Annotated in this window: 49 protein-coding genes and 1 pseudogene (2 of these 50 only partly in view); 24 read left to right on the top strand and 26 right to left on the bottom strand. The window is 65.6% G+C overall.

Annotated features, from left to right (window positions below):
- A protein-coding gene (locus RX330_RS02155; RefSeq protein WP_317241920.1) for a hypothetical protein crosses the window boundary here: on the bottom strand, positions 1-94 show its 5' portion. 1070 nt of this gene lie to the left of the window's left edge; only the first 94 of its 1164 coding nucleotides appear in the window; it begins with the start codon at positions 92-94; its stop codon lies beyond the left edge, outside the window.
- A gap of 335 nt (positions 95-429) precedes the next feature.
- Here RX330_RS02155 and RX330_RS02160 point away from each other — a divergent pair, with 335 nt between their 5' ends.
- On the top strand, positions 430-1053 hold the full coding sequence (locus tag RX330_RS02160; RefSeq protein ID WP_317241921.1) for a LuxR C-terminal-related transcriptional regulator: 624 nt from the start codon (positions 430-432) through the stop codon (positions 1051-1053).
- 71 nt (positions 1054-1124) lie between these two features.
- On the opposite strand, the gene RX330_RS02165 is transcribed toward RX330_RS02160, so the two are convergent.
- The 4 genes from RX330_RS02165 to RX330_RS02180 form a co-directional block, all read right to left on the bottom strand.
- On the bottom strand, positions 1125-1373 hold the full coding sequence (locus RX330_RS02165) for a hypothetical protein (protein WP_212081929.1): 249 nt from the start codon (positions 1371-1373) through the stop codon (positions 1125-1127).
- 100 nt (positions 1374-1473) lie between these two features.
- Positions 1474-1851: an Hpt domain-containing protein gene (locus RX330_RS02170; protein WP_317241922.1), complete on the bottom strand. Its 378-nt coding sequence runs from the start codon at positions 1849-1851 to the stop codon at positions 1474-1476.
- Positions 1852-2001: 150 nt separating this feature from the next.
- Complete coding sequence (locus tag RX330_RS02175; protein ID WP_317241923.1) at positions 2002-2700, bottom strand: Crp/Fnr family transcriptional regulator; 699 nt, start codon at positions 2698-2700, stop codon at positions 2002-2004.
- A gap of 198 nt (positions 2701-2898) precedes the next feature.
- The gene (locus RX330_RS02180; RefSeq protein WP_317244040.1) at positions 2899-3609 is read right to left on the bottom strand and encodes a Crp/Fnr family transcriptional regulator; all 711 of its coding nucleotides are present in this window, start codon (positions 3607-3609) and stop codon (positions 2899-2901) included.
- A gap of 500 nt (positions 3610-4109) precedes the next feature.
- On the opposite strand from RX330_RS02180, the gene RX330_RS02185 reads away from it, so the two are divergent.
- The 7 genes from RX330_RS02185 (at position 4110) to RX330_RS02215 (ending at position 10603) form a co-directional block, all read left to right on the top strand.
- Positions 4110-4523: a response regulator gene (locus RX330_RS02185; protein WP_410707574.1), complete on the top strand. Its 414-nt coding sequence runs from the start codon at positions 4110-4112 to the stop codon at positions 4521-4523.
- Positions 4524-4940: 417 nt separating this feature from the next.
- Positions 4941-7775 (top strand): hybrid sensor histidine kinase/response regulator, encoded by a 2835-nt coding sequence (locus RX330_RS02190; protein ID WP_317241925.1) that lies wholly within the window; start codon positions 4941-4943, stop codon positions 7773-7775.
- Positions 7776-7802: 27 nt separating this feature from the next.
- Positions 7803-8279 (top strand): chemotaxis protein CheW, encoded by a 477-nt coding sequence (locus tag RX330_RS02195; RefSeq protein WP_212088930.1) that lies wholly within the window; start codon positions 7803-7805, stop codon positions 8277-8279.
- A gap of 34 nt (positions 8280-8313) precedes the next feature.
- A complete protein-coding gene (locus RX330_RS02200) occupies positions 8314-8700 on the top strand; it encodes a response regulator (RefSeq protein WP_028143851.1) in 387 nt (128 codons plus the stop codon).
- 60 nt (positions 8701-8760) lie between these two features.
- Positions 8761-9642, top strand: coding sequence for a CheR family methyltransferase (locus tag RX330_RS02205; RefSeq protein ID WP_212088932.1), 882 nt, complete (start codon positions 8761-8763; stop codon positions 9640-9642).
- Positions 9643-9644: 2 nt separating this feature from the next.
- The gene (locus RX330_RS02210; RefSeq protein ID WP_018321617.1) at positions 9645-9962 is read left to right on the top strand and encodes a hypothetical protein; all 318 of its coding nucleotides are present in this window, start codon (positions 9645-9647) and stop codon (positions 9960-9962) included.
- Positions 9963-10099: 137 nt separating this feature from the next.
- Positions 10100-10603, top strand: a complete 504-nt coding sequence (locus RX330_RS02215) for a response regulator (protein WP_212088934.1) — start codon at positions 10100-10102, stop codon at positions 10601-10603.
- Here RX330_RS02215 and RX330_RS02220 read toward each other — a convergent pair.
- Positions 10600-10923 (bottom strand): hypothetical protein, encoded by a 324-nt coding sequence (locus RX330_RS02220; protein WP_317241926.1) that lies wholly within the window; start codon positions 10921-10923, stop codon positions 10600-10602. The genes RX330_RS02215 and RX330_RS02220 overlap by 4 nt on opposite strands.
- A 183-nt stretch (positions 10924-11106) precedes the next feature.
- Here RX330_RS02220 and RX330_RS02225 point away from each other — a divergent pair, with 183 nt between their 5' ends.
- A complete protein-coding gene (locus RX330_RS02225; protein ID WP_026202588.1) occupies positions 11107-11742 on the top strand; it encodes a response regulator transcription factor in 636 nt (211 codons plus the stop codon).
- Positions 11743-11904: 162 nt separating this feature from the next.
- Here the strand turns inward: RX330_RS02225 and RX330_RS02230 are convergent, their stop codons facing one another.
- Both RX330_RS02230 and RX330_RS02235 read right to left on the bottom strand, forming a co-directional pair.
- The gene (locus RX330_RS02230) at positions 11905-15498 is read right to left on the bottom strand and encodes a PAS domain S-box protein (protein WP_317241927.1); all 3594 of its coding nucleotides are present in this window, start codon (positions 15496-15498) and stop codon (positions 11905-11907) included.
- Positions 15476-15895: a response regulator gene (locus RX330_RS02235; protein ID WP_317241928.1), complete on the bottom strand. Its 420-nt coding sequence runs from the start codon at positions 15893-15895 to the stop codon at positions 15476-15478. Before RX330_RS02235 ends, RX330_RS02230 begins: the two co-directional genes overlap by 23 nt.
- 346 nt (positions 15896-16241) lie before the next feature.
- On the opposite strand from RX330_RS02235, the gene RX330_RS02240 reads away from it, so the two are divergent.
- Positions 16242-18422 (top strand): methyl-accepting chemotaxis protein, encoded by a 2181-nt coding sequence (locus RX330_RS02240; RefSeq protein WP_317241929.1) that lies wholly within the window; start codon positions 16242-16244, stop codon positions 18420-18422.
- On the opposite strand, the gene RX330_RS02245 is transcribed toward RX330_RS02240, so the two are convergent.
- Positions 18423-19139 (bottom strand): GntR family transcriptional regulator, encoded by a 717-nt coding sequence (locus RX330_RS02245; RefSeq protein WP_317241930.1) that lies wholly within the window; start codon positions 19137-19139, stop codon positions 18423-18425.
- 94 nt (positions 19140-19233) lie between these two features.
- On the opposite strand from RX330_RS02245, the gene RX330_RS02250 reads away from it, so the two are divergent.
- The 6 genes from RX330_RS02250 (at position 19234) to RX330_RS02275 (ending at position 25630) form a co-directional block, all read left to right on the top strand.
- Entirely contained in the window at positions 19234-20253 is a 1020-nt protein-coding gene (locus RX330_RS02250) for an ABC transporter substrate-binding protein (RefSeq protein ID WP_317241931.1), read from the top strand.
- The gene (locus tag RX330_RS02255; RefSeq protein ID WP_212088950.1) at positions 20253-21014 is read left to right on the top strand and encodes an ABC transporter ATP-binding protein; all 762 of its coding nucleotides are present in this window, start codon (positions 20253-20255) and stop codon (positions 21012-21014) included. The genes RX330_RS02250 and RX330_RS02255 overlap by 1 nt, the downstream gene beginning before the upstream one ends.
- A gap of 10 nt (positions 21015-21024) precedes the next feature.
- A complete protein-coding gene (locus tag RX330_RS02260) occupies positions 21025-21882 on the top strand; it encodes an ABC transporter permease (protein WP_212088952.1) in 858 nt (285 codons plus the stop codon).
- Positions 21879-23618, top strand: coding sequence for an L-arabinonate dehydratase (araD, locus tag RX330_RS02265; RefSeq protein WP_317241932.1), 1740 nt, complete (start codon positions 21879-21881; stop codon positions 23616-23618). The genes RX330_RS02260 and araD overlap by 4 nt, the downstream gene beginning before the upstream one ends.
- Before the next feature lie 127 nt (positions 23619-23745).
- Positions 23746-24465 (top strand): ribonuclease activity regulator RraA, encoded by a 720-nt coding sequence (locus RX330_RS02270; protein ID WP_317241933.1) that lies wholly within the window; start codon positions 23746-23748, stop codon positions 24463-24465.
- Positions 24466-24538: 73 nt separating this feature from the next.
- The gene (locus RX330_RS02275) at positions 24539-25630 is read left to right on the top strand and encodes an SMP-30/gluconolactonase/LRE family protein (RefSeq protein ID WP_212088958.1); all 1092 of its coding nucleotides are present in this window, start codon (positions 24539-24541) and stop codon (positions 25628-25630) included.
- A gap of 209 nt (positions 25631-25839) precedes the next feature.
- Here RX330_RS02275 and RX330_RS02280 read toward each other — a convergent pair whose 3' ends face one another.
- Positions 25840-27945 (bottom strand): S9 family peptidase, encoded by a 2106-nt coding sequence (locus RX330_RS02280; protein ID WP_317241934.1) that lies wholly within the window; start codon positions 27943-27945, stop codon positions 25840-25842.
- Positions 27946-28046: 101 nt separating this feature from the next.
- Between RX330_RS02280 and RX330_RS02285 the strand changes: the two genes are divergently transcribed.
- On the top strand, positions 28047-29522 hold the full coding sequence (locus RX330_RS02285; protein WP_317241935.1) for an MBOAT family O-acyltransferase: 1476 nt from the start codon (positions 28047-28049) through the stop codon (positions 29520-29522).
- The gene (locus RX330_RS02290; RefSeq protein ID WP_317241936.1) at positions 29522-30625 is read left to right on the top strand and encodes a hypothetical protein; all 1104 of its coding nucleotides are present in this window, start codon (positions 29522-29524) and stop codon (positions 30623-30625) included. The genes RX330_RS02285 and RX330_RS02290 overlap by 1 nt, the downstream gene beginning before the upstream one ends.
- Before the next feature lie 239 nt (positions 30626-30864).
- Here the strand turns inward: RX330_RS02290 and RX330_RS02295 are convergent, their stop codons facing one another.
- The 3 genes from RX330_RS02295 to RX330_RS02305 all read right to left on the bottom strand — a co-directional run bounded on the left by RX330_RS02295 (position 30865) and on the right by RX330_RS02305 (position 34790).
- Positions 30865-32052 carry a pyridoxal-phosphate-dependent aminotransferase family protein gene (locus tag RX330_RS02295; protein WP_212088963.1) on the bottom strand — a complete coding sequence of 396 codons (1188 nt, stop codon included), beginning with the start codon at positions 32050-32052 and terminating at the stop codon, positions 30865-30867.
- Between the two features lie 100 nt (positions 32053-32152).
- The gene (locus RX330_RS02300) at positions 32153-32893 is read right to left on the bottom strand and encodes a thermonuclease family protein (protein WP_317241937.1); all 741 of its coding nucleotides are present in this window, start codon (positions 32891-32893) and stop codon (positions 32153-32155) included.
- A 166-nt stretch (positions 32894-33059) separates the two neighbouring features.
- Positions 33060-34790: a hypothetical protein gene (locus RX330_RS02305; RefSeq protein ID WP_317241938.1), complete on the bottom strand. Its 1731-nt coding sequence runs from the start codon at positions 34788-34790 to the stop codon at positions 33060-33062.
- Between the two features lie 430 nt (positions 34791-35220).
- On the opposite strand from RX330_RS02305, the gene RX330_RS02310 reads away from it, so the two are divergent.
- Complete coding sequence (locus RX330_RS02310; protein WP_317241939.1) at positions 35221-36069, top strand: caspase domain-containing protein; 849 nt, start codon at positions 35221-35223, stop codon at positions 36067-36069.
- Positions 36070-36243: 174 nt separating this feature from the next.
- Here the strand turns inward: RX330_RS02310 and RX330_RS02315 are convergent, their stop codons facing one another.
- From RX330_RS02315 to RX330_RS02330, 4 genes are all read right to left on the bottom strand, one after another.
- Positions 36244-37134, bottom strand: a complete 891-nt coding sequence (locus RX330_RS02315; protein ID WP_212088971.1) for an efflux RND transporter periplasmic adaptor subunit — start codon at positions 37132-37134, stop codon at positions 36244-36246.
- A gap of 232 nt (positions 37135-37366) precedes the next feature.
- The gene (locus RX330_RS02320) at positions 37367-37537 is read right to left on the bottom strand and encodes a hypothetical protein (protein WP_212088974.1); all 171 of its coding nucleotides are present in this window, start codon (positions 37535-37537) and stop codon (positions 37367-37369) included.
- Positions 37538-37620: 83 nt separating this feature from the next.
- On the bottom strand, positions 37621-38748 hold the full coding sequence (locus RX330_RS02325) for a lactonase family protein (RefSeq protein WP_317241940.1): 1128 nt from the start codon (positions 38746-38748) through the stop codon (positions 37621-37623).
- Between the two features lie 127 nt (positions 38749-38875).
- Entirely contained in the window at positions 38876-39055 is a 180-nt protein-coding gene (locus tag RX330_RS02330; protein WP_212088978.1) for a hypothetical protein, read from the bottom strand.
- 94 nt (positions 39056-39149) lie between these two features.
- Between RX330_RS02330 and RX330_RS02335 the strand changes: the two genes are divergently transcribed.
- Positions 39150-39326, top strand: a complete 177-nt coding sequence (locus RX330_RS02335; protein WP_317241941.1) for a hypothetical protein — start codon at positions 39150-39152, stop codon at positions 39324-39326.
- Positions 39327-39408: 82 nt separating this feature from the next.
- Positions 39409-39531 carry a hypothetical protein gene (locus RX330_RS02340; RefSeq protein ID WP_283818776.1) on the top strand — a complete coding sequence of 41 codons (123 nt, stop codon included), beginning with the start codon at positions 39409-39411 and terminating at the stop codon, positions 39529-39531.
- Between the two features lie 97 nt (positions 39532-39628).
- Here the strand turns inward: RX330_RS02340 and RX330_RS02345 are convergent, their stop codons facing one another.
- The 4 genes from RX330_RS02345 to RX330_RS02360 all read right to left on the bottom strand — a co-directional run bounded on the left by RX330_RS02345 (position 39629) and on the right by RX330_RS02360 (position 43295).
- A complete protein-coding gene (locus RX330_RS02345) occupies positions 39629-40564 on the bottom strand; it encodes an MBL fold metallo-hydrolase (RefSeq protein WP_317241942.1) in 936 nt (311 codons plus the stop codon).
- A 71-nt stretch (positions 40565-40635) separates the two neighbouring features.
- Complete coding sequence (locus RX330_RS02350) at positions 40636-41841, bottom strand: NAD(P)/FAD-dependent oxidoreductase (protein WP_317241943.1); 1206 nt, start codon at positions 41839-41841, stop codon at positions 40636-40638.
- Positions 41842-41958: 117 nt separating this feature from the next.
- A complete protein-coding gene (locus RX330_RS02355) occupies positions 41959-42240 on the bottom strand; it encodes a hypothetical protein (protein WP_212088984.1) in 282 nt (93 codons plus the stop codon).
- A 98-nt stretch (positions 42241-42338) separates the two neighbouring features.
- On the bottom strand, positions 42339-43295 hold the full coding sequence (locus RX330_RS02360) for a helix-turn-helix transcriptional regulator (protein ID WP_249153356.1): 957 nt from the start codon (positions 43293-43295) through the stop codon (positions 42339-42341).
- A gap of 240 nt (positions 43296-43535) precedes the next feature.
- Here RX330_RS02360 and RX330_RS02365 point away from each other — a divergent pair, with 240 nt between their 5' ends.
- Positions 43536-44588 (top strand): LysM peptidoglycan-binding domain-containing protein, encoded by a 1053-nt coding sequence (locus RX330_RS02365; protein ID WP_317241944.1) that lies wholly within the window; start codon positions 43536-43538, stop codon positions 44586-44588.
- A 354-nt stretch (positions 44589-44942) separates the two neighbouring features.
- Positions 44943-46211 (top strand): Spy/CpxP family protein refolding chaperone, encoded by a 1269-nt coding sequence (locus tag RX330_RS02370; RefSeq protein WP_317244041.1) that lies wholly within the window; start codon positions 44943-44945, stop codon positions 46209-46211.
- A gap of 234 nt (positions 46212-46445) precedes the next feature.
- Here RX330_RS02370 and RX330_RS02375 read toward each other — a convergent pair.
- The 3 genes and pseudogenes from RX330_RS02375 to RX330_RS02385 form a co-directional block, all read right to left on the bottom strand.
- Positions 46446-46520, bottom strand: a pseudogene (locus RX330_RS02375) (addiction module antidote protein, HigA family); the annotation flags it as partial.
- An 800-nt stretch (positions 46521-47320) separates the two neighbouring features.
- A complete protein-coding gene (locus tag RX330_RS02380) occupies positions 47321-49768 on the bottom strand; it encodes an adenylate/guanylate cyclase domain-containing protein (protein ID WP_317241945.1) in 2448 nt (815 codons plus the stop codon).
- Positions 49769-50016: 248 nt separating this feature from the next.
- Positions 50017-52068 (bottom strand): AsmA family protein, encoded by a 2052-nt coding sequence (locus tag RX330_RS02385; RefSeq protein ID WP_317241946.1) that lies wholly within the window; start codon positions 52066-52068, stop codon positions 50017-50019.
- Positions 52069-52302: 234 nt separating this feature from the next.
- Between RX330_RS02385 and RX330_RS02390 the strand changes: the two genes are divergently transcribed.
- Positions 52303-52977, top strand: coding sequence for a Crp/Fnr family transcriptional regulator (locus RX330_RS02390; protein ID WP_212088997.1), 675 nt, complete (start codon positions 52303-52305; stop codon positions 52975-52977).
- A gap of 180 nt (positions 52978-53157) precedes the next feature.
- On the opposite strand, the gene RX330_RS02395 is transcribed toward RX330_RS02390, so the two are convergent.
- Both RX330_RS02395 and RX330_RS02400 read right to left on the bottom strand, forming a co-directional pair.
- Positions 53158-56292 carry an efflux RND transporter permease subunit gene (locus tag RX330_RS02395; RefSeq protein WP_212088999.1) on the bottom strand — a complete coding sequence of 1045 codons (3135 nt, stop codon included), beginning with the start codon at positions 56290-56292 and terminating at the stop codon, positions 53158-53160.
- Positions 56292-57039, bottom strand: the 3' portion of a protein-coding gene (locus RX330_RS02400; RefSeq protein ID WP_212089008.1) for an efflux RND transporter periplasmic adaptor subunit. It continues 182 nt past the right edge of the window; the window shows 748 of its 930 coding nt (coding positions 183-930); the start codon falls outside the window, past its right edge — the gene reads right to left on this strand; the stop codon is at positions 56292-56294. Before RX330_RS02400 ends, RX330_RS02395 begins: the two co-directional genes overlap by 1 nt.

Raw genomic sequence — 57039 nt, forward strand, 5'->3', positions numbered from 1 at the left:
ACAGCTCGAGCCGCTCCAGCTCACTGAGCAGACAGCTGCGCGACAGCGGCGTCAGCCTCTGCAGGAATTCCGACAGCCGATCGATCTCGTCCATGGCACGCAATCTTTCGCAGCGTGTCCCGCAGGCATGCGGGCCCAATGCGTGGAGGCATTTGCGCGCTCTCAACCTCCCAAGAGAAGCAAGCCGCCGTTAATTATTCCGTAAAAACCGGGGGGCGGCCTCCGGGCCAAAGCGGCGGTTAAGGAGTTTTCGGGCCGTTTGCCCAAGACCTCGGCAGGAAACTCAACCCCTGCGGGATCGAATGCCGGACGCCGCCAGCACAAATTGTGCCGACGTCGCCATTTTAGCGCAAAACCGCCGAAATGACCGTAGTCTTACGGAGCAAAAAGTTAACCACAGACCGTCCCCGGTTCCGCTAAATGAGTGACATGGGGTCACAGAATGATACGGCCACCGATTCGCGGCCGTCGGAATGGTACGAAAGCAGCGCTGCTCCGACTGAAGAGCTCGATTTCGTCCGCCTGGGCGCCGCGCGGGCCAAGGCGGCCGACGAAATGGCCGCTGCCATCGCTCGGGAGCTCAACGGCCCCCTGACGGCGCTGCTGCTCTACATGGGCGAGATCAAGCATCACAGCGATCAACTCGCGCCGGCGACCGGCGATCGAGCCTATCTGCAGCGGGTGGTCGAGAACGCGCTGGTCCAGACCGAGCGGGTTTGCGGCCTGGTCAAGCAGCTTGCCGGTCCCGGCACGGGCGGTTTGCCGATCCCGTCCAGCGTCGAGCACCTGGAATCGAAGGTCGGCCGTGCACAGCAAGCCCAGCGCCCGCCGGGCGCCGAACTTCTCGGCCCGTCGGGCCAGAAGCGGCTGACCAAGCGCGAGCGCGAGGTGCTGAGGCTGATCAGCGAAGGCTACTCGAACAAGCAGGGCGCGCTTCGGATGCAGATCAGTCCGCGCACGTTCGAGAGCCATCGCGCCGAGGCGATGCGCAAGCTCGGTGCGCGCAACACCGCGGATCTCGTCCGTGCGGCACTGCTGCATTCAATCGACTGAGACTGGCGTGTTGCATCGCCGCCAGGCGGTGCGGACAAAGGCCGGAAGAGACCTCTCGAACCCGATCGCGCTCAGAAATAGTCTTCGGCGAAGGGACGCGCGCGCGAGACGGGACGCAGCGGCTTGATCTCTTCCTTCGGTGCGTTCGGGATGATGGTGATGATCCAGCGGGGAGGCATGCTCGATTCCTGCTCCAGCACCGAACGCACGAAGCCGGTCACCGTCGACTCGCCAGCCCTTACCGTCGCCATCCGGCCGTTGAACTGCGCGATGCGGAAGCGACGAACCTCTTTCTGGTCCGCGGTTTCGTAGGTGAACATGGAAAACCCTCCTGGTTTTCCGCGACTATCACCATCTATGATTAGCCAACTCTAAAAATCGCAAACCGTAGAAGTACGGCGGGAATGCACGCCCGAGTGGTTAGCGCGGCGGCTCCTGTGCGCGTGCGGCGGCATAGGCGGCATCCATCAGGTCCAGCAGATCGCGGAATTCGACATCGCCGAGCCGCTCTGCGGACTTCTCGAGCGTGAGCGCCAGCGCCGCGAGCCTGACATAGCCGAACGTCGCTGCCGCGCCCTTCAGCGAATGCGCTTCGCGCGCGATCCTGGCATGGTGCTGTGCGGGCGAGAGCGTGCGGAATAGCTGGAGGCGCGCGCAGCTCTCGCTCCAGAACACGTCGCGCACTTCACAAGCGCCGTCTTCGCCGATCTCGCGCACCAGCGCTTCGTAGGCGTGCGGCTCACGCGCGGGTTCGGCATCGAGCGCCTTCTGCGCGGGTAAGACGGTGACTTCCAACATGGCCTTGCCTTGATCACGGATCGCTATCGCGCGGCACGTCCCGGCGCGGGCACACGCCCGTGTCTACGGCATATGAATTTCAGTTCCAGTAGCAGGTTATGAGGTGTTTGCGGGCCGGCATTAGCCGGCGGTTCACCATGCGAGCCACGGTCAGCGCGTGCCGAGCAGTCGGTCGTACTGGGCCTTCACGATGGCGTAGCATTCGCACGCCGTCTGGCGCAGGCCGTCGAGGTTGACGATCTGGATGTGCCCGCGGCTGTAATGAATGAAATTGGCTTGTTGCAATGTATTGGCGACCAGCGACACGCTGTTGCGCCGCGCTCCGATCATCTGCGCCATGGCCTCCTGCGTCAGCAGCAGCCGGTAGTCGCCCGACAGGTCATGAGTGTGCAACAGGCAGCGCGACAGCCGTGCCTCCACCGGATGGGCGGCGTTGCAGCCTGCGGTCTGCTGGACCTGCGCGTAAACCGCCAGCCCGTGGCGCGTCAGCAGCGTGCGCAGGAGGATGCTCTGGTTGGCGGCGATCCGCAGCCGGTCGAGATCCATCACCGACGCAAGGCCCGGCACCAGCACGATGGCGGTGTTCAACGCGCATGCATCGCCCATGGTCGAGAGCGCCCCGAGCAGGCTGTCGCGGCCGATCATGGCGACCTGCACATGCTCGCCCTTGGCGAGTTTCACCACCAGCGAGATGACGCCGCGGTGAGGAAAATAAGCGCGCTTCAGCGTCTCCCCGGTCTCGACCAGCACCGCGTCATGGGGCAGGTCAACTGTTCGCAGGTGCGGGCGGATCAATTCATATTCGTCCGCCGGCAGTGCCGACAGGAAACCGTTGGGCGGGCGCCCCATCGACTCCAAAGCTGCCTCCCTTCTTCCGGCGCAAGCAGGGCGCGGTAGGTGAAACCGCTCCTTGGGCGAGTAAGTTCGATCATTCTCCCGTCGGGATATATTGGCAATTGGGACAAGTTGTCCGATCCGCCGCGTCGGACGATCGTCCCATTTGCATGTGTATACGTCGGCGTGCAGTCGGAGCGCGTGGAGTTCTCGTCACCGCGGGGGACCCATCAGGCGCATACGGTGGGCCTTCACTGCCGAATTGCAGACGCAGGAGGTCGCTTCCAGCGCCCGCAAGTCGACGATTTCGATCCGGCCGCGTCTGTAGTGAATGATGCCGGCCCGCTGAAGCTCATGTGCGACCAGCGAAATGGCGTTGCGCCGTACCCCCATCATCTGCGCCAGGGCTTCCTGCGTCAGCGGAACAATCTCGCTGTCCGACAGGTCGCGCGCACGCAACAACCAGCGCGCCAGCCGCGCCTCGACGGGATGCAGCGTGTTGCAGAGCAGGGACTGCTGGGCATGCGCGAGCAGGACCTGTTCATGGCGGACCATCAGGCTGCGAAACGGCGCGCTTGCGGCCGCGACGGCCCGGAAAGCCGCTATTTCCAGCGTTGCAGCAGTGCCGGGAAACAGCACGACAGCGTCCGCCGGCATGATGCCGTCGGCAAGCCCTGCGCCGCCGCCCACGACGCTGTCGCGACCCAGCATCGCAATCTCGATCATCTGTCCGTCGGACAGGCCGACCGTCATCGAAATGGAGCCGCCGTGAGGAAAGTAGACATACTTCAGCGCGGCGCCTGCCTCGCCCAAGACAGTCTCCCTGACCATTTCCACCGTCGTGAGATGTGGACGCAGCAGATCCAAATCTGCCGCATCGAGCATTTGCAGCAACTGATTGGGCAGGTGGCCGCTCGCGGTCATGCGGGTCAATCTGGCGCGTCTCGATATTCCGGTTGCGCCGCGCTCGTTCGTCACCCAGTCGCGCGGCGGGAAAAATGTATCGTAACGGTTGTGGAGATGTCCATATACCCGTTAGAGGGCAGACAGCCCAGGGCATTTGCGGCGGAAATAGGAGCGACGCGCTGATTCGCTCCGGAGCCTGCGCGCCTGTCCTGCAAGGGGCGCAGGAAAAGCGGCAAGGGGGCCCTTCATGAGCCGGAAGCACTGCATCCGTGCTGCGATCGGACGCCGGTCGCCGCGGGCATCCACTTGCATCGGACGAGTGCTCACAGTCATCCGACTTTGCTCCAGATCATGGCGCCACCTGGCCGCAGATGTCGCGTCCATGGTCTTCGTTTTCCCGGCGCCGCAAACGACATTGACGACCATTCATTTCTCGATCGAACCCAGAGGAGAAAGGCGTGCGCCACGGCCCCATGATTGAATTGCCAGAACGGGACGCTCAAATGGGACGAGACGGCCTGCACCATATTCTCGTTGTCGATGACGATCCGATGGTGTGCATGGCCATCGAGATCTATCTCCAGCGTAACAATCTTCGCGTCACGATCGCAGAGGGAGGTGAAGCCGGACTGCGGGCCCTCGAACACGAACAGTTCGATCTGATGATCATCGACATCTTCATGCCGCACATGCGCGGGTTCGAATCGATCCGGATTTTCCACGAGCGGGCGCCCGTCATTCCGTTGATCGCGATGTCCGGCTACGCCTTCGCCAATCTGAATTCGCCCGCACCCGACTTCCTCCGGATGGCGCTGGAGCTTGGGGCCGCACGCTGTCTGCGCAAGCCGTTCACGCCGCACGCGCTGCTCGCCGCCATCAACGATTGCCTGGCGGAGCACCGCGACATTGCGTCGGCCGCGCGACTGGGTTAGCGCCGCGCGCGCCGCGGCGGCCGCGGGGTAACTGTTCGTTTACCGAAAGCGCGAACTTCTGCGGATCTCGCCAGACGCGAAACGACGGCCGCGAGGGCGCCCCCGATTGCGGACGGCGTCGTTCAATCCTGCGCAGGCCGTGCCTATCGTCCTACAGGAGCAGGACTTTCGCGTGCATCCCGCCGCGCCGTTGTCGGCGCGTTTACCTGACGCCTCTCGCCGCCGCGGCGCGATGACGGTTTTGCCGAAAGGCCTCCCCGAATGCAGCCGAACGGCAAACTTCTCTTCAATATCCGTATTAGCACGGAGGATGAAATTAACGGGACCGTGAAAGGGGATGTCTAACGATCGAAAAGGGCTTCCGTCGATTCCAAGCGCGGCCCAGGCGTCGAAGTCCAGCTCAGTAAGGCGTAGCTCATGGATGATCTGTTGCGGGAGTTTCTGACGGAGACCAGCGAGAGCCTGGACACCGTGGACAATCAGCTGGTGAAGTTCGAGCAGGAGCCGAACAACGCCAAGATCCTGGATAACATCTTCCGCCTGGTCCACACCATCAAGGGCACCTGCGGCTTCCTCGGCCTGCCGCGGCTCGAAGCGCTGGCACATGCCGGCGAGACGCTGATGGGCAAATTCCGTGACGGCATGCCGGTGACCGGGCAGGCGGTGACGGTGATCCTGTCCTCGATCGACCGCATCAAGGAGATTCTGGCGGGCCTGGAGGCAACCGAATCCGAGCCCGAGGGGAACGACCGCGACCTGATCGACAAGCTGGAAGCGATGGTCGAGCAGGGCATGGCGGCGATGTCAGGCTCGGCGCAGCCGATGCCGGCGGCGTCGGCTTCGCCGATCGCGGCAGGAGCCGCTGCTCCCGTCACCGAGGCGCCGCCGCTGGTGCCGGAAGCTCCTGTTGCCGCCGCGCCTGCACCGGCAAAAGACATGACCACGGGTTCGCTGATCGACCAGACCCTGGAGCGTCCGCTCCGTCCGGGCGAGGTCTCGCTCGACGAGCTTGAGCGCGCCTTCCGCGAGACCGCGATCGAGGCGCCCGCGCCCGTTGCCAGGGTCGAGGCCGCTGCTGAAGCGCCGGCATCCATGGCCAAGGAAACGGCCAAGGAAGCTGCAAAGCCTGCCAAGGAGAAGGCCGCGCCGAAGAAATCGATGGCCGACGAGGGAGCCTCCGAAGGCGCCAGCATCGCCAACCAGTCGATCCGCGTCAACGTGGACACGCTGGAGCATCTGATGACCATGGTCTCCGAGCTGGTCCTGACCCGCAACCAGCTGCTGGAGATCTCCCGCCGCAACGAGGACACCGAGTTCAAGGTGCCGCTGCAGCGCCTGTCCAACGTCACCGCCGAGCTGCAGGAAGGCGTCATGAAGACGCGCATGCAGCCGATCGGCAATGCCTGGCAGAAGCTGCCCCGCATCGTCCGCGATCTGTCGAGCGAACTCGGCAAGCAGATCGAACTCGAGATGCACGGCGCCGACACCGAGCTCGACCGCCAGGTGCTCGACCTGATCAAGGACCCGCTCACCCACATGGTGCGCAACTCCGCCGATCATGGCCTGGAGACCCCCGCCGAGCGCCTCGCTTCCGGCAAGGGCGAGCAGGGCACCATCCGCCTGTCCGCCTATCACGAGGGCGGCCACATCATCATCTGCATCGCCGACAACGGCAGAGGCCTCAACACCGAGAAGATCAAGGCGAAGGCGATCTCCTCGGGTCTCGTCACCGAGGCCGAGCTCGAGAAGATGAGCGAAGCCCAGATCCACAAGTTCATCTTCGCGCCGGGCTTCTCGACCGCGGCCGCCATCACCTCGGTCTCCGGCCGCGGCGTCGGCATGGACGTGGTGCGCACCAACATCGACCAGATCGGCGGCACCATCGACATCAAGAGCGTGGCCGGCGAAGGATCCTCGGTCACCATCAAGATCCCGCTGACGCTCGCCATCGTCTCCGCCCTGATCGTGGAAGCCGCCGGCGATCGTTTTGCGATTCCCCAGCTCTCCGTGGTCGAGCTGGTGCGGGCCCGCGCCAACTCCGAGCACCGCATCGAGCGCATCAAGGACACCGCGGTGCTGCGCCTGCGCAACAAGCTGTTGCCGCTGATCCACCTGAAGAAGCTCCTCAAGATCGACGACGGCGCGGCCTCCGATCCCGAGAACGGCTTCATCGTGGTCACGCAAGTCGGCAGCCAGACCTTCGGCATCGTGGTCGATGGTGTCTTCCATACGGAAGAGATCGTCGTGAAGCCGATGTCCACAAAACTGCGTCACATCGACATGTTCTCCGGCAACACCATCCTGGGCGATGGCGCGGTCATCATGATCATCGACCCCAACGGCATTGCCAAGGCGCTCGGCGCCGCCGGCTCCTCCGCCCATGACATGGGCGACGAGAACGGCGCGCATCACATCGGCAGCGGCGAGCAGACCACCTCGCTCCTGGTGTTCCGCGCCGGCTCGTCGCAGCCCAAGGCGGTCCCGCTTGGCCTCGTCACGCGCCTCGAAGAGCTGCCCGCCGACAAGATCGAGTTCTCCAACGGCCGCTACATGGTGCAGTACCGCGAGCAGCTGATGCCGCTCATCGCCATGGAGGGCGTCACCATCGCCAGCCAGGGCGCCCAGCCGATCCTGGTGTTCGCCGACGATGGCCGCTCCATGGGCCTCGTCGTCGACGAGATCATCGACATCGTCGAGGAACGGCTCAACATCGAGGTCGGCGGCTCCTCCTCCGGCATTCTCGGCTCGGCCGTGATCAAGGGCCAGGCCACCGAGGTGATCGATGTCGGCCACTTCCTGCCGATGGCGTTCGCCGACTGGTTCACCCGCAAGGAGATGAAGCCGTCGCTGCACTCGCAGTCGGTGCTGCTGGTCGACGACAGCGCGTTCTTCCGCAACATGCTGGCCCCCGTCCTCAAGGCGGCCGGCTACCGCGTCCGCACCGCGCCGACCGCGCAGGAGGGCCTCGCCGCGCTCCGCGCCCAGAGCTTCGACGTGGTCCTGACCGACATCGAGATGCCCGACATGAACGGGTTCGAGTTTGCCGAGACCATCCGCTCCGACAACAATCTGGGCTCGATGCCGATCATCGGCCTCTCCGCGCTGGTGTCGCCGGCGGCGATCGAGCGCGGCCGTCAGGCCGGCTTCCACGACTATGTCGCCAAGTTCGACCGGCCCGGTCTGATCGCGGCGCTGAAGGAGCAGACCGCGGGCGCCGCCGGCGCCTCCGAGCTGAGCCGCGCGGCGGCGTAAGAGCAGGACAGGGATCAGGAGACACACATGACCAGCAAGAAGACCCAGTCCGCTGAAGGCGCCATGGTCGAATACGTCACCGCGATGATCGGCGGCCAGCTGTTCGGCCTGCCGATCTCGCGCGTCCAGGACGTGTTCATGCCCGAGCGCGTCACCCGCGTGCCCTTGTCCTCGCGCGAGATCGCAGGCGTCCTCAATCTGCGCGGCCGCATCGTCACCGTGGTCGACATGCGCGCCCGGCTCGGCCTGCCGCAGCCCGAGGACGGCAAGGTGCCGATGGCGGTCGGCGTCGATCTGCGCGGCGAATCCTACGGCCTGCTCATCGACCAGATCGGCGAGGTGCTGCGCCTGCCCGAGGCCGGCATGGAAGAGAACCCCGTCAACCTCGATCCCCGCATGGCCAAGCTCGCCGGCGGCGTCCACCGCCTCGACGGACAGCTCATGGTCGTCCTCGACGTCGATCGCGTCCTCGAGCTTGAAACCAAAGTGCAAATGGCCGCGTGAGCCAACGAAAAAACGTCGAAGCCGGAGAACCAAAATGAAGACATGTTTGGTGGTCGATGATTCCAGCGTCGTGCGCAAGATCGCGCGCCGGATCCTGGAAGGCCTGGAATTCCAAGTTACCGAGGCCGAGGACGGCTCGAAGGCGCTCGAAATCTGCCAGCGGCAGCTGCCCGATGCGGTGCTGCTCGACTGGAACATGCCGGTGATGGACGGCTTCGAGTTCATGGGTCACATGCGCCGCCTGCCCGGCGGCGACCAGCCCAAGGTCGTGTTCTGCACCACCGAGAACAACGTGGCTCATATCGCCCAGGCGCTCAGCGGCGGGGCCAACGAGTACATCATGAAGCCCTTCGACAAGGACATCATCGCCGACAAATTCGCAGAGGTTGGTTTGATCCCGGTCGGACAAGCCATGGTCTGAGTGTGTCTGGCCGAAGTGCTTTGGCCAGAGTGTTCCAGTACAGCTTCGAAGAGGCCATCCGTGACCCCGACCGAGTATGAGTATCTGCGCAAGTTCCTGAAGGACAATTCCGGGCTCGACCTGTCCGCAGACAAGCAATATCTGATCGAAAGCCGCCTGCTGCCGCTCGCCCGCAAGGCCGGCCTCTCCGGTATCGCCGAACTGGTGCAGAAGCTGCAAGGCGGCTCGCGTACGCTGATCACCGACGTGGTCGAAGCCATGACCACCAACGAGACCTTCTTCTTCCGCGACAAGGTCCCGTTCGATCATTTCCGCGACACCATCATGCCCGAAATCATCAAGGCGCGCGCGGCGCGTCGGAGTGTGCGCATCTGGTGCGCCGCGGGCTCGACCGGGCAGGAGCCCTATTCGCTGGCGATGAGCCTGAAGGAGATGGGGGCGGCGCTGACCGGCTGGCGCGTCGAGATCATCGCCACCGATCTGTCGCAGGAGGTGCTGGAGAAGGCCAAGGCCGGCATCTACAGCCAGTTCGAGGTGCAGCGCGGCCTGCCGATCCAGATGCTGATGAAATATTTCAAGCAGACCGGCGAGACCTGGCAGATCAATCCCGAGTTGCGGGCGATGATCCAGCATCGACAGCTCAACCTGCTGCATGATTTCGCTCAGCTCGGCACCTTCGACGTCATCTTCTGCCGAAACGTGCTGATCTATTTCGACCAGGACACCAAGATCAACATCTTCAACCGGCTGGCGCGCCAGATCGAGCCCGACGGCTTCCTGGTGCTGGGCGCGGCCGAAACCGTGGTCGGTCTGACCGATACGTTCCGCCCGATTCCGGAGCGGCGCGGCCTCTACAAACCGAACGATCCGCGTGCGGCGGCCGCCAAGCCGGCTCTCGCCGGCGCAGCAGCACCGCGCATGGCGGTCATGGCAGGACGCTAGACATGGCCGAGGATGGCAAGGGCACGGAGCGCGTGACTTTCAGTCGCGGCTATGACGTCTGCATCATGGCCATCGACGGCACCTGGCGCCGCGACTGCAAGCTCAATGCGATCTCCGACACCGACGCCATCCTGACGGTGGAAGGCTCGATCCAGGGCTTGAACCTGAAAGAGTTCTTTCTGCTGCTGTCGTCCACGGGCCTCGCCTATCGCCGCTGTGAGCTGGTCCGCGTCAACGGCGCCGAAATGGATATCCAGTTCCTGCGCGGCAAGAACAGGAAGAAGCGCGGCGCGGCCGGCGGCCGTGACGAAGCGGCCTGATCGGCGGGCCAGCGGCCGCGCCGTTGGCATGTTGCTTTAGATTTGCTGAAACATCCCAGCGAATTTGCCTTGGCCGCTTTACGTCGCTGAAGCGCGAACCGTGTATCCATTGACGGTCTCAATCTCAGGATACGGCAATGCCCAGAAGTTCTCTTTCCCCCGTCCCTTCAAACCTCCCCGACAGCACCGAGCGGCGTGCGCTTCAGCTCCTGGTGGTCGATGACGACGCCACGCAGCGCAGCCTGATCACGGTCGCCGCCAAGCAGGCCGGCCACGAAGTCACCGTGGCGCCGTCGGTGGCGGACGCGATCGAGAAGCTTCGTGGCGCCCGCTTCGATTGCGTGACGCTCGATCTCGTGCTGGAGGATGGCGACGGCATCGACGTGCTGCGCGAGATGGCGGCGGCGAAGTTCGGCGGCGCCGTGATCGTCATCAGCGGCATGGACGGCAAGCGCCGCAGCGCCGCCCGCAGCTTCGCCCGGTCCGTCGGGATCGAGCTCCAGAGCCTGCCGAAGCCGCTCGACCTCGCGGCCTTGCGCATCAGCCTCGCCAATCTCGGCAAGACAGCGATGGGTCTTCCGGCGATGCACACCTGGGGCGGTGTTGCCACCGATGCAATCGTGGAACGGCACCGCGCCTAGGCTGCGGAACTGCCATGCGATGGGAATGCGGCGGCTGGGCCGCGCCGGTCGCGCTCCATGCCGGGGCTGCCGAAGTCCGACAGACATCGCAGGGCCTGGCCGAGGTCCGCCCGGCAGGCGTTGAGGGCGGCGCTCGCCGTCGCATAGCGCGGCGTGACGTCGTCGAGCACGAAAAAGTCGGCGGAACCGGCCGGATCGCCTGCTTCCAACAAGCCGGTTTCCATCGTGGCTGCGTCGATCAGGCGCATGCTGCTCTCGATCCGAGTGATCAGAGCGCGAAGATCGGCGGCGATCAACTGACGGCTGTCGTTTTCAGGCATCGCGTCGAGCGGGGATGCGAGCGAAATTAGCATGGATATTCTCCGTACCCCGCAATTAGGCACCCTGCCGCTACTTGTGCGTTAAGTGCATGTCCCGTACAAATACGGGTGGGCCGAATCCGCGCCGAACGCCATAAACGGTTGGCGCGGACGCGAGTCCTTCATGCCAACCGGATGTGGCACATGGCCGAACAAAGCTCTCGCGGTGAAATCTTCGTGGTCGACGACGACCCTGCCGTTCGCGACACTCTGTCGATGGTGTTGAAGGCGGCGGGCTATGAGGTGATCTGTTTCGCGGACGGCGCAGCGCTGCTCTCCGTCGCCCGAAACCGCACACCGGCTGCGATCCTGCTCGACGTGAACATCCCCGGAAAGTCGGGCCTCGACATTCTGAAGGAGCTGCACGGCGAGGACTATCCGGCACCGATCTTCATGATCTCCGGACAGGGCGACATCGCGATGGCGGTGGGCGCGATCAAGAGCGGCGCGCTCGACTTCATCGAGAAGCCGTTCCGGGGCAGCGAGATCGTCGGCCGGCTCGACGAGGCGATCGGCGCCTATGCGCGCAGGCAGGCGGAGAACGCCTCGCCGAAATTCGGCTCGCTGCATTTCCCCGGACGCGAGCCGCTGACGCGCAGGGAGCGCGAGGTGCTCGAGCAGTTCGCCTCCGGTGCGTCCAACAAGGAGGCCGGCCGCACGCTCGGCATCAGCCCGCGCACCATCGAGGATCACCGCGCCAACATCATGAAGAAGCTCGGCGCGCGCAACGCCGCCGATCTGATCCGCATCGTCATGACCGCGGCGCAGCGCGCGTCGTAAGGCGACTGGCTCTCCTCTCGTGCCCCGGACGCAGCGTGTCACGCAGTGATGCGCTGCAGAGCCGGGGCCCAGCTTTCCAATCTCTCCGCCGACAGTTCTGGGTCCCGGCTCTGCGTCGCAGCGCTTGCGGCGCTGCGCCTTGTCCGGGACACGAGAGCGCAATCACGCGCTCAGCGCTTTGCGGATGATCCGCGCGAGATCCGACTTGCGATAGGGCTTCGCCAGCAGCATCACGCCGGAATCCAGCCGGCCGTGATGGATGATCGCGTTCTCGGTATAGCCTGATGTGTAGACCACCCTGAGATCGGGGCGCGTCTTCAGGAGCTCGTCGGCGAGCTGCCGTCCGTTCATCTTGCCGGGCATGATGACGTCGGTGAACAGAAGGTCGAACGGCTTTCCTGCCGCGACGATCGCGAGCGCCTCCGCGGCGTTGGCGGCCTGCAGGGTGACGTAACCCAGTGAATGCAGCTGCGCCAGCACATAGTCGCGCACCAGCCTGTCATCCTCGACCACCAGGATCGTCTCGTGTCCGCCTTCGATCGTCGCCGGCGTCACGCCTTCACCGGCCGCCGTCGGCGTCTTGCCGGGCGGCAGGTACATCTTGATCGTGGTGCCGTGGCCTTCCTCGCTGTAGATCTTGATGTGTCCGGCGGACTGCTTGATGAAGCCGTAGACCATCGAGAGCCCCAGACCGGTGCCCTTGCCCGGTCCCTTCGAGGTGAAGAAGGGGTCGAACACCCTGGGCAGCATGTTTGCGGGAATTCCGGTACCCGTGTCGCTCACGGCAATCAGTACGTAATGGCCGGGCCGGACGTCGTTGACGCTGGCATAGACCTCGTCGAGATAGGCGGCGCCGGTTTCCACGATCAGCTTGCCGCCATCGGGCATGGCGTCGCGGGCGTTGAGCGCGAGGTTGAGGATCGCGGTGGTGAGCTGGTTGGGGTCGACGATCGCGACGCAAATCTCGTCCTCGAACACCGAATCGATCTGGATCTGCTCGCCCAGCGTCGGCCGCAGGAGTTTCGCGGTGTCGACGACCAGCGTGTTGATATCGACCTCGCGCGGCTGGAGCGGCTGCTTGCGCGCGAAAGCGAGCAAATGCTGGGTCAGGTCGGCGCCGCGCGCGGCGGCCTCGTCGATCATCTTGGTGATGGCCGCAAGCTGCGGCTCCTGCTCGACCGCCTCCGCGAGGATCTCGATCGTCCCGGTGATGACGGTGAGGATGTTGTTGAAATCGTGCGCCACGCCGCCGGTGAGCTGGCCGACCGCCTCCATCTTCTCGGCATGGCGGATGCGCTCCTCGGCGGCGATCTTGTCGGTGAGATCGCGGTAGAAGACGTTGAACAGCACGCCTTCGCGGCGCTTCAGCGCGGTGACGCTCAGCTCGGCCTTGAATTCCTTGCCGTCGCGGCGGCGGCACATCAGCTCGCGGCGGCGCTTCAGTGATCTGCCGTCCTCGTTCTCCAGGAACTGCTTCAGGCCCGCCCTGACCCTCTCGCGTTCGCTCTCGGCGACGATGAGGTCGATCGTGCTCTTGCCCAGCACCTCGTCGCGGTGCCAGCCGAAGAGCTGTTCGGCCTGCGAGTTCCAGTTCAGGATGCTGCTGGTCTCGTCGGTCTGGATGAAGGCGTCGAGCGAGGTCTCGACGATGTTGCGGGCGAGCCGCTCGCTCTCGCGCAGCGATTCCTGCGCGAGCCGCGCCTCCGTCATGTCGCGCCCGACGAAGAAGAAGCGATGCGCCTGCTCGGACCAGCTGCCCATCCACGACAGCCAGACCGCGTGCCCGTCCTTGTGGAAGCAGCGCGTGTCGCCGACCTTGACGCGCTCGCCGCGGCGCAGTCCGCGCATGTCCTCGCGGGACTGCTCCAGATGTTCGTGATGAATGAAGTCGGCGCCGCTGCGGCCAATCATCTCGTCCGGCCGGTAGCCGAGAATGGTCTCGCTGCTCGGGCTGATCTGCGCGACATGGCCCCGCGCATCCATGATCATGATGAGATCCTGCGAGGTGTCGAAGATCTGCCGGCGCTCTTCGAGCTGATGCTGGAGCTGCCGCTCGGCCCGCCGTGCCTCGGTGAGGCTGTGCGCGGTACCGGAGACGCCGACGATCTCGCCCGAAGACCCCCTGATCGGCGACAGGCTGAGCGAAATCTCGACCGGCGTGCCGTCCTTGCGCAGGCGCACCGTCTCGAATCGTTCGATCGGCTCTCCCCGCGCGATCCGTGCCAGATAGTCCTTGCCATGGTCGCGGCGGTCGGGCGGGACGATGATCGAGGTGGGTTTCCCGATCGCTTCGTTCGCCGAATAGCCATAGAGGCGTTCGGCCGCAGGATTCCAGCCCGTGATGATGGCGTCGAGCGATTGCATCACGATCGCGTCGTCGGATGATTCGACGGCGGCGCTGAACAAATGCTCGCGCGCCGCATGATGGCTTCGCGCGGCCTCGGTGCGGCGATGCTCCTCGATTTCGCGTTCGAGCGCGGCCGTTTTCGCCCGGGTCTCTTCGACCATCCGGGCGAAAGCCCGCGCCAGCACGCCCGTTTCGCCGCCGGCATCGACGGGAATGTCCGCCGGTTTTCCGCGGCCGATCGCCTCGACGGCCGCGGTCAGGCGGCCGATCGGGCGCGTCAACGAGCGCGCGAGCAGCACCGCGAGCGAAGCCGCGGCGAGGACGGCAAGCACGCCGACCAGCAAGGACGTCTTTTGAATGGCGGCCGGCACTCTGCCGAAGACGGACGGGGGAACGGTCACGATGATCGCGATCCATTCCTTGCTTGCCAGCAGTGCCGGCGCGATCGCCACGCCGCTCGGCCCGCCCGATCCGTCGGTCATCAGCCGCGTGGACACGTCCGAGGTGCCGACCAGGGCTGAGAAGAATGGAAAATCATCGCGCCAGTTGGTGGGGTTGCCCCGCAGTGAACCGAATTCGCGCGCGCGATCGGGATGAACGAGATAGTCGCCGCGCGAATTCACGACGTAAATCTCCCCGCCCGAGTTCGCCGTCGCGCGGACGTGGTCGAGCGCCGGACGCATGTCGATATTGGCGATGATGATACCGAACGGCTTGCCATCCGGCGTGAACAGTGGCGTCGCGACCCGCAGCGTCGGACCGTGCGAGGCCGTGGTGCCGCCCTGGCGGGTCGCGAGATCGACGGGCGAGACGTAAATCTCGCCCGGCGCCAGCCCTATCGTGTCCTGAAAGTAGGTTCGTTCGCCCTTGCGCTCCAGTTCGCTGTCGGGGACGATCCGTGCCGTTCCGTTCGGGCCGGAGCGGTCGACGCGGACCAGCTCGCGCTGGTCGTCGTCGAGGCCGATGATCCGGAACTGCCCGTAGATGGGCTTGGCCTCGATCTCGGCCGCGAGCCGCGTGGCGATGCGCTCGCGCCAGGTTTGCTCAGAGACGCCGTCTGAAGGGTCGATTCCTCCGCCGAGGTGAGCGCGGATCAGGCCATTGATGGCCGCGGCGGAGCGATAGCCGATCAGATCGCCGCGAGCTCCGGCAACATAGGATTCCAGATTGGTCGCGAGCAGGCGTGACTGGGCTTCGACCCGCTCCAGCACGCGCGGAATGACCGCCTCCGTGGTGTTGCGAAAGCCCAGCCAGCCGACCGCGGCCACGGTGACCGCCACCAGCAAGATCATTGCGATGGCCAGCCGCGTGGCGAGCGTCATGCGGATCCTCGCAGGACTTCCCGGGCGATCACGGCCGATCAGGCCTGAAGCGGAGGCGCCCTCGTTATCGGTGGCCGGAGCTGACATCGGACCCCTCCGGCTCGCCCGCCTTCAGGCAGCCGTCGACCGCGGCGAGCAGTGCTCCGGGTCTGAACGGCTTTTGCAGGCTTGCCACGGCGCCCAGCTTGGTCGCCATCTTCAGGAAGTCCGGCTCTGCATAGGCGTCCGGCGTGATCGAGCGGCCGGAAATGACGATGATCGGAATGGCCGGAACCAGCGCCCGGATGTGCCGCATCGTCTCCAGCCCGTCCATGCCAGGCATGAAGATGTCGAGAAACAGCAGGTCGAACCGGCCCGCCTCGAACAGCGCAAGTCCCTTGCGGCCATCGCCGGCGACGGTGACGTGATGACCGGCCCTCTCCAGGAGCAGCCGGATCGTGAGTTGAACGGCCGGGTCGTCATCCACGATCAGGATGTTGGCCACGTCTGAATTCCTCCGGGCCGGATGGGAGATTCCCTGCGACCCAAATCAAACCATCAAAGATGAAATTGTTGCTCGGATTCCGCTCAGCCTGCAAGCACTTCGCGAATGGCGTGCGGCGGTCCGGCCCGGGCCTCGGCATGGTGCCGTCATTATGCATGGTTCCGTGCACATGAGGCTGAACTATTTTTCTCGCCGTAGTTGCACGGATGCCGAACTTCACCGCAGGTTAAACGGCGGCGGACAGAATCGGAACCAGTTTCAGAAGGCAATTGTCACGGATCGCATTGGCCCCGTCCGGGGTACCCGGCGAGCCCCGCCGGTCAGACGAATTCAGTACGAGAGACCCATGTTCAAATCGATGGCGAGCACCGGAATTCGCACCCGGCTGCTCGGCGGTTTCGCGCTCATCTGCCTCCTGCTCGCGGCAACCGTGATCTACACCGTCACCGCGGTCTCGGACATCACCTCGCGCATCAGGACCGTTACAGACCAGCGGGCGCCGGTCGCGATTGCAAGCACCGAGCTCGTCGGCAATCTCTATTCCACGCTCTCGACGCTGCGCGGCTACCTCTTGACCGGCGACGCGCAGGGCAAGCGCGACCGCGCCGCGGTCTGGGCCGAGCTCGATCGCACCGTGGCTGCGGTCGACCGCATGGCGGAAGGATTCTCCAGCCCGGAAAACAAGGCCAATTGGCGCGAGGCGAGGGCACTGATTGCGGAATTCCGCCAGGCCCAGGACAAGGCCGAGCTGGCCGCCTTCACCCCGTCGGCCTATCCGGCGAGCGAGCTCTTGACGAAAGAGGCCGCGCCGCTGATCGCGACGATGTTCGCCGAAATCACCGCGATGATCGACGAGGAGCAGACGCTCGAGGCGACGCCGCAGCGCAAGCACCTGCTCAAGACCTTCGCCGACGTCCGCGGCAACCTTGCCGCAGCGGGATCGCAACTGCGGCTCTACGTGGCCTCCGGCGAAGCCGCCGACCGTGACAAATTCGAGAAGCCGCTCGCGACTTTCAAGGCCGCGCTCGCCGCCGTGGGCACGCAGGAAGCGCTGCTGACGTCCACCCAGAGAACCGCCTATCAGGCCATCGCCAAGGCAAATGGAACCTTCGCGGCGTCGCCGGGCAAGATCTTCGCGATCCGCCAGACGCCGCAATGGAACATGCCTGTCTTCATCCTGTCCACCGAGGCGGCGCCCCGTGCGGCTCGAATCCTCGACCTGCTCGACGGCCGGAAGGACGCGGAGGGCAAGCGTGCCGGCGGCCTCAAGAGCGACCAGCAGTCGAAGCTCGCCGAGGACGCCCGCCGCATGGCCGTCGAGGCCGAGAGGCTGCTGCAGCTGCAATGGATCCTGCTCGCCGCGGGGCTCGTGCTCGGCACCGCGATTGCGATCCTGGTCGCGCGATCCATCACGTGTCCGATCGTCGAGCTGGTGAACGATTCCGCGCTGCTGTCCGGGGGCGACACCAGTGTCGCATTCAGGACGGCGGAACGGGGTGACGAGATCGGAACCGTCTCGAAGGCGGTGGCGAAATTCCGTGACAATGTGATCGCTCAGCAGCAGGCCGCTGCGGGCCTTGCGCGCGAAGCGGAGGTGCGCGAGGCGTCCAATCGCAACATGGAGAGCGCCGTCGAGGAGTTTCGCGTAACCTCGCGCGACCTGCTCACGCTGGTCGGCGAGAATGCGGGCACCATGCGGCAGACCGCGGAGAGTCTGGGCGGCATCGCGCATCATGCGACGAACCAGGCCGCGTCCGCAGCAGCCGCCTCCGAGCAGACCGCGGTCAATGTCCAGACTGTCGCTGCCGCGGCGGAGCAGCTTGCGAGCTCCATCGTCGAGATTGGCCGGCAGATCGAATTGTCGAACAAGACGGTGCGATCGGCGGGCGAGGTGACCGCGCGCTCTGAGGCCGAGATCGAAGGCCTCGCGCACGCCGCCCAGAGCATCAGCTCGGTGGTCGATCTGATCCAGGCGATCGCGGCCCAGACCAACCTGTTGGCGCTCAACGCCACCATCGAGGCCGCCCGCGCCGGCGAGGCCGGCCGCGGCTTTGCGGTGGTGGCCTCGGAGGTCAAGGCGCTGGCCGACCAGACCCGCAACGCGACGCAGGACATCGCCCGGCACATCACCGCGATCCAGAACTCGACCGGTAGCGCCGTCGCTTCCGTCAAGGAGGTCGCGACCGCCATGCGCGGGATCGACGAGGTGACCGCGGCGATTGCCAGCGCCGTCGAGCAGCAGGGCGCGGCGACGCGGGAGATTTCGCAGAACGTCCAGATGGCGGCCTCGGGAACACAGACGCTCGCCACCAGCATCGGCACCGTCTCCGGCGCAATCGCGGAAACCAACCGTTCGGCCGACGACGTGAGGGGGGCGGCGAACCAGGTTTCGGGAGCGGCCGAGCGCCTCGCCGCCGAGGTCCAGGCCTTCTTCGTCAAGCTGCGCAGCGGTCCGATGGACCGCCGCAAGGGCGGCGTTCCCGACTATCGCGGGCCGGAGCGGCGAAGCTGCCGGAACGCTGCCTAGCTAATCTGTCAGGTACTCGGGATAGTTGCTTCGGATATTGTCCAGCTCGCTCAGCGTTCCCGACAGATGCTTGCGCAGATGCTGTTGCGCGGCCTCGGGGTCTTTGGCCTCGATCGCACGCGTGATCAGCTTGTGGTGGCGCACGATGTTCTGGGCCTTGCCGGGCGAGGGCAGGTGCAGCCGTCGCAAGCGATCGCTGTGTCCGCTCCGGCTGCGCACCAGCGCCCACAGATCCTGCTTGCCTGCGGCTATGTAGAGCTGGGCGTGAAAATCGTTGTCGCCGGCCATGAAAGCCTCGAAGTCACCGGCCCTGGCAAATTGCTGTTGCAATGCGATGGCGCGATCCAGGCGCACGATCAGAGACGTGTCGGCACCGGTTGCGAGCAGGCGGACGATCTCCAGCTCCAGCGCCTGACGCAGGAAATGCGCCTGTTGGGCGCGATCGACGTCGATCCGGCTGACCACGGTCGCATGCTGCGGAAACACGTCGACCAGCCCTTCTTCCTCGAGCCGCATCAGCGCATCGCGCACCGGTGTCGAGCTGACGCCGAACTGGCCGGCAAGCTCGGCGCGTGACAGTGGGGCGCCGGGCGGCAGCTCCAGGGCAACGATTGCATTGCGCAGCCGCTCGAACACCTGCGGCGCGGCCTGACGGCCGCGATCGAGCCGGGCGGCCTGTCGTGGTGCCGCGCGCGGCGCGGGGTGGGGCGATTCCATCGCGGGTCCTGCGGGCTTGCCTTTGATGCACTAATATATTAGTGCATCACCAGCGTCAACGCAGCTCGACGATGACCGGAGGAAACCCACAGCCATGATCAACCATCTTCGCAGCAGGCTTGCGGCGGGCATCCTGATCGCAGCAACCGCCCTGTCGGCATCCGCCGCACACGCTCAGCAGAAATCCGAGATCGCGCTGTCGCGACAGCCCGGCATTTTCTACATGCCGAGCCACATCATGGAGAAGCTGAAGCTGATCGAGAAGCACGCAGCTTCCCTCGGCGTCCCAGACGTCACCACCAAATGGATCACCTTCTCCGGCGGCGGGGCGCAGACCGATGCCCTGCTCGCGGGCGGCGTCGACATCCTCAACACCGGCACCGGCAACCTCCTGCTGCTGTGGGACCGCACCCGCGGCGGGGTGAAGGGCATCGTTGCGACCTCGGCGCAGCCGATGACGCTGATCAGCCGCGACGCCAACATCAAGTCGATCAGGGATTTCGGCCCCTCCGACAAGATCGCGGTGCCGACCGTGAAGGTCTCGACCCAGGCGATCGTGCTCCAGATCGCGGCTGCCGAGGCGTTCGGCGCCGACCAATGGTCGAAGCTCGATGCCAACACCGTTCAGCTCGGGCACCCGGATGCCTATGCCGCGCTGTCCAACCCCAAGCACGAGGTGCACAACCACTTCGCGATCCCGCCCTTCAGCTTCCTGGAGCTGAAGAACGTGCCGGGCGCGCATATCGTGCTGTCATCCCCGGACGTGATGGGCGGGCCGCTCAGCCAGGCCCAGTTCTTCACCACGACCAAATTTGCCGACGCCAATCCGAAGATCGTCCAGGCCGTGCGCGACGCCACCAAGGAAGCGCAGGACCTGATCCGCCGCGACACCAGGCAGGCGGTCGAGATCTACAAGGAGATCACCGGCGACAAGACCTCCGTGGAAGAGTTGCTCGAACTCCTGAAGGAGCCCGGCATGATGGAGTGGAATCTCGAGCCGCAGGGCACGATGAAGTTCGCCGCCCATCTCTTCAAGACCGGCACCCTGAAGACCCAGCCCAAGGCGTGGACGGAATATTATCTCCCCGTCGCGCACGACCTGAAGGGCAACTGATGGCGCTGCTCGACGTCAGCGGCGTGACGCTGCGCTACAAGACCTCCAGCGCCGTCGTCACCGCCACGGAGAGGGTGAGCTTTACGGTCGACAGGTCCGACCGCTTCGTGCTGCTCGGCCCCTCCGGCTGCGGCAAGTCCACGCTGCTCAAGGCCGTCGGCGGTTATATGAGCCCGAGCGAAGGCCGCATGACCATCAACGATCGCGAGATCCACGGTCCCGGCGCCGATCGCATGATGATCTTCCAGGAGTTCGACCAGCTCCTGCCCTGGAAGAGCGTGCTCGCCAACGTGATGTTCCCGCTGCTCACCGCGCGAAAGCTCTCGCGCAAGGACGCGGAAGCGAAGGCGCGGGCCTATATCGAGAAGGTCGGGCTCACCCGTGTGGTCGACGCCTATCCGCACACGCTGTCGGGCGGCATGAAGCAGCGCGTTGCGATCGCACGCGGCATGGCGATGGAGCCTGACATCCTCTTGATGGACGAGCCGTTCGCCGCGCTCGACGCGCTGACGCGACGAACCTGCCAGGACGAGCTGCTCCAGCTCTGGAGCGAGACCAAATTCACGGTGTTGTTCGTGACCCATTCGATCGCGGAAGCGATCCGCATCGGCAACCGCATTCTGCTGCTGTCGCCGCACCCCGGCCGCGTCAAGGCCGAGGTGGTCGGCGTCGACAAGGTCGGAAGCGAAGACGGCAGCGCCGGCCGGCTCGAGAAGGAGATCCACGATCTGCTGTTCGCACAAGAAGCGACCGCGCATTGAGGAGCCTCTGATGGGCGAAGCCAAGATATTGCTGCGGGCCGAGCCGGCCGCTGCCGGTGCGGGCGAGGTCGAGCGCAAGCTGAGCGTGCCTGAATTGCTCTGGAACGACGGCTTCGTCCGCAAGTCCGTCATCATTCTGTTCCTGGCTGCGGTCTGGGAGGCGTACGGCGTCGTCCTCGACAATCCGCTGCTGTTCCCGACGCTGCACGATACGGCGATCACGCTGTTCGATCGCGTCAAGGACGGCACCATCCCGATGCGCGCCTGGGCGTCGCTGAAAGTGTTGTTCATGGGCTATTCGGCCGGCATCGTGCTGGCCGCGATCTTCACCATTCTCGCCATCTCCACCCGCATCGGCACCGATTTCCTCGAGACGGTGACGGCGATGTTCAACCCGCTGCCGGCGATCGCGCTGTTGCCGCTGGCGCTGATCTGGTTCGGCCTCGGCAACGGCAGTCTCGTTTTCGTGCTGATCCATTCGGTGTTGTGGCCGGTGGCGCTCAACACCCATTCCGGCTTCAAGAGCGTCTCCAACACGCTGCGCATGGTCGGGCGCAATTACGGCCTGCGCGGCTTGCCCTATGTCGCCAAGATCCTCATCCCGGCCGCCTTCGGATCGATCCTGACGGGGCTGAAAATCGGCTGGGCCTTTGCCTGGCGTACGCTGATCGCGGCCGAGCTGGTGTTCGGCGTGTCCTCGGGTCAGGGTGGACTCGGCTGGTTCATTTTCGAGAACCGCAACCTGCTCGACATACCTGCGGTCTTCGCAGGCCTCTTGACGGTGATCATCATCGGGCTCTTTGTCGAGAACCTGATCTTCCGCGCCATCGAGCGGAACACCGTGCAGAAATGGGGCACCCAATCATGACCAAGAAGAAAGTAACGCCCGACCAGCTCCGCAGCGCGCGCTGGTTCGCGCCCGACGATCTGCGTTCGTTCGGCCATCGTTCCCGCACCATGCAGATGGGCTACGCGCCGGAGGAGTGGAAGGACCGTCCGATCATTGCGATCCTCAACACCTGGTCGGATGCGCAGCCCTGCCACATGCATTTCAAGTCACGTGTGGACGACGTCAAGCGCGGCATCCTGATGGCCGGCGGCCTGCCGATCGAGCTGCCGGCGCTGTCACTGTCGGAATCGCTGCTCAAGCCGACGACGATGCTCTACCGCAATCTGCTGGCGATGGATGCCGAGGAGCTCTTGCGCAGCCATCCCGTCGACGGCGTGGTGCTGATGGGCGGCTGCGACAAGACCACGCCGGCGCTGCTGCTGGGCGCGACCTCGATGAACATCCCGGCGATCTATCTGCCGGCAGGCCCCATGCTGCGCGGCAACTGGAAGGGCAAGACGCTCGGCTCGGGCTCGGACGGCTGGAAATACTGGGACGAGCGCCGCGCCGGCAAAATCTCCGACAAGGACTGGCTCGACATCGAAGCCGGCATCGCCCGCAGCTACGGCACCTGCATGACCATGGGCACCGCCTCGACCATGACTGCGATCGCGGAAGCGATCGGCATGACACTGCCCGGCGCCTCCTCGATTCCCGCCGCCGACGCCAACCACATCCGCATGGCCAGCGAATGCGGCCGCCGCATCGTGGAGATGGTTTGGGAGGATCTGACGCCGACGACGATCCAGACCCGGAAGGCCTTCGAGAACGCCATTGCGGTCGCGATGGCGATGGGCTGCTCGACCAACGCGATCATCCATTTGATCGCGCAGGCCCGCCGCGCCGGCCAGGACATCGGGCTCGACGATTTCGAGATCGCGAGCCGCAAGGTGCCCGTGATCGCCAACGTGCGGCCGAGCGGCGATGCCTATCTGATGGAGGATTTCTTCTATGCCGGCGGCCTGCCGGCGCTGATGGGCCAGATCAAGCCGCATCTGCATCTCGACTGCATCACGGTGACCGGCAAGACACTGGGCGAGAACATCGAGGGTGCGGAGGTCCACAATGCCGACGTCATTCGCGGCATCGACAACCCCATCTACAAGGAAGGCGCGCTCGCCGTGCTCAAGGGCAACCTCGCGCCCGACGGCTGCGTCATCAAGCCGAGCGCTTGCGCGCCGCGCTTCCTCAAGCACACCGGTCCCGCGCTGGTGTTCGACGATTATCCGTCGATGAAGAAGGCGGTCGACGATCCCGATCTCGACGTCACCGAGGACCACATCCTCATCTTGCGCAATGCCGGGCCGCAAGGCGGGCCGGGCATGCCGGAATGGGGCATGCTGCCGATCCCGACCAAGCTCGTGAAGCAGGGCGTGCGCGACATGGTGCGCATCTCGGACGCGCGCATGAGCGGCACCAGCTATGGCGCCTGCATCCTGCACGTCTCGCCGGAATCCTACATCGGCGGCCCGTTGGCGCTGGTGCAGAACGGCGACCGCATCACGCTCGACGTCGAAGCGCGCACCATCAATCTCGACGTGAGCGAGGCCGAGCTCGCCAAGCGTCGCGCCGCCTGGAAGCAGCCCGAGCGCCGCTTCGAGCGCGGCTACGGCTGGATGTTCACCAAGCACATCAAGCAGGCCAATGACGGCTGCGACTTCGACTTCCTCGAGACCGATTTCGGCGCGCCGATCGGCGAGCCGTCGATTTACTGATGACCCCGTCATTCCGGGGCATCGCGAAGCGATGAGCCCGGAATCCATCGTGCAGCAGAACGTGCGGCCTGATGGATTCCGGGTTCGCGCTAGGCGCGCCCCGGAAAGACGACAGAGAGAGCCCACGATGACAAAACTCAGCGAAGCCACCCGCACCAAACTCAAATCCGTCTCCACCGCCACGGTGGCCACCGCGCTCTTCAAGCGCGGCCTGCGCGTCCAGATGATCCAGGACGTGCATCCCGTCGGTCCCGGCCAGCCGACCATGGTCGGCGAGGCCTTCACGCTGCGCTACATGCCGGCGCGTGAGGATCTCAACACCATCGACGTGTTCAAGGACCGCTCGCATCCGCAGCGCAAGGCGGTCGAGGATTGCCCGCCGGGCGCCGTGCTGGTGATGGACAGCCGCAAGGACGCGCGCGCGGCCTCGGCCGGTGCGATCCTGGTGACGCGGCTGATGAAGCGCGGCGTCGCCGGCGTCGTCACCGACGGCGGCTTTCGCGATTCCGCCGAGATCGCCAGGCTCGGCATCCCCGCCTATCATCATCGTCCCAGCGCACCGACGAATCTCACGCTCCACCAGGCGATCGAGATCAACGTGCCGATCGGCTGCGGCGATGCGCCGGTGTTTCCCGGCGACGTCATCCTCGGCGATGCCGACGGCGTCATCGTGATCCCCGCGCATCTCGCCGACGAGATCGCCAACGAAACCTTCGAGATGACTGCGTTCGAGGATTTCGTCACGGAAGAAGTCGGCAAGGGCCGCGGCATCTTTGGTCTCTATCCCGCGACCGATCCGCAGACGCTGACCGACTTTGCCGAATGGCGGAAGAAGAACGGCCGCTAAGGCCGAGAGCAGATCGATCAAGACACAGGCCGGCCGTCAAGTGCCGGCCTTTTATCGAGCAGGGAGGACTTTCATGAATTTCACGCGACGCAACCTCATGGCCGGTGCCGGCGCGGCAATGGCATCGACGCTTCTCGCCCGCGCCGCCGGCGCGCAATCGTTCCCGTTCACGCCGAACCAGCGCTATCCCGATCCCGCCGTCCAGATCCTCGATCCCAGTTTCACAAAGTATCGGATCTATTCCTCGAGCCTCGAGCAGGTCGCAACCGGCTTCCGCTGGGCCGAAGGCCCGGCCTATTTTCCCGAGGGCGGCTATCTCCTGTTCTCCGACATCCCCAACAACCGGATCATGAAGTTCGACGAGAAGACCGGGCAGACCAGCGTGTTCCGCGCCAACGCCAATTACGCCAACGGCAATGCCAGGGATCGCCAGGGCCGTCTCGTCACCTGCGAGCACTCCGTCACCCGTCGCATCACCCGCACCGAGAAGGACGGCAAGATCACCGTGCTCGCCGACAGGTTCGAGGGCAAGCGGCTGAACGCGCCGAACGACATCGTGGTGAAGTCCGACGACAGCATCTGGTTCACCGATCCGCTGTTCGGCATCAATGGCGAGTGGGAAGGCAAGAAGGAGAAGGCCGAGCAGGCCACCACCAACGTCTATCGCCTTGCCAAGGACGGCAAGATCAGCGCGGTCCTCACCGACCTCGTCAATCCCAATGGCCTTGCCTTCTCGCCCGACGAGAAGAAGCTCTATGTCGTCGAGTGGAAGGGCACGCCCAACCGCAGCATCTGGAGCTACAACATCGGAGACGACGGCTCGCTCAGCGGCAAGACCAAGCTGATCGACGCCGCCGACCAGGGCTCGCTCGACGGCTTTCGCGTTGATCGCGATGGCAATATCTGGTGCGGCTGGGGCTCCAACGGCGCGCTGCAATCCGAGCCCAGCGATGTCGGCGGCCGCAAGGTGTTCCAGCTCAAGGCCAGGCCCGAGGATCTCGACGGCGTCATGGTGTTCAATCCGGAAGGCAAGCCGCTCGCCTTCATCAAGCTGCCGGAACGCTGCGCCAATCTCTGCTTCGGCGGCCCCAAGAACAACCGGCTCTACATGGCCAGCAGCCACTCGGTGTATGCGCTGTACGTGGAGGCGCACGGGGCGGTGTGAGGTCGTCGCGCGCCCCACTTGCGATGTCATCCCGGACAAGCGGAGCGCTGATCCGGGATCCATAACCACAGGGAGCAATTTGGCGAAGGCTTGGAGTTAAGAAGCGTTCGCCGGTGCTAAAACCTACACGTCACCGACACATCACGCGGTATGGGTCCCTGCGTTCGCAGGGACGACACCGGAAGGTGTTGCTACAGCGGGGGCTATCGCTACACCCCCGCCTCCGCCATTCCCGCCGCCCACAGCGCGAACGCATAGACGATCGCGACTTCATCGAGCCGGTCGAACCGGCCCGAGGCGCCACCGTGGCCGGCGCCCATGTTGGTGCGGAGGAGAACCGGGCCGCCGCCGCTCATGGTGGCACGCAGGCGCGCGATCCATTTGGCGGGCTCCCAATAGGTGACGCGTGGATCGGTCAAGCCGCCCATCGCCAGGATCGCCGGATAGTCCTTCGCGGCGACATTGTCGTAGGGCGAGTAGGACAGGATCGTTCGAAAATCCTTCTCGCTCTCGATCGGGTTGCCCCATTCCGGCCATTCCGGCGGCGTCAGCGGCAGCGTGTCGTCGAGCATGGTGTTGAGCACGTCGACGAACGGAACCTCGGCGACGATGCCGGCGAACAATTCGCCGGCGCGGTTGGCGACCGCGCCCATCAGCATGCCGCCGGCCGAGCCGCCATGGCCGACGATGCGCCTGGCGCTGGTATATTTCGCGTCGATCAGCGCACGCGCGCTGGCTGAGAAATCGTCGAACGAATTCGTCTTCTTCTCGCGCTTGCCGTCGAGATACCAGCCCCAGCCCTTGTCGGCGCCGCCGCGGATATGGGCGATGGCGTAGACGAAGCCGCGATCGACCAGCGACAGGCGGTTGGCGCTGAACGAAGCCGGCATCGCCATGCCGTAGGAGCCGTAGCCGTAGAGCAGCAGCGGCGCCGAGCCGTCGAGTTTCAGCCCGCGGCGATGGAGGATCGACACCGGCACCTCGGCGCCGTCATGCGCCCTCGCCATGATGCGCGTGGTGACGTAGTCGGCCGCATCGTGCCCGGACGGGATCTCCTGGCGCTTGCGCAAGGTGCGCGTGCGCTTGACCATGTCGTAGTCGTAGACTTCCGACGGTGTCGTCATCGACGAATAGGAAAAGCGCAGGTTCGTCGTCTCGAATTCGTAGGAGCCCATCGTGTCCAGCGAATAGGCGGCCTCGTCGAAGGCGATGGCGTGCTCGTCCTTCGTCGCGAGGTCGCGGATCACGATCGACGGCAGCGCATTGGCGCGCTCCAGCCGCACCAGATGGCCGGCATAGAGATCGAGGTCGATGATGTAGATGCCGGGACGATACGGGATCAAGTCGCGCCAGTTGCTGCGCTCCGGCGAAGAAAGGGGCGCGGTGACGATCTTGAAGTCGATGGCATCATCGGCATTGGTGAGGATGAAGAGCTCGTCGCCACGGTCCGCCAGCGAATATTGCACGCCTTCCTCGCGCGCCGCGACCAGCCGCGGAGGGGCCTCGGGATTTGCGAGATCGATCAGCCGCTGCTCGCTCGTCTCGTGATCGCCGCCCGCGATCACACAGAAGCGGCCGCTCGTGCTCTCGTGCAGATGGGTGAACCAGCCGGAATCCTGCTCCTCGTAGACGAGCGCGTCGTCGGCCTGCCTGGTGCCGAGCCTGTGCCGCCACACCTGCATCGGGCGGTGGTTGTCGTCAAGCTTCACATAGAAGAAGCTCTTGCAATCCGCGGCCCAGACCATGCCGCCGTCGGTCTCCTCGACGAGATCGTCGAAGTCCTTGCCCGTGGCCCAATCGCGGACGCGGATCGAAAAATACTCGGAGCCCTTGGTATCGGCGCTCCAGGCCTGCAGCTTGTGATCGTGCGAGTGACGGCTGCCGCCGAACTTGAAATATTTGTGGTCTTTTGCGAGCGCGTCGCCGTCGAGCACGATATCGCCGTCGCCGCCCTGGCGCGGCATGCGGCCGAACAGCTCGTGCTGCCCGCCCTCGCGAAACCTGCGGAAATAGGCGAAGGGGCCGTCGGGCGAGGGGACGCTGGAATCGTCCTCCTTGATCCGCCCGCGCATCTCCCGCACCAGCGTCTTCTGCAGGCTGGCGGTATGGCCGAGCAGGCTTTCGGTGTAGACGTTCTCTTCATCCAGATATTTGCGGATGTCGGGATCGAGCACCGCAGGGTCGCGCAGCACCTCCTGCCATTTCGCGTCCTTCAACCAGGCATAGTCGTCGGTCACGGTGATGCCGTGCCGCGTGAAGGAATGCGGCCGGCGCGGGGCGACGGGGGGCTGGGAAGGTGTTTTGGCTTGGGTCACTCGATCCTCATTCGACGGCGTGATCGCCCTTATATCGTCCTGATTCCGCGAATTGCCAGCGCGCTCCGCGCCAGCCGCCGGGTTGTTGACCGGCCCCTTGTATGCTTTACGGACCATATTCCCGCCGCCGGTCCAGCCTGATGCTGTTCAACTCCTACCCGTTCATCCTGCTGTTCCTGCCGGCCGTGCTGGCCGGCTATTTCTGGTTCGGGCGGCGCAGCAACCTGACGCCGGTGGTCTGGCTCGCGCTGGCCTCGCTCGCCTTCTACGCCATCGGCAGCTGGCAATTCCTGCCCCTGCTGCTGATCTCGATCGCCTTCAACTTCGGGGTCGGCCATCTCCTCATCGTGGCCGAGCTCGCCCCCATGCGGCGAAAAGCGGCGCTCGCTTTTGGCGTCATCGGCGACCTCCTCGTCCTCGGGATATTCAAATATGCCGGCTTCGTGACCGAGAACGTCAATGCGCTGGCCGGCACGCATCTCGCGGTCCAAATCCTGTTGCCGGTCGGCGTCTCCTTCTACACCTTCACGCAGATCGCGTTTCTGGTGGACGCGTATCGCGGCCAGGTCGCAGCCTACGCGCTGCCGCATTACGCGCTGTTCGTGACCTACTTTCCGCATCTGATCGCAGGCCCCATCCTCCACCACAAGGACATGATCCCGCAATTCGAGCGGGAGGAAACGAAGCGCCCGGACGCCCATCTCATTCTGTGCGGCGTCATCATCTTCGCCATCGGCCTGTTCAAGAAGACCTGCCTCGCCGACGGCATCCAGCCGCTGGTCGCGCTTGCCTTCGAGGCGCGCTCGCCGAGCTTCGACCAGGCCTGGCTGGGTGCGCTCGCCTACACGTTCCAGCTCTATTTCGACTTCTCCGGCTATTCCGACATGGCGATCGGCATCTCGCTGATGTTCGGCATCTTCCTGCCCGTGAACTTCAACTCGCCCTACAAGGCGACAAACATCGTCGAGTTCTGGCGGCGCTGGCACATGACGCTGTCGCAATTCCTGCGCGACTATCTCTACATCCCGCTCGGGGGCAACAGGCGCGGCCGCGTGCTGCGCTACGTCAACCTGATGATCACGATGCTGCTCGGCGGGCTCTGGCATGGCGCGGCCTGGACTTTCGTCATTTGGGGCGCGCTGCACGGCGCCTATCTCTGCATCAATCACGCCTTCAACGCGCTGGTGCCTGCGATTCCATCTGGTCTTGCGCGCCCGGCCCGCATCGCCGGAGCAGCGCTGACGTTCCTGGCCGTCGTCGTCGCCTGGGTGTTCTTCCGCGCCGAGAGCGTCACCTGGGCGCTGCGCGTGCTCCAGGCCATGGCCGATCCCTCGCATATCGTGTTCGGCCGCGAGGAGATCGCGGCGCTGGTGCTGGTCTCCATCTACGCGGCTCTGGTGTGGCTAGCGCCGAACACGCAAGCGCTCATGGGATATGATCACGGCAATCGCAGGGTCGGCGAGGCGTTGCGGGCGGGGCGCATGCGGCCGCTGGTCCTCTACGCGGCATCGCTGGTGCTCGCATTCGGCCTGCTCGGCATCCAGAGCCACAGCGAATTCATCTACTTCCGGTTCTGATGCAGGGCTCGTTCACACAGTTGAGACGCCTTCTGCTCGCCAGCGCCGCTTGCGTGCTGGGCGCGGCCCTGCTCACCTACGTCGTCGATCCCCTGCAATTGTTTCGCCCCTCGCGTTCCGCCCTCTACTCCGAGGACACGCGCGTGCAGAATGCCGGGCTGATCCGCAGCCAGTCGTTCGACACCGCGTTCATGGGCACCTCGCTCGCGATCCATTTCCGCCAGAGCGACATCGATCGCGCGCTTGGTGTGCACTCGCTCAAGCTGGCGATGACCGGCTCGAATTCGCGCCAGCAGGGTTTTGTGCTGGAGCAGGCCATCGACCGCGGCGCAAAGCGGGTGATCTGGGCGATGGACGATTTCAGCTTTGCCGATGCCGCCGACATCGAGGCCGATCCCTATCTGTCCGTCGATCTCTATCGGGGGACAGCGAAGGGGATCGCCGCCTATCTGTTCAGCGCGGCGATGGCGAAGGAATCCCTGTTCGCGTTGCTGCGCTCCGTCCCGCCGCTGCAAGGGCCGCTGACGCGCGTGGCGCCTTATCTTCCCGTCAAGTTTGCGCTGTCCGATGTCGACGACATCTATGCGCTGCCTGGGGATTTCGACGTTGCCGGCGGCTACAACGCCAAGCGGACGCTCGCCGCCTTCACCTACATCACCGCTCCCACGCGCAGCCGATTTCTCGGCGAAGGCTATGATTACGAGGCCATGGTGCGGCATTTCGAGCGCGATGCCGTCGGCCTGATCACGCGCCATCCGGACGTGACCTTCGACATCTACTTCCCGCCCTATTCGATCCTGCAATTCGTCGCGATGCGCGACGCATCACCCGAGACGCTGAAGATCGTCACCGGCCTCACGGCACGCATTGCGCAGCGACTGACGCAGCTTCCCAACGTGCGCCTGCATGACTTCCGCGCGATCAAGGCGGTGACGCATAATCTCGATAATTACGGCGACGTCATCCACCACTCGCCCGTGATCGATGCGATGGTGCTGCAGTGGCTGGCGAGCGGGGAATACCGGGTCGATCCGAAGGCGCCGACTGCACCCCTGGACGAGCTGAAGGCGCAGGTGGAGGCGTATCGCGTGCCACAACCCTAGCCAAACACGCCGCCGTCATCCCGGACAAGCGCGCCTCGAGCGCGCGCAGATCCGGGATCCATAACCACAGGGAGGAGTTTGGCGAAGATCCGAAGTTAAGAGTCTTCTGTACTCGCGCTGTGCCTTATCGACAGATCACGCGGTATGGGTCCCGGATCTGCGCTCCACGCCGACAACGCTGCGCGTTGCCAGCGCTCCGCTTGTCCGGGACGACAGCGGTGTTCGTAGTGGCGTCTTAGTTACGCCGCCACCTCGTCCCCGAGATACGCCACGGCTGCTTCCAGCCCGCCCTTGCCGTGCGGGATCTTCAGCGCATTCAATCCCACCTCGATCACCCCGAGCGTGCCGAGCAGCATCGGCGCATTGACGTGGCCCATATGGGCGATGCGGAACGCCTGTCCCGAGAGGTCGCCGATGCCGGTGCCGAGCACGACGCCGCACTTGTCCTTGCAATAGCGTTGCAGCACCGCGGGGTCGTGGCCGTTGCTCATGGTCACCGTGGTCACGGTGTTGGAGCGCTCGCTGGCTTCCGCGACGTTGAAGCCGAGCACCTGGCCTTCCGACCATGCGGCAACGGCGCGGCGCGTGGCTTCGCCGAGCAGGCTGTGGCGGCGGAAGGCGTTCTCCAGGCCTTCCTCGTGCAGCATGTCGATCGCCTGGCGCAGCGCGAACAACAGATGCACCGGCGCGGTGCCGGCATATTTGCGATAATTCTCGGTGCCCTCGCGTTCGCTCCAGCTCCAATAGGGCGTCGACATGTTGGCCTTCTTCTGCGCCTCGAGCGCGCGCGCATTGGCGGCAACGAAGCCGAGGCCCGGGGGCGTCATCAGGCCCTTCTGCGAGCCGGACATCGCGACGTCGATGCCCCATTTGTCCATCTCGAACGGCATGCAGCCGAGCGAGGCCACGGTGTCGACCATGTACAGCGCGGGATGGCCGGCCGCCTTGATCGCCTTGCCGATCGCCTCGATGTCGTTCTGCACGCCCGAGGCGGTGTCGACCTGGACGACGACGACGGCCTTGATGGTGTGCTCCTTGTCGCGGCGCAGGCGCTCCTCGACTTCGTGCGGCCGCACCGCGCGGCGCCAGTCGCCCTTGAGCACCTCGACCTCGGCGCCCATCAGCGCTGCCGCATTGCCCCAGCCGATCGCGAACCTGCCGCTCTCCAGCACCAGCACCTTGTCGCCGCGCGACAGCACGTTGCTGAGCGCCGCTTCCCAGGCGCCGTGACCGTTGGCGATGTAGATGTAGGACTTGCCCTTGGTGGCAAACAGCTTCGAGATGTCGCCGAGCAGGCTTTCGGTCAGATCGAGCATCTGCTTGGAATAGATGTCGATCGCCGGACGGTGCATCGCCCGCAGCACCTCGTCGGGCATGTTGGTGGGCCCGGGGATGGCCAGAAATTCCCGGCCCGCGCGAACGGTCATTGCTGTCAGTCCTTGTGTCGTGGAGGCGGTCGAAGGTTGATGATCTGTGTTTCTACGCGTTGGAGGCGCTCAGGAAAAGCACGGAAAACGCAGGTCAGGGTTATCGTTTGGTCTCACGGCAGCCGGCGGCTTCGGCCTCCTCGACCGAGCAGAACCAGCGGGTGCCCTTGCTGATCTTCATCTTGATCTGGGTGTACCAGCGGCTGGTCGGCTGGTGGAAGATGCACTCGCCGGCGCTGTTGACGTTGCCTTTGATGGTGCAATCCGGGGAGGGCGCGACCGGCCCCGAGGCCGAGGCGAGCAGCACCTTGTGCGCCCCCTCGGGTGGCTTGGTCGCGCCGAGGATGACGGTCTTCTTGTTGCGGACGCGCCAGTCCCAGGGCGCGATGAAGGCGCCCTGCCACATCCCGGCTTTTGCCTCGCGCGCCGCTTTCTCGTCCGCATCGTAGTCGTGGGACATGCGGGTGTAGGCCAGCGCCCAGCCGCTGCGCACCAGCCATTTCTGGATGTCCTCGCCACCGACCTCGCAGCGCGCCACGGTGCGGCCGCGCCGGTCGATTGATCGCGCGTGGCAGACCCAGCTCTTGCCGTCCGTGTATTTGGCGAGCTCGTCGCGTGCCGCGACGCCGCAGGTCCAGCGCTCGATCTTGGTGTTGAGGCAGAGCTGGTCGATTGCGGGCGCGTCGATGCCGCCGAGCCGGATGCGCGTGTTGCCGATCACGACGGCATCGCCAGCGCGGACTTTTGCAATGCCGGTGATGTCGGCGGCCGCAGCCAGCGAGGGCAGGGCGAGCCAAGATGAGCCGAGCAGAGACAGCGCAATCAGGAATTTTCGCAACATGCCGGTCCGCGTGGGATGAAAATCTCGATAGACCGCGCAATTGTGGTCGGCTTTTGTCCGCCCGGCCAGCGCCTGCCTGACGGATGAGCTTTCAACTTCCCGTCATTGCCGGGCGAGTGGCGAATAGGGAGTACCGCATAGGGCGCCCCGCACCATTCGCCATTCGCTACTCGTCATTCACCATTCGCCTCCGCGCCACCGCCAGGCCCATCAGCACGAATGCCGACGTCACCTCCGGCCCGCCCACCAGGATCCGCGTGGGCGTCTTCATCTTGTTCCACTCATAGGCGCGGAACGGGCCGCGGCGGCCGCCTTCGCCGAGGTTTGCGACGATCACGTTCAGCGCCGGTGCGAAGGCGCGCGGGTCGGCGCCGAGATGGCCGAGCGCGATCAGCGCCAGCGCCGCGTCGAACACGTTCATCTCAGCGGCCATCAGCTCGTCCTTGACGTAGGACAGCACGCGATGGCGGATGAAGTCGAAATCGCCGGCGGGATCGATCGCGGCCTGCGCCGCCAGCGGCAACGTCAGGAAGGCCGCATAGCATCGGCCGAAATAGGCGCTGTAGAGCTCCGGCAGGTAATAGATGTGCGAGCGCGGATTGGCGAAGGCGCCGCTCGCGGCCAGCCGCTTCTGGAAACCGATGATGCGATGCACCGTCGCGAGCCGCGACGGTGTCTCCAACACTTTCCAGCGTGCCAGATTGCGAAAGCTCACCTCGAGAATGTCGAGATTGAGCGTCGGATCGAGATCGTTGCCGTAGGGACGCTCGCCCTTGAGGTTGTCGATCCAGGTCGCGACCCCGCCCTCATAGTCGATATTGTCGTTCAGCGGCACGGTCACGCGGGGTTCGTTGACGCCGGCGTGCACTTGATAGCCGGAATAGAAGTCGAGCAGCGGCTGGTCGATGATCGCGTCGAGGCAGCCGGCCTGCGTCGCGGCCGAGATCGAGCACGCCGTGGTGTCGCAGTCCGGCACGTAAATGCCGAAGCCGAGATCCTGCTTGATCTGCGCGAAGAATCGCGAGAAGCGGGGATGCGGCGCCGGCGCCAGCGCGGTGATGACGTTGAAGCGCGTCCCGTCGATGCCCTCGACCTCCTCGCGGCTGATGTTGACGCAAAAATCCACCATGTCGGCGATGGCGCGCTCGGCCGCGATCTTGTCGGACGCCGAGGCGAGCCCGGTCTCGCCATAGTTCAGCAGCGCCTCGATGAAGAACGCGTCGTAATAGGCCGAGCGGTGCCGGATCTGCACCGGCTCCCACATCGGCTCGGCGACCCCGCGCCAGGGCGGATTGACCACGGCCCCGGCCGGCGATCGCGCGATGAAGACGCGGGCGAGGTTGAACAGCAGCGAGGAATTCTTGTAGCCGCGGGCGTTGAGGCCCGTGAGCGCCATGATCAGCTCGCGGCCGCGAAAATCCGGATCGCCGATCAGGTTGAAGGCGGCATACGTCGGCAGGAAGCCGTTCTTGCGATACGAGCCGAGCAGGTGCTGGGCACAGTCGCGGATCACGCCGTCGATCTGCGCTTGCGGCGGCGCCGAGCCCGTGAACATCGCCGGCGGCGGCTTCGGATGGTCGAGCGCGATGCTGTCGACGAGGTCGGCGACCGGCTGGCCGACCGCCGCCCAGTCGGGCTCGGCCTCGTCGCGGGCGCGAACCAGCGCCTCGCGCAGCGGCGTCAGCCTGGCCTCGTCGCGCAGCTCGGGCAGCCCGGCCCGCCGCAGCAATACCCGCAGCGCGGGATTGCCGAGCGCAGTCTTGTAGAATTTGGCCAGATGCGGATCGCCGCCGGCTGTCGCCGATAATACGGGATCGCAGACGTCGTAAAGCGAGGGGCCGTCCTTCGGCGCCAGCAGCGCCCGGCAGGCGGCGCCGGCGAAATAATGAAAGTTCATGAAGTACCTGGTCGCGGGACTCTGGCGGGGGTTGGCCGGGGGCCGGCCATCGCGCTCCCAACCACGCGCCACCCCCTGCAAGTCGTTGAAAAGGCTACCCGGATTCGCAGGAAATACAAATGTGATGAACGTCACGGAAAAACGCGGCACGAAGGCTGCATGATTGGACCCCGAAAGGGCCCGCAGGAGCACAAAATGCACAAAACTGGGCGAGGGAATTAACGAACAGCATCAGTAACTTAGGTCAAATTTTGGGAATCTGTTGCCGGGCGCACTATATCCGGTTAAAGGTTTGTTTGGTGCGGCGCCGCAAATTGCGCGCAATTCGGGGGCACATCCCCGGCCAATCCCTCAAACCTAAAGACGCTATCGCGCTACTCAAACAGTGTGCGCGCGCTTGGCTGGTCTTTGGCACAGGAAACGAACCGAGATGAATGTAAAGCAGCTCGACCTTTCCAGACGCACGATCGCGCTGGCCGCGGCCCTCATCGGCACGGTCTCGCTGGTGATCGGCGCCCATGCTGCTCTCAACATGCGCGCGATCGATGCCGCCAAGGCGGTCTCGACCGACCAGGTCACGGGTTCGATCGCCCAGACCTCCCGCCTCGCGCTCGTCATCGGCAACGGACACTATCCAGACGCCAGCGCGCCGCTGACGCAGTCGATCAACGACGCCCGCGCGCTGTCCTCGTCCCTGCGCAAGGACGGCTTTGACGTCGACATGGTGGAAGACGCGACCCGGGATGACATGGTCCGCGCCGTCAACCGCCTGAAGTCGCGGATCAAGCGCGATACCGTCGTCATGCTGTTCTTCGGCGGCTACGGCGTGCAGGCCGGCCGCCAGAGCTACATGCTGCCGGTCGATGCCGTGATCTGGAAGGAAAGCGACGTCCGCCGCCAGGGCGTCTCGATCGATGGCGTGCTCGACATGATGAAGGAGCAGGGCGCCAAGGCCAAGCTCGTCGTCGTCGACGCCTCCCGCCGCAATCCCTATGAGCGCCGCTTCCGCTCCTACAGCCACGGCCTCGCGCCGATCAGCGCGTCCGACAATGCCCTGATCCTCACCTCGGCCTCGCCCGGCAAGGTCGTCGACGACGGCAAGGGCGAGCACAGCGTGCTGGTCAGCGAGTTCCTCAACAACCTCAACGCCCGGGGCAGCGCCGAGGGCGTCTTCAACAAGACCCGCCTCGCCATCTCCCGCGCCAGCGAAGGCGACCAGGTCCCGACGGTCTCCTCCTCGCTGCTCGAAGACGTCCAATTCGGCGAAGCCGGCGGCTAGTTTTTTCTTTGGATCTTGCGACGTCTCGTGCCCCGGACGCGGCGCATCATAGGATGATGCGACGCTGAGCCGGGGCCCATTTTTTGGGACTGTCGTTTCGTGACGAGATGGTCCCGGCTCTGCGCAGCAGCGTTACACTTGCAGCGCGTCCGGGACACGAGAGTTGTCGAGAGACTACTTCGCTGCTTCCGCGGCCATCACCGGGCGCACCGGATCGCCTTCGCGCAAGAGCGCGCCGGCGCGGGCGACGACGACATCGCCCTCGTTGAGGCCGTCGCGGACCTCGATATTGCCGCCGGACATCAAGCCGACCTCGACACGCTTGGTCTCGACGCGGTTGCGGCGGATCACCTGCACCACGGTGCCGGCGGAGGAATATTGCACGGCCGTCAGGGGCACCGCGACGTTGCAGCTCTGCCCGGACTTGATCAGCGCACGCCCACTCGCCTTCAGCAGCAGCCGCTTCTGCGAGGAGATGCCGATATAGACCATGCCCTGCTGGATGTTCGGCTCGACGGTCGGGCCGATGCGGCGCACCTTGCCGTCGATGTCGCCGGCGCCGGAGATCCGCACCGTCGCCGGCTGATTGACGGCGAGCTTGCGCAAATCGGTCGTCGCAACCAGGCCGACGAGATCGTATTCGCTGCGTGCCACGATCGTGAACAGCGCCTCGCCCTTGGCCGAGGCGAAATTGCCGATCTGGGCCGTCGACGCCGCGATCACGCCCGCCACGGGCGCGGTGACCTGCAGCGTGCCGCCCTCGGGGAGCGCCAGCCGCGCCAGCACCTGGCCGGCGGTGGTGGTGTCGCCGGCTTCCGCCAGCACGTCCGTGACCTTCAGGCCCGGGCGCTCGGGCCGCACCGAGGTTTCCTCCCGCGCGATGATCGTGCCGGTGGCCTCGACGATGTCGGAGAAGCAGGATTTCGCGACTTTCAGCACCGTGACGGCCGGCCCCTTGGGTGCGTCGTCATCGGCAGCCCGGGCCGGATATTGACCGAGGACGAGCGCGCCGGCGACGGCTGCGGGGCACAGGGTTCGGACAACGGCACGGGGCAAATGACGCATCGGAAATTCCACGGGGTTCAAGCCCTTCGATCGATAGCAGATGGCAACGGGCCGGACTATGGCCGCGTTGCCCATGTCAGGATGCCACGCCGGCGCGCGCCGCCGTGGCAGGTCATTGATGAGTCGCGGGATTGGAGATCAGGTTCGCCGCCCTCCGGGGTCGGGCGGCCTGATTGCAGCTTTCCATGGGGTGTGGACCCTCACGGCTGAGGTCGCCGCAATGGCGGGCCCCTCAGCCGCGGCGCTCGCCCAGCAGCCGCCCACTGGCCCGGTCGATCAAATGCAGCCGCGTGCAGGCCGGGCAGGACACCGACTCATGCGTGCGGTCGGTCGGCTCGTTGGCGAGCCGATGCTGCACGTTCAGGCCGGTCTGCGGGCATTTGAAGACGATCTGGCGGTCCATGGCCGATCATATGAAGACAAGGCGCGCCTGCGAAAATTACGGATGTTTACGTAGGTCGGCCTGGCCCCCTCAGCCTGGCCCCCTCACGGCAGATTCACGAACTCCACCCAGTTCGGCTTCTTGCCGGTGGGGTAGGATTTCAGCCTGGCCAGCGCGCCGCTGCTCGGGTCGATCGCATAGACCGTCATGCTGTCGGAGAGCTCGCCGACCGCGGCGAGGTAGCGGCCGGAGGGATCGATATTGAAGCCGCGGGGCTGCTTCTCGGTCGGGACACTGCCGAGCGTGGTCAACTTGCCGCTTGATCCGTCCACCCTGTAGGCGGTGAGCGTGCTGGTGGTGCGCTCGGAGGCGTAGAGGAAGCGGCCGTCCGGGGTGATGTGGGTGTCGGCAGCCCAGGGCTTTCCTGAAAACCCTTCCGGCAGCACGGTGGTGCGCTGGATCTCGTCCCAGGCGCCGCTCCTCGCCTCATAGGTGAAGGCTGCGAGGTCGCCGTTCAGCTCGTGGAGGAGATAGACGAACTTGCCGCCCGGGTGAAACACGAAGTGCCGCGGCCCCGATTTTTCCGGCACCTTGTGGACCGGCGGATCGCTCGGCGTCAGCGTGCCGGCCGCGGCATCGAACGCGAAGCTCAGCACCTGGTCGGAGCCCAGATTGGTCGCGAACGCGAAGCGGTTGTCGGGCGAGGGCAGGAACGCGTGCGCATTCAGCCCGGTCGGAATCACCTGCTTCGGCTCGCCGGCGACGCCGTTGGCGCCAAGCGGATTCAGCGCAACCTTGTTGCCGCCATAGGACGCGCTGAACAGGAACTTGCCGCTGTGGTCGACGGCGATATTGGCCATGCTGTCGGCGAGCGGCCCGGTGCCGAGCTGGCTGAGCTCGCCCGTCTTGGGATCGATCGCAAAGCTCACGGCGAGGTAGGGCTGCGAGCGAACGCCGGCAATCAGCACGCGGTGGTCGGGCGTGATCGCGAGGGGTGTCGAGGATCCGGGCTTCTCGATACCCTTGAAGGCGGCCGTCTGCACGGGCGTCATCTCGCCGCTCGCGGTCATCTTGAACACGCTGATGTCGTTGCTGTCGGCGTTGCCGACATAGGCGAAGGTCTCGGCCATGCCGGCTTGGACTCCAGAAATGAGGGTGAGGGCTGCGAACAGGGTGGTGGCGATCGCAGCGCGTGGCGCCTTGGACGCGATGCGTCGGGTCGGTCTCGACATGGTCTCCTCCTGAAAGCCGGGTCGCTTCATTGTCGTTTTGCCGGCGAGGATAGCGGGCGGCGCGCGCCCGCACCAAATTCCAGTTGGGATCGATCGATGCTGAAATCGTATCGGTCGCCGCAGAGGGCTACCGCGCCGAAGCTGTCCGGGAGGGCAGATTCGGGCTGGACGCAGGAGCGGGCGGTCCGAGCACGGTCCAGACGGCAACCGCAATCAGGGCGGATGTGAGGATGGTCCAGGCGATGAGCCGCTGCCGCATCAGGCCGAATCCGTCGGTGTCATTGATGTCCAGGCCGTCCAGGATCATGCACTTCAAACCGCGGCAATCCTGTGAACTCGTTCACAGCCGAAAACCGCCGGTGCAATGCGAAACCAACGCCGCGCCGGCGCATTGAACCGGCATGCCCCAGGAAAACGATCTCGAAGGCAAGCCCGACATGGGCGGCAAGCATGGCGGTCAGAAAGGCCAGCCCAAGCCGCCGCCGCGCCCGCAGGAGGGCGAGCGCGACGCCGACGTCGTGGCAAAGCGCCACACCGGTCAAACCGATCCCGCCTCGCCGCCGACCAAACCAAAGTAGCGATGTATTCGCACCGGGAACGGCGGCTTCGCCTTGCCGTTACCCTGATCCGCGGGCGGACGAATCGAACGGAGGCTGGCACGTGTTTTGGATCTGTTGGAACACCGCCTGGTCGCTCATCATCAGCGGCATCATGTTCGCCACCATCGTCAGCCACCCCGACTCCGAGATCGCCGAAGTGCGTGCCGCCAAACGCTTGATGTAGTTCGTGGCGTGCCGGAAAGCGCGATGAGATCGGGGTGATTTCATCGCGCTTTGGGAGTCCGGATCATGCTCTCGTGCGAGCCGGACGCGTCCTGCCGTCAATAGTCCCAGAACACCGGGATCCAACGGAAGGCATCACCGTCGACTGCGACGTGCCCAATCGAGGGGAAGGGCATGTGGGTGGCCACCAGCAGCTCGCGGCTCGCGGCCAGCTCCCGCAGCAGACGGACGCGAACGCGCGCGGCCTCTTCGGGATCGTGCTCGAAGCCGTTGTGCCAATCGGGGTGATCGAATCCGACAGTGAACACGGCATCACCGGCGAATGTCAGCCGATCGCCGCCCGATGCCAGCCGGACCACGCTGTGCCCGGGGGTGTGGCCGCCGGTGCGCGTGACCACCACGCCCGGCGCCACCTCATGCTCCTCCTCGAAGGTACGCAGCTGGTTGTGGTACTCCTTTGCAAACCGCTTGGCGGTCGCCCGCAATGCGTCCGGGAATCCGGGCGGCATCGAGACGTGGGTGAAATCGGGGTCCTCCCAGAACGTGACTTCGGCAGCGGCGACGTGGATCCGCAGGTCCGGGCGCAGCCGCTCCTTCACCTCGTCGACGAGCAGCCCGCCGATGTGGTCCATGTGCATGTGCGTCAGCACCACGTCGGTGACGGATCCGAGATCGATGCCGGCGGCTTCCAGTCGCTTGCTCAACTGCCCGGCCCGCGGCAAGTGCAGATCCGGATCGGACCCCAGCCCGGCGTCGACGAGGATGGTCTGGCCGCCGCTGCGCACCACGACCACGTTCAGCGCCCAGTCGAACGCATCCGGCGGCAGGAACATGTCCTTCAGCCAGGCCGCGCGGACGGCCGGGTCGGCGTTGTGGGCCAGCATCGCGCCCGGCAGCATCAGCACGCCGTCGCTGATCACCATCACGTCGATCTCGCCGATCTTCAGCGCATAGCGCGACGGGACCAGTTCTTCGGGGCGCGATGTCGCGGGATAGGAAGGGTTGTGCAGGTTCATGTTGGTCTCCTGTTTCATGAGAAGGCTCCCGGCTGGCTTGATCGGCAGACCGCGCAGCCGGGACGCGCGGCCGTCATGGCTCGAGACGTCTAGAGAGCGGTGACGCGCTCGGGATCGGCGGAAGCGAGAGCGGCGGCGCGCTCCGCCTTTGGCGGATAGATCCAGACCGTGTTGATCTCCCGCTTGGCCTTCTTGGCGACGTCGCCGACCATTTCGACCTTCCGCTCCCAGCCGCGCGTGAACAGCGCGCCGGCGTCGCCGAGGTCGAGGCAGGTGACGTAGGCCTTCTGGTGATAGGGCCGGGTCGCAAGGCCGAGCAGCTCGGCCGCGGCATTGTTGCCGGCGAAGGCGCCCATGCGCGTGGCGTGCTGGCACGACATCAGCGCGTAATTTCCCTCGTCGTCGCAGGCCGCGCGTGCCGCATCGCCGGCCGCGAAGACACCCTGAACGCCTGTCACCTGCAGGCGGCGATCGACCAGCAACCGGCCGAAGCTGTCGCGCTCGGCGGGAATCTGCGCGGTCAAGGGTGCCGCACGAATGCCCGCCGCCCAGATCACGGTCTCGGTCTCGATGCGTTCGCCGCTCGACAGCGTGACGCCGGATTGGTCGAGCGATGCGACCCCGGCACCGAGGCGGGTTTCCACACCGAGCTTGCGAAGCGCGTCCTCGATGACGGGGCGGGGACCTGCGCCCATGTCGGGCGCGATCGCATTGTTGCGATCGACGATGATGACGCGGCTCTTCGCGTAGGTGCCGAGGATGTCGCGAAGCCGCGCCGGCATTTCGGTGGCAGCCTCGATGCCGGTGAAGCCGCCGCCGGCCACGACGACCGTGTCGCGCCCGACCGTTGCCGGCCGCTTGGCGAGACCATGCAGGTGCTTGTCGAGTGCGATGGCATCGTCGAGCGAATCGACGCTGAAGCCATGCTCGGCAAGTCCCGGAATGTTCGGACGGAACAGCCGGCTGCCGGTGGTCACGACGAGACGGTCGTAGGAGAGCGTCTTCGTCGTCCCCTTTGCCGTCGCGATCTTCACCATGCAGGATTTGGTGTCGACCGCCTCGGCAGTGCCTTGCACATAGGTGACGTCGATGGCCTCGAGCACGTCGAGCAGGGGCGCGGTCAGGGTTTCCGGCTTCGGTTCATAGAGCCGCGGGCGGACCACGAGCGTAGGCTCGGGCGCAACCAGCGCGATCTCCAGCTGGTCTGGCGAGACGCCTTGTATCTCGCGCAGGCGGGCTGCGGAAAGGGCGGCGTACATGCCGGCGAAGCCGGCGCCGATGATCACTAATCGCATGGGTTTGCTCCTTGGTTGGCAGTGTCGAAAGTCCGCGCGCAACCGTCGCTGCTCCATCGCGGGCAGCGTCCGGTGACGGCACGAAGAGATGTGAAGAGATGAAGTGAACCGCTGCGTCTAAGGCGCCATGCAGCGGGACAGTGGCGAGCGCGCCGGCCAGGCCTGGCGAAACACGACCGGCCTCAGGCCCCAGTCCTGATAAGGCAGGCCGGAGTCGTCCCGGTTCATGATGAATACCAGCGGATGCATCGCGTGCACATCGTGCGCCGGAAGCTCCACCTCCTCGCCCGTCGCCGACGTGAAGCGGACGGCCAGCGAGAGTCCGTACAAGGTTGCGGTGGCAAGGCTTCGGTGGCGCGAGGCGGTCACGCGCCGGCTGATGAAGTCTTTCCAGGTCATCATCGGTCTCCGTCGATTGGTCTGGACATGATGATGATCTACCGGATCGGGCCTGCCGCTGCGCCAGAGCACTTGCCGTGATTGCAGCGCGATTGCTGCTAACGCTGGCGCCTGCGCCAGTCGCTCGGGCTCTCGCCGGTCAGCTTGCGGAACGCCGCCGCGAACGCCGTCTGCGAGGCATAGCCGAGCGCCGCCGCGATCGCGGCGACCGTCTCGTCGCCCTCGCGCAGCATCTTCATGGCCTGCTCGAGCCGGTGCTGGCGCAGCCAGGCATGCGGAGACAGGCCGGTGCTTTCCTTGAACGCACGGCAGAAGTGAAAGCGCGACAGGCCCGCATCGGATGCCAGCGCATCCAGCGAGACGTCCGCGTCGCTGTCCGACCGCAAGCGTTCGATCGCACGGAGCAGGATCTTCGGCGATAAGCCGCCCACGGTCGGCTCGAAACTGGTTGGCGAGCCGGTATGCGCAGCCAGAAGGCGCGTGGCCAGAAGATCCGTCAGCTGATGCCGGAACAAGGTGTCCAGGGCTCCATTGCCTTGCAACGTGTCTGCCGCGCTCAGGATCAGTCGCGAGGTGATGGGGTCGGGATGTGCGGTTCGCTCCAGCAGGTCGGCCGGTCCGACCTGGGCCTCGTCGGCAACGCGCTTCAGGATTGCGTCGGGAAGATACAGCTGAACCACGTCGACGGGCTTTGGAATATCCCACCTGGAGCTCGATCCTTCCGGGATGATGATCAGGACTCCCGGCCGAAACGTGCCGATCGCGACCGATCGTCCCGACCGCCGCTCCATGCGCTGCATCATGCCGTTATACGCCATGATCACGTGGTGGCTCATGGGCTCGACGACGTCGTGCAGCGGATCATGTCGCCAGTGCGCGAGGCCGGCACCGGAGGCGTCCAGCGCCATGCGAAACGGCTCGGTTCTGAGCACGCGCGCCATCTCCGCACCGGCGGCGCGCCGTTCGGAATGCGAGCTGTCGTCCGGCTGCGCACGAGGTGCGGGGGGTGCGCCCTGCTGCGAGACATCGCGCATGGGAGCAGTGTTTCCGGTCATGGCATGGCTCCTTTCGGATCGCGTCAGGATTCCGATCAGTCGCCCGTATTTGTACGGACCGGCGGCGTTCTATTCCCTGCGAGCGAGGGCGTATTGCCTGAAGCGGCCGTGTTTTGTCTGATCCTGCTCCAAGCGGCGCTTTCGCAAATGCGCCGGTCTCATCCCATCGACCGTCTTGCTGCCGCAGCCAAATCGGCGCACCCTGCCGCCCCGGTTGATTTGCCTGCAAGGTTCTTTTCGATGATGACCGCATCCAAGGCCTTCATTGCTTTCTGCCTGCTCGCGCTGGTCGGCACGGTGCTGGTGATCGGCCCGGCGGAGCTGCGCCGTCTGCTCCCGGACGGGACAAAGACCACAATCGCCGCCAGGCCGGAGACCAAGGTCGAAGCCAAGTCCGAAGCAAAGGCCGAGCTCAAGCCGGAGCCGAAACCGGAAGCGCCGAAGCCGGACCAGCCGAAGCTTGCCGCCGCCGCGCCGCCCGCGCCTGCAGCAGTGGCGGCCCCGGCGCCCGAGCCGAAGACCGGCGCGCTGGTCGAGATTCAGAAGCAGGTCGCGGCGCTGCCCGATCTCGCGCCGGTCAAGCCGCCGCCGGCGGTCGCCGACACCGGCCTCCGTTTCGACGTCGCCCGGGTCGACGATCGCGGCGAGGCCGCGGTGATTGCCGGCGTGGCCGCGCCGGGTGCAAAGGTCGAGCTGCTGCGCGACGGCAAGCCACTCGACACAGCGGTGGCCGACGCCTCGGGCCAGTTCGTGATGACCCCGCCGCAGCTTCCCTCCGGTTCCTATGAATTGACGCTCCGGGCCAGGGCGCCGGATGGCACGGTCACGCAGTCCGGCCGCACCATGCCGGTCACCATCGCCGAAGCGGCGCCGCCGCCCGCGCGTCCGGGACCGGTCGCGAGGCAAGAGTCGAAGCAAGCCGAGAAGGTGGATGACAAGGCGGATGTCGTGGCGGCGCTGCCCTCGGGCGCGCCGCATCTTGCCTCTGCTCCCGACAGGGCTGCTTCCCGGCCGAAATTGACCGGCGCGCCGAAACCCAAGGTCACGGCGCGGGCGCCCGCGGCGACGACGGTGGCATCGGCCTCGCCGGCGGACGCGCTGCAGGCCGCGCCATTGGAGGCAGGCGGCAGCCGGGTGATCTCCCGCGGCGACAGCCTGTGGGCGCTCAGCCGGCTCGCCTATGGCGACGGCGCCCGCTACGCCGTCATCTTCAACGCCAACCGCGGCAAGATCCACAACCCCAATCTGATCTATCCCGGCCAGACCTTTGTGATGCCGCAGAAGCCGGAGTGAGGGGTCACGCCTTCCCGCGAGCGCAGGACTGTCGCTTACGATTTTGCCTGTGGCCATCCTTCGAGACGCCCGCCTTTGGCGGGCCCTCAGGATGAGGACCGGGGTGCGCGGCACGTTTCAACGGCCCGGTGCCAGTTAGCCTCACCCTGAGGGACCGCGAAGCGGTCGTCTCGAAGGGCGAGGCGTGCGCTCAGGCCGCCGCCGGGCGCCCGGTGAAGCCAGTCTCCCGCGACGCTTTGCCCTGTGTCTCTGCGGAACAATTGGTTCCCTCGCGAGTCATGTCGATGCGGCGCAGTGCGCCGCTGGCGCCGGGAGGAGGCCGAATTGGTCAGGTCAGCGGTCGTGTCGGGACGCATGCGACTGGCGCTTGCTGGCGCGGCGCTCCTGATTGCGTCAGTGCTGGTGCCTGAGAGAGCCGAGGCGCAGTTCGGATTGCGCGGCGGTCCGCTTGGCGTTGCGCGTTTCGCCGTCGGTCACGTGATCGGCATGTCGCGACTGCGCCATTCCCGCATGGCGGTGCGGGGCGGTCGATACCGCTCCGCTGCGCTGAGGTCGCAAGATCCGCGCGGCGCCGAGCGCGGTCAGGCCGCGAACCCTTACGTGATGCGCGCGGCGCTCACGGCGCAGGCTGCGCTGGCGGGCTGGCAGGGCGGCCGCCGGGCGCAAGGCTGGTGGCGCCATCCCGATGGCAGCTATGGCTGGGTCGGCCCGGTGTTCTGGCCGTTCGCGCATGATGACCTCACCAATGCCGTCGTCCTCGGCGATGCGACCAGTCTCTCGCTCTATGGCTATGGCGACATCTATGCCGCGATCTTCGCGCCCTATGCGGCGACCGAGCTCGCGGCCTACACCGCGCCGCAAGGCCGGCGTGGACGACGCGTCCCCACCGCGGAAATCCTGTGCGAGGCCAGCGACAGCGGCGGTCTGCCGGTCGAGCGCATCGCTGCTGCCGTGACGCCGAACGAATTGCAGCGCACCGCGCTCGACGAGCTCGCATCCGCCTGGATCAATGCGCGCGACACCATCCGCGCGGCGTGCCCGGCGCAGGCCCCCGCCAATGCGGCGGAGCGCCTCGGCCTGATGCGCGAACGTGTCGAGGCCATGATCAAGGCCATCGACGCGGTCGCGCCGCCGCTGGCGAAGTTCACGGGTCTGCTCGATGACGATCAGAAGGCCCGGCTCAATTCTCTCGGCAACGAGCGTCGCGCCGCGCTCGCCTCGATGCAGCGCAGGGAAACGAACAAGGATGCGCAGGCGGCCGCCGCCTGCGATGCCGACAGCGATCCCCGCTATGACGAAAAGCTGCAGCGTCAGTACGAGCAGCTCGTGCAGCAGCAATGGCCTGCGGGCGACATCGCCTCGACGCTCCGCCTCGACGAGACCGCCCGCGCCCGCTTCGAGGTGCTGCAGGACACCGCCCTGCGCACCATGCAGACGCTCAGCGCCTGTCCGTCACAGCCCGCTGCAACACCACAAGCGCGCCTCACCGCCGCCAAGGCGCGGCTGGAGACGATGCTGCAGGCGGTGAACGGCGTCGCCGATGCGCTGGAAGATTTCGAGGCTGATCTGAGCGACGAGCAGAAGGCGACCTTCGAGGCGATCGGGCCGAAGCGCGGGGCGTGATCACCCGCATGCCCAGTCGAACTTCATGTCCTTGAAGTCGAGCTGCGCGTTGCCGGTGCCGAAATTGGTTCCGCCGAAATATTCCTCGAACTCGATATAGGCCGGCATTGGGATCGGTCGCGCGCGGCATCAAGGCGATTCCGCGGTTCTCCGCCAGATCGGCGCGCGGAGGGCCCGCGAACATCTTCTACGCAAAAGACGGCGCGGCCTCGTAGAAGGCGCTGGCGCCGCCGACCAGAAGTCCGGGCTGTTGCCGAAGACGCGGGCGAGAATCAGCGCGGTGGCCGCGGTAACGTTGCTGCGAGCGCCAGAGACGTCTGCAGGACAGGACGAGTTCGGCCGCAAAGGTCGATGATGTCACTCTGCCAGGTGTTTCGCCCGTCAGGTCAAAGAAGCTTGTCGGGCCCGGCTTTGGCCCCTGTCCTAACCCATTGATCCGGCTCACCACGTCTACTGTGCATGGGGTTGTTTCGCCGTTTTTTGAATCTTCTCGCGGCATCCGTCTTCGAATAATCGAAATTTCTCTTTACCAGAACCGCGACACACCCTATGCTCCCTCTCAACTCATCCCATGGTAAGGGACGGATCGCGATCGTCAGGGTTCGTGGGGTGAGGGGCGGTGGACGCGGGCGGCGTTGGCGCCAGATGCGGTCGCAGGGCGGGGTGTCCCCGTGAGCGATCAGCGGGCGCGTGTACGACGATGTCGAACGCGTACGGCAAAATCGTGTGGTCGTGACGCCCGATATTCCGGCGTCAAGTCTTGCAGTGGTGCGATCGTCCGACCGGACGGCGCATCCGATGACAGCTGCAAGGCGACGGTGGCAACGGGAAATCGTCTCACCGGCGAGAGCGCGACATAAGCCGTTTCAACCATCGCGCAGGGAAGGCCGGGCATTCGGCCACACCTGTTTCTCCCCTGTGAGCGTCTATCACGCACTCACGCACAGGGGCCTTGCGGGTGCCAGCCGGTGCCCGGTCTTCCCTGCGCCCTTCCATTTCGAAGGGTAGCAAGATCTACGCAAAACCCGGGCGCTGGCGCCGCGGGATCGCGAATTGCTGACGATGAGCGATAATAAGCAACGCCTCGCCATGCGAGGCAGGCGAGGAAGTCAGCCCCGCATCCGCACCGCGGCGGCATCCACCACGTTCGCCGCCTCCTCGCGCCAGTTCAAAATCTCCATCGCCAGCACGGGATGGTTAAAGCCCTTGAGCTGGAGATCGTCGAGGGCGCGGGCTTCGACGAAAGGCTCGACGATGCCGTAGACGCGGCGGCTGACCACGATCTGGTTGGGCTTGGCCTCGCCGCAGAGGCGCGAGGCGAGGTTGGTGACGCTGCCGATCGCCGCATATTCCAGCCGCTGCTCGAAGCCGACCTGGCCGAGCGTGGCATAGCCGACCGCAATGCCGATGCCGAAGCCGAGGCTGTGTCCGCGGTTGCGCCAGCGCTCGGTCAGGGGGCCGATCGTCTCGCGCATCTCCACCGCCATCTTCACGGCGCGCTGGGTGTGGTCCTCGAACTGGATCGGCGCGTTGAACAGGATCATCACGCCGTCGCCGGCATATTTGTCGAGCGTGCCCTCGTATTTGAAGATCAGCTTGCCGAGCGCGGCGTGATATTCGCGCAGCACGTTCATCGCCTCTTCCGGCTCGGTCGCTTCCGTGAACGCGGTGAAGCCGCGCAGATCGCAGAACACCACCGTCACCTCGCGGCGCTGGCTGGTGAGCAACCCTTCCGGGCTGTCGGACGAGGCGATCAATTGCGCCACCTGCGGCGCCAGGAAGCGCTCGAGCTTGCGGATGCGCTCGATCTCGCCGAGCTGGGTCTTGACGCGTTCCTCCAGCGACTTGTTCCAGTCCTTGAGCTGCTCGGTCTGCTGCTTGAGCTTGTCGGCCTGGGCGCGCACGGTCTCGCTCGCCGCCTCCAGCTCGCGGCCCTTGTGATCGACCTCCGTGAACAGGCGCGCATTGCGCATCGCCAGCACCGCCTGGTTGGCGAAGGTGCGCATCAGGCCGATGACGCTGCTTGCGAACTCGCCACCGGCGCGGCGCAGCACCACCAGCGAGCCGAGCGTGCCCTGCTGGTCGACCAGCGGCACGACCAGCACGGAGCGGAAGCCGGCGGCAATGGCGGCCTCGCGCAGCGGCTGCTCGGCGGCATGATCGAGATCGGCAAGCGCGATCGGCTCGCCGCTCCCGGCGGCATCGCTCAGGATGTTCTCGCCTTCGTCGATGGTGACATGGGCGCCGTCGGCGGATTTGTCGATGCCTTCAGCCTCGACCAGGTTGAAGCGGCGCCGCTCGGCATCGAAGCCGTAGATCAGCACCGCGTCGGCATGGGTGATCTCGATCGCGCGCGCGGCGATGGTCGGCAGCACGGCGTCGAGATCGAGCGAGGAGGCCAGCGCGCGGCCGACCTCCTCCAGCACCTTCAGCTCGTTGATCGACTGCGCGAGATCGCGCGTGCGCTCCTCGACCTTGGTCTCCAGGTTCGAATAGGTCTCCTGGATCTGCCCGGCCATGCGGTTGAACTGGCTGGCGAGGTCTTCCAGCTCGTCGGAGGTGCGCACTTCGATGCGGTGGCTGAAATCACCCTCGCCGAGCTTGTGCGCGCCGTCGCGCAGCGCCGTGATCGGAATGATCATGCGGCGGGCGAGCAGCGTGCCGGCGAGAATCGCGACCATCAGGCCCATCCCGATCAGCAGCGCGATGCGCACCAGCTGGTCGCGGATCGGCATCAGGGCCTGCGTGGTCGGCTGCTCGAACAGCACGCTCCAGCCGAGCTTCGGCACGGTGCTGGCCGCGCTCATCACGGCATGGCCGTTGAAGTCGGTGCCCGAACTGTCGCCCTCGTGGCCGGGCGCGATCGCGGCCGCAACCTGCGGCAGCTTCGAGAGGTCCTTGCCGACCTCGGGTCCCTTGGACGACGTCGCCAGCACGCGGCCGCGCGGATCGACCACATAGGCGAAGGCCGCCTTGCCGACTTGCGCGTCCGACAGCAAGTCGGAGAGGAAGCTGAGATCGATCTCGGCCACGGTGACGCCGGCATTGAAGCCGGAATGCGCCACCGAGATCGACATCATCGGGGTCCGGTCGGTGAACCAGGCCGGCGCATAGCTGACGCCGCGGGCGACGGTCTCGGTGAAGCGCATGTCGCGGGAGAGGTCGGCATTGCTGCCGGTCGTGGTCGACTGGCGGGAGACGCGCAGCACCTCGCGGCCCTCGCCATTGAGCTGGAACAGCTGGTTGACGTCGGAGACCTGGTGCAGCAGCGATGCGTAATCGGCGCGGCGCTTCTCGAGCGTGTCCTGGCTCGCCCGCGTCACCCAGCTGATCTGGCGATCGAGCTCCGAGATCGACTGCTCGATCCGCCGGGCCGCGCCTTGCGCCTTGTCCTCCAGGCCATCGGTGAGCTGCGTCCTGGTGGCGCGATAGGAGATCCAGGTCTCCATCGCGCCGTTGACGGCGAGGACGAACACGACGAGGCCGACGAGGGAGACGACGTATTTGGCGAACAGGCCCTCGCGCAGAAACCGTCTCTTGTCGTTCGCTCCTGCCATCCCGATCCTCTCGCGCCGCCATCGACGCTGGCGCTGTGGGCCGCAGGCCCTTCGGGGCGGTTCTATCACAATTTGGGCCAAAGGACCGCCGCGGGCCGCGTGACCGGCCGGCGTGGTTACTCCCTGTGGACGCCGTGGTCGGGTGGAAAAGGTGAATTGCCCGCGGCCTCATCCGTTCGGAGGAAGCCGGGCGCGGGAAGGGCCGATGGTCAGGGATTGCCGTGGAATTGAGCCCGCCAGTCCGGCCATTACCGGTTGAAGAGCTGCCGCAGCACGTCGTTCATTGGCTGACTGTCCTGCTGCGCGACCGGCGGGTCTTCCAAGGCTGGAGCCGCGGGCGAGGCCTGCGGCGCCGGTGTCGTAGGCGTTCCCGGCAGGCTGCGGTTGCGGCCGCTGCCTGGCGCGGCGCCGGTGCTGCTTCCCGCGCCACTGGAAAGCCCCTGCTGGATCAAATTGCCGATCGCCTCTCCCAGCGGACCGCCGAGCGGATTGTTCTGGCCCGGCTGCTGGGTTTGCGGATTGGCATTGCCGCCGGGCGGGGTCGTGCCGCCGAGGCCAAGGCTGCCCAGAATGTTGCCGAGCCCGGCGCCGTCAGGGCCGAACAGGCCCTTGCCCATCTCGCGCAGCTTGGCATAGGCGGCATCCGGATTGTCCAGCATGCCGGCCATATCAGGGTAGATCCGCGGCTGCGACCAGCTGCCCTGGATCATCACGGGAATGCCGAAACCGACCGGCTCATTGGCGCGGCCCTGACCTTCCGTCGTCATCACCAGCTTCGGCTCGACGCGAAAGCCCATCATCTTGGTGTCGAGCGCGATGGTGCCGGCGCCGGTGACGCGCACCAGCGGCCCGATCAGATTGAGATCGGTCGTCACGGCCTGCCCCTTGTCGATGCGGAACGAGGCCGAGAGCTGCGACAAATCCGTGCTCTGCTCCTGACCGGAACTCTGGTTGTCCTGCCAGCCGGACAACGTGCCCGATGTCAGCGAGCGGATCATCTGCGCGACGTTGATGCCGCGGATGGCGCCGTCCTGGAAATTGACGAAGGCGGTGCCCTGCATGTTCGCCATCAGCGCGCGCTGGCTGGTGCCGGCGCTGCGCAGAGCGAGCTTGGCCTGCAGCTTGCCGTCGATGCGGTCGAATTCGGCAAGGCCCAGGAGCAGCGGCAGCGCGCGCACGCCGACGAGGTCGGAATGCATGGCAAAGCTCGGCGCGCCGGTGGTCGCGTCCAGGATCACCTCGCCCGAGACCTGGCCGCCATAGGCGCCGAGATTGGCGGTGCCGGCCTTCAGCACGCCGCCGGCGAGCTTGCCATCGAGCGCCAGCGGCGCGATGCGGGCATCGCCGATCACCGCCTCGTTCGCCGAGATTCTCACCTGCGCGTCGACATAATTGAGCCCGGAGACGTCGATCGGCGCATTGCTCCAGGGTTGCCCTGGCGCGCCCTGCGGCGATTTCGCCAGCGGAATCGCCAGACGCTGGAAGTCGAGGTCGACCTTGACCAGGGGCTTGCTCGCAATGTCGACCGAAGCCCAGCCGTTGAAGGTGCCGTCGCCGAGCCTGCCGTTCACGCCGTTGATCATCACGAGATCGCCGTTCAGCCGCATCTCGGCATGACCGGCGAGTTGAGACTTCAGCACGCTGGGCATGTCGATGGCGAAATCCACCGGAATCGTCGGCCGGTCGCCTGGCGCCGCCGGCGAGGTCGCCTTGATGTCGAACTTGGTCGGGTGGTCGCCGACGCGCGCGGTGCCGGCGATGTTGACCTTGCGGTCGCGGCCGACGGTCGCATCGGCGTTGATGGCACTGATGCGGCCCTCGACACGATCGCGCACGCGCGAGAACGCGACTTCGCCGTCGGTGATCTTGACGCGGTCGATGGAAGCGCCGCCGACATCGAGCGCGGGCGGCTTCGACGAGGTGCCCGCATTCGGCAGGCGCTCACGCAGCAGCGGCTGGTAGAGCACGGGATGGGTGACGACGAGCTCGCTGATCTCAGGGCGGCCTGCCCACACGCTGGAGAGCGACATGTCGGCCTGCACGCTGTCGACCGTCAGGCGCGTGATGCCGCTGCGATCCCGGGGGTCGGCAAGCGTGAGGTCGTTCAGGGTGACGTTCAGCGTCGGCCACAGGCTGATCTTCGTGGTGCCGTCGATCGACAGGCGATAGCCGGTCGCACTCTCGACGCGTGCGGCGATCCTCGAGGTCAGGAAGCCCGAGGGGATCCCGACCACCAGCAGGAGTGCGATCACGACGATGACGGCGGCCAGAGCCGCGCCGGCGAACTTCAATGCTCTCATCTCGACTTTCCAGCGACGGGCAATCGGGCGTTGAATCCCGCAGATGACCGTCCTTTGCGCCTGAGTTTATCCCCGGACGGGAAGCGGCTCCAAGCGTGTAAAAATAGTCAGGGGGTGCTGCAAAGTTATGTGACTTATGACACACTTCCCCGGCGCGGTTTTACGCGATCCTGACGTTAATGGTTTCAGGCGATTTCCAAGAATGCTGTCCAGGACGCTCACAAGGATATTGAAATGAGCAAGCAGGCCGAATTTGCGGTCATTCTGAAGATGAACGCGATGTTCGCGGATCTCGGTACAGACGAGATCCAGCGGCTGTCCAACCTCTGTCATACCCAGCATCTGGGGAACGGCGAGGTGCTGTTCCAGAAGGGCGATCCCGGGGACGCGCTGTTCGGCGTGCGCCGCGGCCAGGTCCGGATCGAGACCGGCGCCTCCGACGGCAGCCGGCTGACGCTCAATTTCATGGGGCCGGGCGACCTGTTCGGCGAAGTCGCGGTGCTGGACGGCCAGAATCGCACCGCGGATGCGACCGCCGGCGAGGCCAGCGAATTGTTCGTGCTGCGTCGCGAAGATTTTCTCGCCTTCCTCGAACGCGAGCCGAAGGTCGCGATCAAGATCATCGCATTGCTCTGCCAGCGCATCCGCTGGCAGAGCGAGCGGATGGAAGAATCCATGCTGCAGCCGCTGCCGGTGCGCCTGGCGCGGCGGCTCTGCGCACTCGCCGCCGATTTCGGCTCCGAGGTGCACATCTCCCAGGAGCAGCTCGGCGTCTTCGTCGGGGCCGCGCGCGAGAGCGTCAACCGTCAGCTCCAGGCCTGGCGCAAGGAGGCGATCCTGGATCTCCAGCGCGGCCGGATATTGCTGCGGAACATGACCAAGCTGACGGCGATCGCGCGGAACGAGTAGGGACTCAACCGATCTGGAGCCGGCGTCGGCGGACACGATTCCCGTCGATAGTGATGATGTCGTCCTGAATCTCGTCCTCCGTCACAGCGAATAGAATCTCTGCCAGTCGGATTGCAGGTAACGGAGCGCCTGGGGGCGTCCTTCGCGAGTGCGTCCTCCGGCTGCCTTGCCTCGGAAATCTCATTCCGCAGCGCGATGTGCGACGTTCTTCGATTCCGGCGTCGCCGCGTGATCACCGTCCGCCTCGGCGTCCTCGCTGTTCACGATCAACCGTTTGGCGAAGCGCCAGATCAGCGCGCCGAAATCGTCCATCACCATGAACATCGCGGGCACGAACACCAGCGACAGGATGGTCGAGAAGATCAGGCCGCCGATCACCGCGAGCGCCATCGGTGAACGGAATTCGCCGCCGGCACCGACCGCGAGCGCGCTTGGAATCATGCCCGCGGCCATAGCGATCGTGGTCATCACGATCGGGCGGGCGCGCTTCATGCCGGCGTCGATCATGGCTTCCTCGCGCGGCTTGCCGGCCTTGATGGCCTCGATGGCGAACTCCACCAGCATGATCGCGTTCTTGGTGACGATGCCCATCAGCATCAAGATGCCGATCCACACCGGCGTGGTGAGCTGCTTGCCGGTGAGGAGCAGGGCCGCAATCGCGCCGCCGATCGAGAGCGGCAGCGAGAACAGGATCGTGATCGGCTGCAGGAAGGTGCCGAACAGCAGCACCAGCACCGCGTAGACCATCATCAGGCCCGCCGTGATCGCGGTGGCGAACCCGTCGGACAGTTCGTTCAGGCTCTCGGCATCGCCGGAGGGGGAGACCTTCACGCCTTTCGGCAGGCTCTTCATCACCGGCAGGTCGTAGATCTTCTTGGTGGCGTCGCCGAGCGCGGCGGAACCGACGAGGTCGGCGGCAACGGTCGCCTGCCGTTCGCGATCGTAGCGGTTGATGCTGGTCGGACCCTGGTCGAGCTTGACGTCGGCGATGACGGAGAGGGGCACGCCGCCCTTTTCGCCGCGCTCGCCGAGGGGCACGCGCAACTGTTCCAGCGTCTTCAGATCGCCGCGTGCGGCATCTTCGAGCTGCACGCGGATCGGCACCAGCCGGTCGCCGACGTCGAACTTGGCGAGCGCGGGCCCGACGTCGCCGATGGTGGCGACGCGGATGGTCTGCGAGAGGCTTTCGGTCGAGACGCCGAGCCGTGCGGCGAGATCGGCGCGCGGTTGCACGCGCAGCTCGGGCCGCTCCAGCGTGGTTTCCGAGATCACGTTGGAGATGGTCGGAATCCGCTTCATCTGCGTCGCGAGCTCGCTGGCGACGTTGTTGACGATGTTGGCGTCCGCGCCGGTCACGACCAGCGAGATGGCGCGCAGGCCGTTCTCGTCGAGGAACCAGAAGCGGATGTCTGGAATGTTCTCCAGCTCCTGGCTGATCGAAAATTCGAGCTCGCGCTGGGTGATGTCGCGGCTGTCCTTGGGCGTGTAGTTGATTATCAAGGCGGCGCGCCGGACTTCCTGGGTCCCCGGCGGAACGCGCCCGCCATCGACGAATATGCTCCTCACCTCGGGCCGCTTGCGCAGGCGCGCGACGATGTCTTCGGTGACCTTTTCGGTGTAGGCGAGCTGGGTGCCCGGCGGCAGTTCGAGGGCAACCAGCGAGCGCGAGCTGTCCTGCGCCGGCAGGAAACCCTGCGGCAGCAGCGTGATGCTCCAGATCGAGGCGGCGAAGACGCCGAAGCCGACCAGCACCGTGATGAAATAGTGCTTCACCGACCAGGCCACGATCCGATGATAGGACCGCAAGATGCGCCCCGGCGGCGGCTCTTCGTGATGGCCGGGCTTGAGGAAATAGGCGGCGAGCACCGGCGTGACGAAGCGCGCCGCGAGCAGCGAGAAGAACACCTGCACCGAGACGGTGATGCCGAACTGCTTGAAGAACTGTCCGGCGATGCCCGACATGAAGCTTGCGGGTGCGAAGATCGCGATGATCGTCAGCGAGATCGCGATAACCGCGAGGCCGATCTCGTCGGCAGCTTCCAGGGCGGCACGATAGGGCGACTTGCCCATGTTCATGTGCCTGACGATGTTCTCGATCTCGACGATGGCGTCGTCGACCAGAATGCCCGTCGACAGCGTGATGGCGAGGAAGCTGACGAGGTTCAGCGAGAAGCCGAGGAGGTCCATCGCCCAGAACGCCGGGAAAATCGACAATGGCAGCGAGATCGCGGCGATGATGGTGGCGCGCAGGTCGCGCAGGAACAACAGCACGATGACCACGGCGAGGATGGCGCCTTCGAACAGGGTCGAGATCGCCGCGTGGTAATTGCCGTTGGTATATTCGACCGAGGTGTCGATCACCTTCAGATCGACGTCGGGATAGGTGACCTTGAGCGCGTCGATGCGCTTCTGCACGGCCTCGGCCACCTTCACGTCGCTGGCGCCCTTGGAGCGCTTGATGCCGAGCGCGACGATCGGCTCGCCGTTGAAGCGGGCGAAGGTGCGGCGGTCGGCAATGGTGTCGGTGACGGTGCCGAGATCGTCGAGCCGGACTTCGCCGCCGCCGAACAGCGGGATCATGGTGCCGGCGAGGTCGCTCAGCGTTTTGGCGCCCGCGAGCGTGCGGATCGCCTGGTCATTCTTGCCGATCTCGGCGCGACCGCCGGCGACGTCGACATTGGTGCCGCGCAGGCTCTGGCTGACATTGACCGCGGTCAGCCCCATCGCCTGCAGGCGGTCGGGATCGAGCGAAACCAGGATCTCGCGCTCGACACCGCCGATGCGCTCGACCTGGGCCACGCCGCGCACACCTTGCAGCGCGCGTTTGACGACGTCGTCGACGAAATAGGAGAGCTGCTCCGGCGTCTTGCCGGGCGATATCGCGGCATAGGTGACGATCGGCAGGCCGATGACGTCGACCCGCTGGATCAGCGGCTCGGTGACGTTCTGCGGCAGGTTCGACCGCACGCGCGTCACGGCATCCTTGACGTCGTTGAGCGCGCGGTCGGTGTTGGTTTCAAGTGCGAACTGGATGGTCGTCACCGACAGGCCGTCGGTGATCTGCGAGGTGATGTGTCGCACGCCCTCGACGCCGGAGACCGCGTCTTCGACGGTCTTGGTCACCTGGGATTCGAGCTCGGCGGGTGCCGCGCCGAACTGCGACACCGCGACCGAAATCACGGGAATGTCGGCCGAAGGCAGCCGCGTCACGGCGAGCTTGGTGAAAGACACCCAGCCGAGAATCAGTAGGATGATCGAGAAGACCACCGACGGCAGCGGATTACGGATCGACCATGCCGAGATATTGAGAGCCATCAGCGTACCCGCGTGCGATCGAGTTCATCGGCGAACATGGTCTTGATCTGGTCGCCGTCATGGAGCGAAGAGCCGGCGTCGGCCACGACGATTTCGCCGACGTTGAGGCCTTCCAGGATTTCCGTCGCGCTGTCGGACGACAGTCCGACCCGCACCTTGCGCGTCTCGATGGTGTTGCCTTTGACGACCTGAATGGTGAGATGGTCGATCGCGGTCTTGGGGATCGAGACGCCGCAGCTTCGCTTGGCGTCGATCGAGGCGCGGGCGAACACGCCGACCTTCAGCGAGGGATTGTTGGTGACGCTGATGCGGACGCGGCCGAGCTGCGTGGCACGGTCGATCTCGGGCGCAACCAGCCGGACCCGGCCGATCAAATCAGGCGCGTCGTCGCGGCTGATGCGCACGGTTGCGCCGGCATTGAGCTTGGTCATGTGCACCGCCGGGACCTGGGCATCGAGCTCGATCTCGTTGTTGACGGCGATGCGGAACATCGGGCCGGCCTGCGGCGATGCGGGCGCGCCGACGATCGTGCGGACTTCGGTGACGAGGCCCGCGGCAGGTGCCTTCAGCGAGACCGGGCCTTGCGGGCCGGGTCGCTGCGGCTGGCCCGGGATCTGCGGCGGCGGGGTGAGGCGCGCCAGCTCCTGGTTGTCGGCGACGACGGCGCCCTCGGCGACCAGCAGGTCGGTGACCCGGGATCCCTCCTGATCGGCGATGACCACGGCCTCGCGGCGCGGCACGAAGAAG

The organism is Bradyrhizobium sp. NDS-1 (genome assembly GCF_032918005.1).
Taxonomy (GTDB): domain Bacteria; phylum Pseudomonadota; class Alphaproteobacteria; order Rhizobiales; family Xanthobacteraceae; genus Bradyrhizobium; species Bradyrhizobium tunisiense.

Excerpts from the sequence above, each read along its gene's own strand:
- RX330_RS02160 (WP_317241921.1), top strand. The coding sequence starts at position 430 with ATGGGGTCACAGAATGATACGGCCACCGATTCGCGGCCGTCGGAATGG.
- RX330_RS02165 (WP_212081929.1), bottom strand. The coding sequence starts at position 1,373 with ATGTTCACCTACGAAACCGCGGACCAGAAAGAGGTTCGTCGCTTCCGC.
- RX330_RS02170 (WP_317241922.1), bottom strand. The coding sequence starts at position 1,851 with ATGTTGGAAGTCACCGTCTTACCCGCGCAGAAGGCGCTCGATGCCGAA.
- RX330_RS02175 (WP_317241923.1), bottom strand. The coding sequence starts at position 2,700 with ATGGGGCGCCCGCCCAACGGTTTCCTGTCGGCACTGCCGGCGGACGAA.
- RX330_RS02180 (WP_317244040.1), bottom strand. The coding sequence starts at position 3,609 with ATGACCGCGAGCGGCCACCTGCCCAATCAGTTGCTGCAAATGCTCGAT.
- RX330_RS02190 (WP_317241925.1), top strand. The coding sequence starts at position 4,941 with ATGGATGATCTGTTGCGGGAGTTTCTGACGGAGACCAGCGAGAGCCTG.
- RX330_RS02195 (WP_212088930.1), top strand. The coding sequence starts at position 7,803 with ATGACCAGCAAGAAGACCCAGTCCGCTGAAGGCGCCATGGTCGAATAC.
- RX330_RS02200 (WP_028143851.1), top strand. The coding sequence starts at position 8,314 with ATGAAGACATGTTTGGTGGTCGATGATTCCAGCGTCGTGCGCAAGATC.
- RX330_RS02210 (WP_018321617.1), top strand. The coding sequence starts at position 9,645 with ATGGCCGAGGATGGCAAGGGCACGGAGCGCGTGACTTTCAGTCGCGGC.
- RX330_RS02215 (WP_212088934.1), top strand. The coding sequence starts at position 10,100 with ATGCCCAGAAGTTCTCTTTCCCCCGTCCCTTCAAACCTCCCCGACAGC.
- RX330_RS02220 (WP_317241926.1), bottom strand. The coding sequence starts at position 10,923 with ATGCCTGAAAACGACAGCCGTCAGTTGATCGCCGCCGATCTTCGCGCT.
- RX330_RS02225 (WP_026202588.1), top strand. The coding sequence starts at position 11,107 with ATGGCCGAACAAAGCTCTCGCGGTGAAATCTTCGTGGTCGACGACGAC.
- RX330_RS02230 (WP_317241927.1), bottom strand. The coding sequence starts at position 15,498 with ATGTCAGCTCCGGCCACCGATAACGAGGGCGCCTCCGCTTCAGGCCTG.
- RX330_RS02240 (WP_317241929.1), top strand. The coding sequence starts at position 16,242 with ATGTTCAAATCGATGGCGAGCACCGGAATTCGCACCCGGCTGCTCGGC.
- RX330_RS02245 (WP_317241930.1), bottom strand. The coding sequence starts at position 19,139 with ATGGAATCGCCCCACCCCGCGCCGCGCGCGGCACCACGACAGGCCGCC.
- RX330_RS02250 (WP_317241931.1), top strand. The coding sequence starts at position 19,234 with ATGATCAACCATCTTCGCAGCAGGCTTGCGGCGGGCATCCTGATCGCA.
- RX330_RS02255 (WP_212088950.1), top strand. The coding sequence starts at position 20,253 with ATGGCGCTGCTCGACGTCAGCGGCGTGACGCTGCGCTACAAGACCTCC.
- RX330_RS02260 (WP_212088952.1), top strand. The coding sequence starts at position 21,025 with ATGGGCGAAGCCAAGATATTGCTGCGGGCCGAGCCGGCCGCTGCCGGT.
- araD (WP_317241932.1), top strand. The coding sequence starts at position 21,879 with ATGACCAAGAAGAAAGTAACGCCCGACCAGCTCCGCAGCGCGCGCTGG.
- RX330_RS02270 (WP_317241933.1), top strand. The coding sequence starts at position 23,746 with ATGACAAAACTCAGCGAAGCCACCCGCACCAAACTCAAATCCGTCTCC.
- RX330_RS02275 (WP_212088958.1), top strand. The coding sequence starts at position 24,539 with ATGAATTTCACGCGACGCAACCTCATGGCCGGTGCCGGCGCGGCAATG.
- RX330_RS02285 (WP_317241935.1), top strand. The coding sequence starts at position 28,047 with ATGCTTTACGGACCATATTCCCGCCGCCGGTCCAGCCTGATGCTGTTC.
- RX330_RS02290 (WP_317241936.1), top strand. The coding sequence starts at position 29,522 with ATGCAGGGCTCGTTCACACAGTTGAGACGCCTTCTGCTCGCCAGCGCC.
- RX330_RS02295 (WP_212088963.1), bottom strand. The coding sequence starts at position 32,052 with ATGACCGTTCGCGCGGGCCGGGAATTTCTGGCCATCCCCGGGCCCACC.
- RX330_RS02300 (WP_317241937.1), bottom strand. The coding sequence starts at position 32,893 with ATGTTGCGAAAATTCCTGATTGCGCTGTCTCTGCTCGGCTCATCTTGG.
- RX330_RS02305 (WP_317241938.1), bottom strand. The coding sequence starts at position 34,790 with ATGAACTTTCATTATTTCGCCGGCGCCGCCTGCCGGGCGCTGCTGGCG.
- RX330_RS02310 (WP_317241939.1), top strand. The coding sequence starts at position 35,221 with ATGAATGTAAAGCAGCTCGACCTTTCCAGACGCACGATCGCGCTGGCC.
- RX330_RS02315 (WP_212088971.1), bottom strand. The coding sequence starts at position 37,134 with ATGCGTCATTTGCCCCGTGCCGTTGTCCGAACCCTGTGCCCCGCAGCC.
- RX330_RS02320 (WP_212088974.1), bottom strand. The coding sequence starts at position 37,537 with ATGGACCGCCAGATCGTCTTCAAATGCCCGCAGACCGGCCTGAACGTG.
- RX330_RS02325 (WP_317241940.1), bottom strand. The coding sequence starts at position 38,748 with ATGTCGAGACCGACCCGACGCATCGCGTCCAAGGCGCCACGCGCTGCG.
- RX330_RS02330 (WP_212088978.1), bottom strand. The coding sequence starts at position 39,055 with ATGATCCTGGACGGCCTGGACATCAATGACACCGACGGATTCGGCCTG.
- RX330_RS02335 (WP_317241941.1), top strand. The coding sequence starts at position 39,150 with ATGCCCCAGGAAAACGATCTCGAAGGCAAGCCCGACATGGGCGGCAAG.
- RX330_RS02345 (WP_317241942.1), bottom strand. The coding sequence starts at position 40,564 with ATGAAACAGGAGACCAACATGAACCTGCACAACCCTTCCTATCCCGCG.
- RX330_RS02350 (WP_317241943.1), bottom strand. The coding sequence starts at position 41,841 with ATGCGATTAGTGATCATCGGCGCCGGCTTCGCCGGCATGTACGCCGCC.
- RX330_RS02355 (WP_212088984.1), bottom strand. The coding sequence starts at position 42,240 with ATGACCTGGAAAGACTTCATCAGCCGGCGCGTGACCGCCTCGCGCCAC.
- RX330_RS02360 (WP_249153356.1), bottom strand. The coding sequence starts at position 43,295 with ATGACCGGAAACACTGCTCCCATGCGCGATGTCTCGCAGCAGGGCGCA.
- RX330_RS02365 (WP_317241944.1), top strand. The coding sequence starts at position 43,536 with ATGATGACCGCATCCAAGGCCTTCATTGCTTTCTGCCTGCTCGCGCTG.
- RX330_RS02370 (WP_317244041.1), top strand. The coding sequence starts at position 44,943 with ATGCGACTGGCGCTTGCTGGCGCGGCGCTCCTGATTGCGTCAGTGCTG.
- RX330_RS02380 (WP_317241945.1), bottom strand. The coding sequence starts at position 49,768 with ATGGCAGGAGCGAACGACAAGAGACGGTTTCTGCGCGAGGGCCTGTTC.
- RX330_RS02385 (WP_317241946.1), bottom strand. The coding sequence starts at position 52,068 with ATGAGAGCATTGAAGTTCGCCGGCGCGGCTCTGGCCGCCGTCATCGTC.
- RX330_RS02390 (WP_212088997.1), top strand. The coding sequence starts at position 52,303 with ATGAGCAAGCAGGCCGAATTTGCGGTCATTCTGAAGATGAACGCGATG.
- RX330_RS02395 (WP_212088999.1), bottom strand. The coding sequence starts at position 56,292 with ATGGCTCTCAATATCTCGGCATGGTCGATCCGTAATCCGCTGCCGTCG.